The sequence below is a fragment of the Micromonospora sp. B11E3 genome (genome assembly GCF_039871625.1).
GTDB lineage: Bacteria > Actinomycetota > Actinomycetes > Mycobacteriales > Micromonosporaceae > Micromonospora.
Window position 1 is genome coordinate 1 of sequence record NZ_JBDPMC010000025.1, and the last position, 57,671, is coordinate 57,671.

General features: G+C 72.7%; 46 protein-coding genes, 1 tRNA gene and 1 other RNA gene (1 of these 48 running past the window's edge). 27 read left to right on the forward strand and 21 right to left on the reverse strand.

Translation table 11 applies throughout. The features are described from left to right. On the reverse strand, positions 1-607 hold a 607-nt coding region (locus tag ABGB16_RS15060), incomplete at its 3' end, for a DUF4129 domain-containing protein (protein ID WP_347668662.1). Next, positions 604-1,455 carry a hypothetical protein gene (locus ABGB16_RS15065; protein WP_347668663.1) on the reverse strand — a complete coding sequence of 284 codons (852 nt, stop codon included), beginning with the start codon at positions 1,453-1,455 and terminating at the stop codon, positions 604-606. The genes ABGB16_RS15060 and ABGB16_RS15065, both read right to left, overlap by 4 nt. Before the next feature lie 336 nt (positions 1,456-1,791). Here ABGB16_RS15065 and mtrA point away from each other — a divergent pair, with 336 nt between their 5' ends. The 5 genes from mtrA to raiA all read left to right on the forward strand — a co-directional run bounded on the left by mtrA (position 1,792) and on the right by raiA (position 7,675). Further along, positions 1,792-2,481, forward strand: coding sequence for an MtrAB system response regulator MtrA (gene mtrA, locus ABGB16_RS15070; RefSeq protein WP_347668664.1), 690 nt, complete (start codon positions 1,792-1,794; stop codon positions 2,479-2,481). A gap of 123 nt (positions 2,482-2,604) precedes the next feature. Then, the gene (gene mtrB, locus ABGB16_RS15075; protein WP_347668735.1) at positions 2,605-4,251 is read left to right on the forward strand and encodes an MtrAB system histidine kinase MtrB; all 1,647 of its coding nucleotides are present in this window, start codon (positions 2,605-2,607) and stop codon (positions 4,249-4,251) included. Then, positions 4,248-6,053: an LpqB family beta-propeller domain-containing protein gene (locus ABGB16_RS15080; RefSeq protein ID WP_347668665.1), complete on the forward strand. Its 1,806-nt coding sequence runs from the start codon at positions 4,248-4,250 to the stop codon at positions 6,051-6,053. Before mtrB ends, ABGB16_RS15080 begins: the two co-directional genes overlap by 4 nt. Positions 6,054-6,061: 8 nt before the next feature. Beyond that, complete coding sequence (locus ABGB16_RS15085; protein ID WP_347668666.1) at positions 6,062-6,784, forward strand: ComF family protein; 723 nt, start codon at positions 6,062-6,064, stop codon at positions 6,782-6,784. A 255-nt stretch (positions 6,785-7,039) separates the two neighbouring features. After that, complete coding sequence (raiA, locus tag ABGB16_RS15090) at positions 7,040-7,675, forward strand: ribosome-associated translation inhibitor RaiA (RefSeq protein WP_347668667.1); 636 nt, start codon at positions 7,040-7,042, stop codon at positions 7,673-7,675. A gap of 33 nt (positions 7,676-7,708) precedes the next feature. On the opposite strand, the gene ABGB16_RS15095 is transcribed toward raiA, so the two are convergent. After that, complete coding sequence (locus ABGB16_RS15095) at positions 7,709-8,827, reverse strand: GNAT family N-acetyltransferase (RefSeq protein ID WP_347668668.1); 1,119 nt, start codon at positions 8,825-8,827, stop codon at positions 7,709-7,711. Then, positions 8,824-9,987, reverse strand: coding sequence for a GNAT family N-acetyltransferase (locus ABGB16_RS15100; RefSeq protein ID WP_347668669.1), 1,164 nt, complete (start codon positions 9,985-9,987; stop codon positions 8,824-8,826). The genes ABGB16_RS15095 and ABGB16_RS15100 overlap by 4 nt, the downstream gene beginning before the upstream one ends. A gap of 162 nt (positions 9,988-10,149) precedes the next feature. Here ABGB16_RS15100 and secA point away from each other — a divergent pair, with 162 nt between their 5' ends. Beyond that, positions 10,150-13,068, forward strand: a complete 2,919-nt coding sequence (gene secA / locus ABGB16_RS15105) for a preprotein translocase subunit SecA (RefSeq protein WP_347668670.1) — start codon at positions 10,150-10,152, stop codon at positions 13,066-13,068. Between the two features lie 171 nt (positions 13,069-13,239). On the opposite strand, the gene ABGB16_RS15110 is transcribed toward secA, so the two are convergent. Together ABGB16_RS15110 and ABGB16_RS15115 are read right to left on the reverse strand one after the other, a co-directional pair. After that, complete coding sequence (locus ABGB16_RS15110) at positions 13,240-13,839, reverse strand: Rv3235 family protein (RefSeq protein WP_347668671.1); 600 nt, start codon at positions 13,837-13,839, stop codon at positions 13,240-13,242. A gap of 99 nt (positions 13,840-13,938) precedes the next feature. Then, a complete protein-coding gene (locus ABGB16_RS15115; protein ID WP_145775344.1) occupies positions 13,939-14,166 on the reverse strand; it encodes a helix-turn-helix domain-containing protein in 228 nt (75 codons plus the stop codon). A 206-nt stretch (positions 14,167-14,372) separates the two neighbouring features. Here ABGB16_RS15115 and ABGB16_RS15120 point away from each other — a divergent pair, with 206 nt between their 5' ends. Continuing rightward, positions 14,373-14,873 carry a hypothetical protein gene (locus ABGB16_RS15120; RefSeq protein WP_347668672.1) on the forward strand — a complete coding sequence of 167 codons (501 nt, stop codon included), beginning with the start codon at positions 14,373-14,375 and terminating at the stop codon, positions 14,871-14,873. A gap of 118 nt (positions 14,874-14,991) precedes the next feature. On the opposite strand, the gene ABGB16_RS15125 is transcribed toward ABGB16_RS15120, so the two are convergent. Beyond that, positions 14,992-16,113 (reverse strand): hypothetical protein, encoded by a 1,122-nt coding sequence (locus ABGB16_RS15125; protein ID WP_347668673.1) that lies wholly within the window; start codon positions 16,111-16,113, stop codon positions 14,992-14,994. 732 nt (positions 16,114-16,845) lie between these two features. Here ABGB16_RS15125 and pruA point away from each other — a divergent pair. The 9 genes from pruA to ABGB16_RS15170 all read left to right on the forward strand — a co-directional run bounded on the left by pruA (position 16,846) and on the right by ABGB16_RS15170 (position 25,024). Further along, positions 16,846-18,474, forward strand: a complete 1,629-nt coding sequence (gene pruA, locus ABGB16_RS15130; protein ID WP_347668674.1) for an L-glutamate gamma-semialdehyde dehydrogenase — start codon at positions 16,846-16,848, stop codon at positions 18,472-18,474. A gap of 164 nt (positions 18,475-18,638) precedes the next feature. After that, the gene (locus ABGB16_RS15135; RefSeq protein ID WP_347668675.1) at positions 18,639-19,157 is read left to right on the forward strand and encodes a PadR family transcriptional regulator; all 519 of its coding nucleotides are present in this window, start codon (positions 18,639-18,641) and stop codon (positions 19,155-19,157) included. Positions 19,158-19,334: 177 nt separating this feature from the next. Then, a complete protein-coding gene (prfB, locus tag ABGB16_RS15140; protein WP_347668676.1) occupies positions 19,335-20,456 on the forward strand; it encodes a peptide chain release factor 2 in 1,122 nt (373 codons plus the stop codon). A 118-nt stretch (positions 20,457-20,574) separates the two neighbouring features. Further along, the gene (ftsE, locus tag ABGB16_RS15145) at positions 20,575-21,255 is read left to right on the forward strand and encodes a cell division ATP-binding protein FtsE (protein WP_347668677.1); all 681 of its coding nucleotides are present in this window, start codon (positions 20,575-20,577) and stop codon (positions 21,253-21,255) included. Positions 21,256-21,322: 67 nt separating this feature from the next. Further along, positions 21,323-22,198 carry a permease-like cell division protein FtsX gene (gene ftsX, locus ABGB16_RS15150; protein ID WP_347668678.1) on the forward strand — a complete coding sequence of 292 codons (876 nt, stop codon included), beginning with the start codon at positions 21,323-21,325 and terminating at the stop codon, positions 22,196-22,198. A gap of 161 nt (positions 22,199-22,359) precedes the next feature. Next, positions 22,360-22,839: an SsrA-binding protein SmpB gene (gene smpB / locus ABGB16_RS15155; protein WP_347668679.1), complete on the forward strand. Its 480-nt coding sequence runs from the start codon at positions 22,360-22,362 to the stop codon at positions 22,837-22,839. 105 nt (positions 22,840-22,944) lie between these two features. Next, positions 22,945-23,320, forward strand: a transfer-messenger RNA (tmRNA) gene (ssrA, locus tag ABGB16_RS15160). 199 nt (positions 23,321-23,519) lie between these two features. Then, the gene (locus ABGB16_RS15165; protein ID WP_347668680.1) at positions 23,520-23,972 is read left to right on the forward strand and encodes a hypothetical protein; all 453 of its coding nucleotides are present in this window, start codon (positions 23,520-23,522) and stop codon (positions 23,970-23,972) included. 41 nt (positions 23,973-24,013) lie between these two features. Next, on the forward strand, positions 24,014-25,024 hold the full coding sequence (locus ABGB16_RS15170) for a hypothetical protein (RefSeq protein ID WP_347668681.1): 1,011 nt from the start codon (positions 24,014-24,016) through the stop codon (positions 25,022-25,024). A gap of 15 nt (positions 25,025-25,039) precedes the next feature. Here the strand turns inward: ABGB16_RS15170 and mdlC are convergent, their stop codons facing one another. Together mdlC and ABGB16_RS15180 are read right to left on the reverse strand one after the other, a co-directional pair. Continuing rightward, on the reverse strand, positions 25,040-26,635 hold the full coding sequence (gene mdlC, locus ABGB16_RS15175; RefSeq protein WP_347668682.1) for a benzoylformate decarboxylase: 1,596 nt from the start codon (positions 26,633-26,635) through the stop codon (positions 25,040-25,042). A 241-nt stretch (positions 26,636-26,876) separates the two neighbouring features. Beyond that, positions 26,877-27,680 (reverse strand): S-methyl-5'-thioadenosine phosphorylase, encoded by an 804-nt coding sequence (locus tag ABGB16_RS15180; protein ID WP_347668683.1) that lies wholly within the window; start codon positions 27,678-27,680, stop codon positions 26,877-26,879. A gap of 219 nt (positions 27,681-27,899) precedes the next feature. On the opposite strand from ABGB16_RS15180, the gene ABGB16_RS15185 reads away from it, so the two are divergent. Together ABGB16_RS15185 and ABGB16_RS15190 are read left to right on the forward strand one after the other, a co-directional pair. Further along, complete coding sequence (locus ABGB16_RS15185; protein WP_347668684.1) at positions 27,900-28,490, forward strand: YqgE/AlgH family protein; 591 nt, start codon at positions 27,900-27,902, stop codon at positions 28,488-28,490. 114 nt (positions 28,491-28,604) lie between these two features. Further along, positions 28,605-28,677, forward strand: a tRNA-Ala gene (locus tag ABGB16_RS15190). A gap of 102 nt (positions 28,678-28,779) precedes the next feature. On the opposite strand, the gene ABGB16_RS15195 is transcribed toward ABGB16_RS15190, so the two are convergent. The 3 genes from ABGB16_RS15195 to ABGB16_RS15205 form a co-directional block, all read right to left on the reverse strand. Beyond that, the gene (locus ABGB16_RS15195) at positions 28,780-29,154 is read right to left on the reverse strand and encodes a type II toxin-antitoxin system VapC family toxin (RefSeq protein WP_347668685.1); all 375 of its coding nucleotides are present in this window, start codon (positions 29,152-29,154) and stop codon (positions 28,780-28,782) included. Beyond that, positions 29,151-29,405 (reverse strand): type II toxin-antitoxin system prevent-host-death family antitoxin, encoded by a 255-nt coding sequence (locus tag ABGB16_RS15200; protein WP_347668686.1) that lies wholly within the window; start codon positions 29,403-29,405, stop codon positions 29,151-29,153. Before ABGB16_RS15200 ends, ABGB16_RS15195 begins: the two co-directional genes overlap by 4 nt. A gap of 69 nt (positions 29,406-29,474) precedes the next feature. Then, a complete protein-coding gene (locus ABGB16_RS15205) occupies positions 29,475-30,554 on the reverse strand; it encodes a cation diffusion facilitator family transporter (protein ID WP_347668687.1) in 1,080 nt (359 codons plus the stop codon). A 66-nt stretch (positions 30,555-30,620) separates the two neighbouring features. On the opposite strand from ABGB16_RS15205, the gene ABGB16_RS15210 reads away from it, so the two are divergent. Beyond that, entirely contained in the window at positions 30,621-30,980 is a 360-nt protein-coding gene (locus ABGB16_RS15210) for a metalloregulator ArsR/SmtB family transcription factor (protein WP_347668688.1), read from the forward strand. 74 nt (positions 30,981-31,054) lie between these two features. On the opposite strand, the gene ABGB16_RS15215 is transcribed toward ABGB16_RS15210, so the two are convergent. The 5 genes from ABGB16_RS15215 to drmA all read right to left on the reverse strand — a co-directional run bounded on the left by ABGB16_RS15215 (position 31,055) and on the right by drmA (position 38,126). Then, positions 31,055-31,267: a hypothetical protein gene (locus tag ABGB16_RS15215; protein ID WP_347668689.1), complete on the reverse strand. Its 213-nt coding sequence runs from the start codon at positions 31,265-31,267 to the stop codon at positions 31,055-31,057. A 17-nt stretch (positions 31,268-31,284) separates the two neighbouring features. Then, positions 31,285-31,776, reverse strand: a complete 492-nt coding sequence (locus ABGB16_RS15220) for a hypothetical protein (protein WP_347668690.1) — start codon at positions 31,774-31,776, stop codon at positions 31,285-31,287. 211 nt (positions 31,777-31,987) lie between these two features. Then, complete coding sequence (drmC, locus tag ABGB16_RS15225) at positions 31,988-32,791, reverse strand: DISARM system phospholipase D-like protein DrmC (RefSeq protein WP_347668691.1); 804 nt, start codon at positions 32,789-32,791, stop codon at positions 31,988-31,990. Next, a complete protein-coding gene (locus tag ABGB16_RS15230; protein WP_347668692.1) occupies positions 32,788-34,629 on the reverse strand; it encodes a DUF1998 domain-containing protein in 1,842 nt (613 codons plus the stop codon). Before ABGB16_RS15230 ends, drmC begins: the two co-directional genes overlap by 4 nt. After that, positions 34,626-38,126, reverse strand: a complete 3,501-nt coding sequence (drmA, locus tag ABGB16_RS15235) for a DISARM system helicase DrmA (RefSeq protein ID WP_347668693.1) — start codon at positions 38,124-38,126, stop codon at positions 34,626-34,628. Before drmA ends, ABGB16_RS15230 begins: the two co-directional genes overlap by 4 nt. A 157-nt stretch (positions 38,127-38,283) precedes the next feature. Between drmA and ABGB16_RS15240 the strand changes: the two genes are divergently transcribed. The 3 genes from ABGB16_RS15240 (at position 38,284) to ABGB16_RS15250 (ending at position 41,547) form a co-directional block, all read left to right on the forward strand. After that, positions 38,284-39,456 carry a DUF262 domain-containing protein gene (locus ABGB16_RS15240; RefSeq protein WP_347668694.1) on the forward strand — a complete coding sequence of 391 codons (1,173 nt, stop codon included), beginning with the start codon at positions 38,284-38,286 and terminating at the stop codon, positions 39,454-39,456. Next, positions 39,453-40,601 (forward strand): DUF3696 domain-containing protein, encoded by a 1,149-nt coding sequence (locus tag ABGB16_RS15245; RefSeq protein ID WP_347668695.1) that lies wholly within the window; start codon positions 39,453-39,455, stop codon positions 40,599-40,601. The genes ABGB16_RS15240 and ABGB16_RS15245 overlap by 4 nt, the downstream gene beginning before the upstream one ends. A 100-nt stretch (positions 40,602-40,701) precedes the next feature. Continuing rightward, positions 40,702-41,547, forward strand: a complete 846-nt coding sequence (locus ABGB16_RS15250) for a hypothetical protein (protein ID WP_347668696.1) — start codon at positions 40,702-40,704, stop codon at positions 41,545-41,547. A gap of 137 nt (positions 41,548-41,684) precedes the next feature. On the opposite strand, the gene ABGB16_RS15255 is transcribed toward ABGB16_RS15250, so the two are convergent. The 3 genes from ABGB16_RS15255 to drmD all read right to left on the reverse strand — a co-directional run bounded on the left by ABGB16_RS15255 (position 41,685) and on the right by drmD (position 50,148). Further along, the gene (locus tag ABGB16_RS15255) at positions 41,685-42,758 is read right to left on the reverse strand and encodes a restriction endonuclease (protein WP_347668697.1); all 1,074 of its coding nucleotides are present in this window, start codon (positions 42,756-42,758) and stop codon (positions 41,685-41,687) included. 71 nt (positions 42,759-42,829) lie between these two features. Continuing rightward, positions 42,830-46,966: a DNA methyltransferase gene (locus ABGB16_RS15260; protein WP_347668698.1), complete on the reverse strand. Its 4,137-nt coding sequence runs from the start codon at positions 46,964-46,966 to the stop codon at positions 42,830-42,832. Continuing rightward, complete coding sequence (drmD, locus tag ABGB16_RS15265) at positions 46,966-50,148, reverse strand: DISARM system SNF2-like helicase DrmD (RefSeq protein WP_347668699.1); 3,183 nt, start codon at positions 50,146-50,148, stop codon at positions 46,966-46,968. The genes ABGB16_RS15260 and drmD overlap by 1 nt, the downstream gene beginning before the upstream one ends. Positions 50,149-50,375: 227 nt before the next feature. On the opposite strand from drmD, the gene ABGB16_RS15270 reads away from it, so the two are divergent. Together ABGB16_RS15270 and ABGB16_RS15275 are read left to right on the forward strand one after the other, a co-directional pair. Beyond that, positions 50,376-50,756: a hypothetical protein gene (locus ABGB16_RS15270; protein ID WP_347668700.1), complete on the forward strand. Its 381-nt coding sequence runs from the start codon at positions 50,376-50,378 to the stop codon at positions 50,754-50,756. Continuing rightward, entirely contained in the window at positions 50,756-54,352 is a 3,597-nt protein-coding gene (locus ABGB16_RS15275) for an AAA domain-containing protein (protein WP_347668701.1), read from the forward strand. Before ABGB16_RS15270 ends, ABGB16_RS15275 begins: the two co-directional genes overlap by 1 nt. A gap of 30 nt (positions 54,353-54,382) precedes the next feature. Here ABGB16_RS15275 and mgrA read toward each other — a convergent pair whose 3' ends face one another. Then, positions 54,383-55,372 carry an L-glyceraldehyde 3-phosphate reductase gene (gene mgrA, locus ABGB16_RS15280; RefSeq protein ID WP_347668702.1) on the reverse strand — a complete coding sequence of 330 codons (990 nt, stop codon included), beginning with the start codon at positions 55,370-55,372 and terminating at the stop codon, positions 54,383-54,385. 257 nt (positions 55,373-55,629) lie between these two features. Here mgrA and ABGB16_RS15285 point away from each other — a divergent pair, with 257 nt between their 5' ends. The 3 genes from ABGB16_RS15285 to ABGB16_RS15295 form a co-directional block, all read left to right on the forward strand. Continuing rightward, positions 55,630-56,598, forward strand: a complete 969-nt coding sequence (locus tag ABGB16_RS15285; protein WP_347668703.1) for an aldo/keto reductase — start codon at positions 55,630-55,632, stop codon at positions 56,596-56,598. 6 nt (positions 56,599-56,604) lie between these two features. Continuing rightward, positions 56,605-57,102, forward strand: a complete 498-nt coding sequence (locus ABGB16_RS15290; protein WP_347668704.1) for a hemerythrin domain-containing protein — start codon at positions 56,605-56,607, stop codon at positions 57,100-57,102. A gap of 67 nt (positions 57,103-57,169) precedes the next feature. Next, on the forward strand, positions 57,170-57,671 hold the beginning of the coding sequence (locus ABGB16_RS15295) for a histidine kinase (protein WP_347668705.1). Its footprint extends 770 nt past the window's final position; only the first 502 of its 1,272 coding nucleotides appear in the window; it begins with the start codon at positions 57,170-57,172; its stop codon lies off the right edge, out of view.

The window sequence follows — 57,671 nt, forward strand, 5'->3', positions numbered from 1 at the left end:
GCGGAGGGGTGGGGGTGGGGGGCAGGGTTAGGGCGTGGTGCAGGGCCTCGGCGAGTTCCCGCATGCGAGCGTCGTGGGCGGGCGAGGCGGGGCGGTGGGCGTACCAGATCTCGGAGAAGATCGCGGCGGCGCCGGTGAGCGGCGGGCCGACCGGGGGCCGGCCGGCCGTGGCCGCGGCGGTCAGCTCCGCGACCGTCATCCCCGGGCGCTGCTCCACCACCCGCTCGGCCACCAGCTCGCCGATCATGCCCCGCAGCCGCTCCCGGACCGCCTCGGCGTAGCGGCCCTGCGCCGCCAGCCGATCGGCGAGGGGGCCCGCATCGGCCGGCGGGGCGGGACCGGTCGGGGTGGATTCCGGCCCGGCGAGGGCCGGCCCGCCCCGCCGACGTCGCCGGGGCCACCGAGGGCGGGGGAGCCTCAGCCGGGCCAGGCGCGGCCGACGCAGGCGGGGCAGCCGGGGCAGGCGGCGGGGCACCCAGGCCGGGAAGTGGTACCAGCCGAGCGCGACCAGCCCCGCCGCCAGCAGCAGGAGCAGCGTGGCCAGCGGCAGCGGCACGAGGTCGCCGAGCGCCGCGACCGCCTCGGTCCACCACCGGCTGGCGCTCACCGGTCGGCCGCCAGCAGCGCCGGCTCGGTGCGGCCCGCCGGAGCCCGGGAGAGCCGGATGTCCAGCCCCTCCGTCCGCATTCGACCCTCCAGGTGCAGCACCGCGTCGAGGCAGGCCAGCGCCGGGTAGGCGACGGCGTTCACGGCGCCCCAGAGGATGCCGGCGACCGGCGCGGCCCAGGCCGGGTCGGACAGGTCGAGTACGCCCAGGGCGCGTAGCCCGTAGAAGCCGCCGAGCGCCAGCCCGACCCGGACGATCCACCAGGCCAGGTATCCGAGCAGCCGGACGGCGGCGGCCCGGCAACCGGCGCGCAGCGCGAGCGCGGCCGCGCGCAGCGGCGCCCGGGGCGCGGTGACCCGGTCGACGACCAGTGCCGAGGCGACCGAGCCCAGCAGCGCCCAGCCGACCAGCCAGCCCGGCCCGAGCAGGGCAAGGACCACCATCGCCGCGCCGGCCAGCAGGGCGAGCGCGACGGTCGCCCCGTACCGGGCCCCGGCGGGCCGGAGCAGCTCACCGGGGCGGGCGGCACGCCCGAGCAGGGCGGCCCCGGCGGCCCGGGCGGCCGGGTTGCCGAGCAGCAGGACGATCATCGCCTCGGTCGCCGCGCCCACGGCCAGCAGCAGCCAGTACGGGGCGAGTTGCTCGAGCTGGAACGCGAACCCGGGCGGCCGGGCCCCGGCGGCGATCCGTAGCGGATACAGCAGCAGCTGCTCGGCCGCGGCCAGGACGACGCCGGCCGGGATCAACACCCGGGCGTGCTGCCGCAGCAGCAGGACGGCGGAGTCGAGCACCTCCCCGACCGTGAGCGGACGGCTCGGGAGCACGGCTGTCGGGCCGACGTCTGGCACGCGTACTCCTGGAGGACGGCTGGCGGTGGCCGCCGGCTCGCGGCACCCGCACCGATCATGGTGACACGGCCGGTGCGCGGCGGTGGACCCGCACACCGGCCGGCGGTCGGCGGCGGCGGGCCCGGCGGTTTCCGGCCGCGGAGCCGCGATCAGTCCGCCACCCCCGTGTGCACCACCGCCCGGCACGGGTCGCGTCGCGGCACGCGGTGGACGTACGGTGGAGGGCCATCCGGCACTACCGTCACCGGGTGAGGCCCAGCCCGGCCGACCGGACCCCGGCCCGTCCCGGGCGACGCCGATCCCACCGAATCGAACGGGGATGGAAATATTAATCCCATGAGAGCCCGGGTACTGGTGGTCGACGACGACCCCGCCCTCGCCGAGATGCTCGGCATCGTCCTGCGCAGCGAGGGTTTCCTGCCCTCGTTCGTCGCCGACGGGGAACGCGCCCTGGCCGCGTTCCGCGAGAACCGGCCCGACATCGTCCTGCTGGACCTGATGCTGCCCGGGATGAGCGGCATCGACGCGGCGCGGGCGATCCGGGCCGAGTCCGGCGTGCCGATCGTCATGCTGACCGCGAAGAGCGACACGGTCGACGTGGTCCTCGGGCTGGAGTCGGGCGCGGACGACTACGTGGTGAAGCCGTTCAAGCCCAAGGAGCTGGTGGCCCGGATGCGCGCCCGGCTGCGCCGGGGCGAGGACGCGGCCCCGGAGATGCTCACCATCGGGCCGCCCGGCAACCAGATCACGATCGACGTGCCCGCGCACGCCGTGAGCCGCAACGGCGAGGAGGTGAAGCTGACGCCGCTGGAGTTCGACCTGCTGGTCGCCCTCGCCCGCAAGCCGCGTCAGGTCTTCACCCGCGAGGTGCTGCTGGAGCAGGTCTGGGGCTACCGGCACGCCGCCGACACCCGGCTGGTGAACGTGCACGTGCAGCGGCTGCGGGCCAAGATCGAGCCCGATCCGGAGCGACCGGAAATCATCCTCACAGTGCGGGGCGTGGGCTACAAGGCGGGGACCGGATAGCCTGGTCACACCGTGACCACCTCCCCGGCCCCCAGCCCACCGTCCCCGGTCACCCGCCGGCCGCCCGCCGTGCGAAAGCTGTGGCGTGCGCTGGCGGGCCGGGTGGCCGGCCTGGCCGCCGGCATGCGCGCGACCTGGCGCCGCTCGTTGCAGTTGCGGGTGGTGACCATCACGCTGGTCACCTCAAGCCTGCTGGTCGGCGGGTTCGCGTACCTGATCGCCGACAAGATCACCAGCATTCTGCTGGAGAACGCCGAGACCGACGTGCGGCTGCGGCTGAGCAGCGGCAGCGACTACGCCGCCAAGCAGCTCAGCCTCTACAGCCAGCCGCAGGAGGCCCAGCTCCAGGAGACCATCGACGGCACGGTCAACTACCTGGCCGGCGGCGACCCGCAGCAGACCAGCGGCGTGGTGGTGGGGATCATCGCCGACAAGTCGGGCATCATCAAGCCGCGCTTCTCCCCGGACGTCCGGGTCGGGCCGCTGATCAGCCGGGAACTGCGGGCCTCGGTCGCCGCCGGCAACATCGCCAGCCAGATCCGCACGGGCGAGCTGGCAGGCCAGCCGAAGACGAAGTACCTGGTGTACGGCTCGCCGGTGCCGACCCAGTTCGACGGGGGAGTGGAGCTCTACTACCTCGTCCCGCTGACCCGGCAGGACGCCACCGCCCGCGACGCCCGGGCCGCGGTGGTGGCCACCGGGGTCGCCCTCGTGCTCCTGCTCGGCCTGCTCGCCGCCCTGGTCACCCGGCTGGTGGTGAGCCCGGTGCGGGTGGCCGCCCGGACGGCCCAGCGGCTCAGCGCCGGCCTGCTCGACCAGCGGATGGTGGTCAGCGGCGAGGACGACCTGGCCCTGCTGGCCGCCTCGTTCAACCAGATGGCGACGAACCTGCAACGGCAGATCCTCCGGCTGGAGGAGATGTCCCGGCTGCAGCGCCGGTTCACCTCCGACGTCTCGCACGAGCTGCGTACCCCGCTGACCACGGTCCGGATGGCCGCCGATCTGATCTTCGCCGAGCGGGAGGAGTTCGACCCGGCCGTGGCCCGCAGCGCCGAGCTGCTGCAGGCCGAGCTGGACCGCTTCGAGGAACTGCTCACCGACCTGCTGGAGATCAGCCGCTTCGACGCCGGGTTCGCCGTGCTGGACGCCGAGCCGACGGACCTGGTGCCGGTGGTGCACCGGGTCGTCGACAGGCTGGCCGGGCTCGCCGAGCGGATCGGGGTGCCCATCGAGCTGGACGTGCCGGACGCCCCGGTGATCGCCGAGGTGGACCCGCGCCGCGTCGAGCGGGTGCTGCGCAACCTGGTCGGCAACGCCGTCGAGCACGGTGAGGGCAAGCCCGTGCGGATCGCCCTCGGGCAGGACGAGACGGCCGTCGCGATCACCGTCCGGGACCGCGGGGTGGGGCTCAAGCCGGGCGAGGAGAAGCTGGTCTTCAACCGGTTCTGGCGGGCCGACCCGTCGCGGGCGCGGCAGACCGGCGGCACGGGCCTCGGCCTGTCCATCAGCCTGGAGGACGCCCGGCTGCACGGCGGCTGGCTGGAGGCGTGGGGCGCGCCCGGGCAGGGGGCCCAGTTCCGGCTCACCCTGCCGGCCCGCGCCGGCGACCGGCTGACCACGTCCCCGCTGCGGCTGGTTCCCGCCGACGCCACCCTGCCGTTCGGCGGCCCTCGCGCCGGCGGCCTGCTGGCCATCGGCCCCGGCCCCGGCGGCGCCCTCGCCGTCGGGCCCGCGCCCGGCGTCGACGACCGCGCGGAGGTGGGATCGTGAGGCGGTGCCGTGGGCTGGCCGGCGCGCTCGGCGCGGCGCTGCTGCTCGCCGGGCTGGTCGGCTGTGGCATTCCCGAGGAGTCCTCGGTCAGGGTCGGCGGGCAGGTCAACGCCGCCCGGCCGGGCTCGTCGAGCTACCGGCCGGACGAGCCGCCGAGCCGGTTGGCGAGCGGGGACGACCGGGCGGCCTTCGTCAAGAACTTCCTCTCCGCCGCGGCGGGCGAGCCGGACAAGGCCTACTACCGGGTCAAGCAGTTCGTCGCCCCGGAGAGGCGCGACCGGATCCAGGACAAGCAGGCCAGCGAGGTGGCCCTGAACGTGGTGCGGCTGCTGGAGCCGCCGGTCATCACCGACTCCACCGACGGCACCACCGTCACCCTCCGGGTGCAGCAGATCGGCCTGCTGCGCGCCGACGGCACCCTCGTGCCGCCGGTGGCCACCGAGACCGAGTACCAGTTCCGGCTGCGCCTCGCGCAGGAGGAGCGGCCGGAGTCCAGCTACTACGTCACCGACCCGCCGCCCAACGCGCTGCTGCTCAGCGACGAGGCGCTCGCGCGGTACTACAAGACCCACCTCGTCTACTTCTGGAACACCGGCCGCACCCGCCTCGTGCCCGACCAGCGCTACCTACCCTCCACGCTGTCCGACGAACGGCTGGTCACCGAGGTGGTGCGGTGGCTGACGGCCGGGCCGTCCGAGTGGCTGCTGCCGGGGACGAGCCGACTGCCCGACGGCACCCGGTTGATCAACAACGCGACCGAGACGGACGGCCAGTGGGAGGTCAACCTCGACATGCCCGACGCCGACGACCGGCGGGTGGAACAACTCGTGCAGCAGCTGGTCTGGTCCCTGCCGCCGCTGCACGCCGGGCTGGAGCTGAAGATCCGCAACCAGTCCCGGCAGACCGTGCCCGACCTCCGGGCGTACCGGCTGTCGCATGCGGCCTACCCGGTGAAGGACCCGCAGCGGTTCTGCGTCTACGAGGGGGCGGTGCACCGGCTCTCCTTCGCCGGCGAATCGAGCGGCGTGGCGTCCATCGAGCCGCCCATCGCGGCGGCGGCGAACAAGGGCATCGTCTCGGCCGGGTTCAGCCGGTCCCCGGGCGGCGTGCTCGCTGCCCTGGTCACCGCCGGCGCCGACCAGCGGCGCCGGCTGGTGATCGGCGGTCAGGCGCAGGCCCCGCACAGCATCGACGCGTACGCCTCGATGGGCCGCCCGGTCTGGCTGCGCTCGGCCGACCCGCAGCGGCCGCAGGGGCTGGTGGTCGCCGACGGCCGGCTCTACCGGTTCGACGCGAACGCCCAGCTTCGCGCCGTGCCGCTCACGGTGGAGGGGACGGTTTCCGCGGTGGCGGCCTCGCTGGACGGGCACCGGATCGCGGTGATCGTCGGCGGTGCCCTGTACGTCGCGGCGGTGAACCTGGACGGCGGGGTGGTCTCCGTGGGCCCGGCCCGCCGCCTGGTCACGTCACTGACCGACCTGTCCGCCGTCGACTGGGGCGGGGAGAACGTGCTGTACCTGGCCGGCGCGGCGGGCCGGCCGGCGGTGTACGAGATCAGCGTGGACGGCGCGCGGCAGACGCCCCTGAAGAAGGACATCGGCGCCCGGGTCACCCATTTGTCGGCGTACCCGCTCAACCCGGTGGCGCCGTTCTCCGGCGGCAACCTGATGTACGAGGCGAACGGCGTGGCGTACCGCAACAATCCGTACGACACGATCAAGCGGGACGAGGTGCTGAACGTGGCCCCGCCGCCGGCCGGGGTCCAGGCCGGCAACCCGACCGCGCCCTTCTTCCTCTACTGAGGCCCGGGGTGCGCGGCGTCGGCGGGCTCTGGGCGGACCTCACCGACCTGGTGCTGCCGGCGGAGTGCGCGGGGTGCCGGGAGCGCCCCGCCACCCGGCACGGGTTCTGCCCCGGCTGCGTGGCGGCCCTGGAGGCGCTGCGGCCCCGGCCGGCCCGCCCGACCCCGGCGCCGCCCGGCCTGCCACCCTGCGTCGCCCTGGGCCCGTACGCCGGGCCGCTGCGGGAGGCGCTGCTGGCGTACAAGGAACGCGGCCGGCACGGGCTGGCGCGTCCGCTGGGCGGGCTGCTCGCCGAGGTGGTGGCCGAGGCGCTGGGGTCGGGCCCGGCGCGCGAGGTGCTGCTGGTCCCGGTGCCCGACACCGCGGCGGCGGCCCGCGCCCGCTACGGCGACCACCTGGGCCGGCTGGCCCGGCACGCGGCGGCGCGGCTGCGGCGGGCCGGCTGGCCCGTACGGGTGGTGCGGCCGCTGCGCGCGCTGCCCCGACCGGACTCGGTCACCCTCGACAGCGCCGGACGGGCCCGGGCCGCGGAGGCCGCGTTCCGCCCCCGGGCCGGGCCCGCCGCCGTCGGGCCCCCGCGTGGGGCTTCCCGGCCGGCGGTCGTCGTGCTCGACGACATCGTCACGACGGGGGTCACCCTCGCCGCCGTGAGCCGGGTGCTGACCGCGAGCGGACTCTCACCCAGCGTCGCCGCGGTGCTCGCCGCGACCGAGAGGCGCCGGAGATTGTGACCCTCCGTGTTCTCATTTCACCCGTAGGTGTATGAGCTGTGAAGAATGAAGAGGCTTTCCGGCGACTTGGGGTGACTGGCGGCCGTGCACGGGTTAGCGTTGCCCTGTCGGGGGTAGGAGGGGCGTTCCCACCCGCCGCCGGCGGTGAGAGGAGGCGTAGCCGTACCAACCGGTCGACGCCTGAACGGGGGGCCTCCCTGCGGGCGAGTCGACCGGATTTCCGGATCGAACGACCGTCCGAACAAGGGAGGTCACGTGGACATCGTGGTCAAGGGCCGCAACGTCGAGGTCCCGGATCATTACCGGGTACACGTAGCCGAGAAGCTCGCGAAGATCGAACGCTACGACCACAAACTTATTCGCGTCGATGTCGAGTTGTTCCACGAGCGCAATCCGCGCCAGTCCGACCATTGCCAGCGGGTCGAGATAACGTGCGTCTCCCGGGGCCCGGTGATCCGGGCCGAGGCGTGCACCAACGATTTCTACAGCGCGCTCGACGCCGCGATCGCCAAGCTGGACACCCGCCTGCGCCGGGCGGCGGACCGCCGCCGGGTCCACCGCGGCCGGCACGCGCCGATCTCCGTCGCCGCGGCCACCGCCGGCCTGCCGGTCGCCGGCCTCGACCAGTTGGCCGGGGCTCTGGCCCAGCCGGGCGGCACGGCCACCGCCGTCGCCGAGCGGGCCGAGGAGGACGAGTACGACGACCAGCCCTGGCACATCGCCCGGGCGAAGGTCCATCCCGCCGAGCCGATGACGGTCGACGACGCGCTGTTCCAGATGGAACTCGTCGGGCACGACTTCTACCTGTTCCACGACAAGGAGTCCGGCCGCCCCAGCGTCGTCTACCGTCGCCACGCCTACGACTACGGCATCATCTCCCTCGAAGCCTGACCCCCTCACCGGCCTCCCCGCTGGCCCACCGGGTCAGCGGGGAGGGTCCGTGGCGAGCAGGCCGTAGAGCACGGTGTCGACGCGCTCGCCCCCGGCGCCGGGCAGCCGGCCGCGCATCAGGCCCTCGCGCCGGAAGCCGGCCTTCTCCAGCACCCGCTGCGAGGCCACGTTCTCCGGTCGGGTGCCGGCCCAGATCCGTGCGATCCCGACCTGGTCGAACGCCCAGCCGGCGACGAGGCGTACCGCCCGGGTGGCGAGGCCTCGGCCCCGCGCGGCGGGCAGCATGCTGTAGCCGATCATGGCCTGCCCGGTGCTCGGCTCGTCGTGGTACAGCGCGCACCCCCCGACCAGTTCCCCGGTCGTCGCGTCCAGGATCGCCAGGTCGGCGCCGCGGCCGGTCAGCCATTGGCTCTCCGTCAGCCGGCAGCGCCGCTCGATGTCGGCGTACGACGGCAGCTCCGGCGGCACCCGGCTGGCGACCACCTCGGGCCGGGTGTGCAGCCGGTGCATCCCCGGCACGTCCTCGGGACCGACCCGGCGCAGGGCCACCACACCGTCGGTGAGCCGACCGCCGGGCAGGTCGGGCAGCGTCCGGGTCGTCGGCCCGGGCGGGTCGCCGGCCAGCCGTACCCAGCAGGTCAGGTCGTGTCGGCCGTCGTCGCGCGTCGTGCCGGCCGCGCGGCGTACCCCCTCGTGGCGGAACCCGGCGGCGAGCGCGACCCGCTGGCTGGGGGCGTTCTCGGCGTGGGTGAGCAGCTCCAGCCGGGCCGCGCCGTGCGCGAAGGCCGCCTCGGCCAGCGCCCGGGTCGCGCCGGTGGCGATTCCGCGCCGGCGCCCCCAGGGGGCGACCCAGTAGCCGATCTCCGCCTGCCCCCGGGCCGGCACCGGGTTGCTCAGGCCGATCGTGCCGAGCAGCCGGTCCGTCGCCGGGTCGGCGATCGCGTACGCGGCCCCGCCGCCGGCCCAGGCCGCCGGGGCGCCCTCGGTGATCCACCATCGGGCGTCGGCCTCGGTGTACGGACTCGGCAGCCCGGCCAGGAACCGCTGGGTGAGCGGGTCGGCGCAGCCCGCCGCCGTGTCCGCCGCGTCGTCGGGGCGGAACGGTCGCAGCCGGACCCCATGGGCCTCGACCAGCCGGGGCGGCGCGATCATGCCAGGTCCCCGGGGAGCAGCGAGGCGACCCAGGCGTCGACCCGGCCGCCGTCCCGGTCGACGAGCGCGCCCCGGGCGACGCCCTCCAGGGTGAAGCCGACCTTCTCGGCCACCCGGCGGGACGCCGTGTTGCCGACGACCGCCCGCCACTCCACGCGGGCCAGGCCGAGGGTGGTGAAGCCCCACGCGGCCAGGGCGGCGGTCGCCGCCGGCATGTAGCCCCGCCCCCGGGCGTGCGGCGCGGTCATGAAGCCGACCGAGCCCTGCGCCGGGTCGCCGGCCGAAATCCGCAGGTCGACCGAGCCGACGTAGCGGTCGTCGGCGTCGGCGATCGCGAAGTACGCCCCGGTGCCCCGCGCCCAGGCCGCCTCGGCGAAGTCGCGCTTGAACCCCTCGGCGTGCGCCCGCTCGTACGGGGCCGGGACGGTGGTCCACGCGATCGTGTGCGGGTCCCGGCAGGTCCGGACGATCGCGTCCAGGTCGCGCTCCTCCATCGGCCGCAGCCGCAGCTCCGCGCCCCGGACGGTGGCGAACAGGGTGGGCTGGGGGCGGCCGAAGACGGCCGTCCGGCGGGCCTCGACGCTGCCGGCCGGGCCGGGATCGGCTGGGCCGGGCAGTTCGTCGGGGAACAGCGAGCCGATCCAGCCCTCCCGGCGGCCTCCCGGCGCGGGGCAGGCCAGCCGCAGCTCACCCTCCACCCGGAACCCGCTGCGGAGGGCGACCAGCCGGGACGCGTGGTTGCCGATCTCGGCCTGCCAGATCAGCCGGCGCAGCTTGAGCGCGTCGAACGCCCACCGGGCGACCGCCCGGGTGGCCCGGACGGCGACGCCCCGGCCCCGGGCCCACGGCGCCACCCAGTAGCCGACCTCGCCGGTGTCGGTGGCCCCGTCCAGCGACACGAGGCCGCAGGAGGCGAGCAGTTCGCCGGTGCCGGCGTCGCAGACGGCGAACGGGGCGCCGGTGCCGTCCCGCCAGGCCGCCCGGCTGATGTCGGTGACGAAGGCTTGGGCGTGTTCGGGCAGGTACGGCCGGGGTACGGTGGTCCAGCGCTGGACGTCCGGGTCCTGACACGCGCGGTGCACGGCGTCCGCGTCCGCCTCCCGCCAGGGGCGCAGCAGCAGGCCTTCCTCGGTGATCTCCACGGGCTCCACCTGACCCATCGTGCCGGATCGTTCGCGCTGGGCGTAACCGGATATTCGCCGCCGGTCGCCCGCGCCCCGAGTGTTATGTCGGGTTCGACCGGTCAGACCGCCGCCACCAGTGACCATCACGCCGACAGAGCGCCTACGATGGTTCGAGACTGTCTAGGGGAGCGTTGATCCGTGTCGATTCTGGAAAAGGTCCTCCGCGCCGGCGAGGGCCGCATGGTGCGCCGGCTCAAGGCCATCGCGGCCGCCGTCAACTCGATCGAGGACGACTACGTCAACCTCACCGACGCCGAGCTGCGCGAGATGACCGTGCAGTTCAGGGAGCGGCTGGCCGACGGCGAGACCCTCGACGACCTGCTGCCCGAGGCGTTCGCGGTGTGCCGGGAGGCGGCCGCCCGGGTGCTGGGGCAGCGCCCGTACGACGTCCAGGTGATGGGCGGCGCGGCGCTGCACTTCGGCAACATCGCGGAGATGAAGACTGGTGAGGGCAAGACCCTGACCTCGGTCATGCCGGTCTATCTCAACGCGCTGTCCGGCAAGGGCGTGCACGTGGTGACGGTCAACGACTACCTGGCCCAGCGCGACGCCGCCTGGATGGGCCGGGTGCACGAGTTCCTCGGCCTCACCGTCGGCGTCGTCCTGCCGAACCGGCCGGCCAGCGAGCACCGCGCCGCGTACGAGTGCGACATCACCTACGGCACCAACAACGAGTTCGGCTTCGACTACCTGCGCGACAACATGGCCTGGTCGAGGGACGAGCTCGTCCAGCGCGGGCACAACTTCGCGGTGGTCGACGAGGTCGACTCCATCCTGATCGACGAGGCCCGCACGCCGCTGATCATCTCCGGCCCGGCCGAGCACTCCGCCCGCTGGTACCAGGAGTTCGCCACGGTGGTGGCCCGGCTCCAGCCCGGCAAGGACGGCGAGGGCGACTACGAGGTCGACTACGCCAAGCGCACCATCGCCGTGACCGAGCGGGGCGTCGCCAAGGTCGAGGACCGGCTCGGCATCGACAACCTCTACGAGTCGGTGAACACCCCCCTCGTCGGTTACCTCAACAACGCGATCAAGGCCAAGGAGCTCTACAAGCGCGACAAGGACTACATCGTCAACGAGGGCGAGGTCCTGATCGTCGACGAGTTCACCGGCCGCATCCTGCACGGCCGCCGCTACAACGAGGGCATGCACCAGGCGATCGAGGCCAAGGAGGGGGTGGAGATCAAGCAGGAGAACCAGACCCTGGCCACCATCACCCTCCAGAACTACTTCCGCCTCTACGACAAGCTCTCCGGCATGACCGGTACCGCCCAGACCGAGGCGGGCGAGTTCAACAAGGTCTACAAGGTCGGCGTGGTGACCATCCCGACCCACCGGCCGATGGTCCGGCAGGACCGGCCGGACGTCATCTACAAGACCGAGAAGGCCAAGTTCAACGCCGTGGTCGAGGACATCGCCGAGCGGCACGAGCAGGGTCAGCCCGTGCTGGTCGGCACGGTCTCGGTGGAGAATTCCGAGATCATCTCCCAGCTGCTGCGCCGCCGGGGCATCCCGCACTCCGTGCTGAACGCCAAGTTCCACGCCAAGGAGGCGGAGATCGTCGCCCAGGCCGGGCGCAAGGGCGCGGTCACCGTGGCCACCAACATGGCCGGCCGGGGCACCGACATCCTGCTCGGCGGCAACGCCGAGTTCCTCGCCGCCAGCGAGCTGCGCCAGCGCGGCCTCGACCCGGTCGAGCAGGCGGAGGAGTACGCCAAGGCGATGGAGGAGGTCCTGCCCAAGTGGAAGCAGGCCTGCGACACCGAGGCGGAGGAGGTCGCCGCCGCCGGCGGGCTCTACGTGCTGGGCACCGAGCGGCACGAGTCCCGGCGGATCGACAACCAGCTGCGCGGCCGGGCCGGCCGGCAGGGTGACCCGGGCGAGTCCCGCTTCTACCTCTCCCTCCAGGACGAGCTGATGAAGCGGTTCCGGGCCGGCGCGGTCGAGGCCGTGATGGAGCGCTTCAACATCCCGGAGGACGTGCCCATCGAGTCGAAGATGGTCACCCGCCAGATCAAGAGCGCCCAGGCCCAGATCGAGGGCCAGAACGCCGAGATCCGCAAGAACGTCCTCAAGTACGACGAGGTGCTCAACAAGCAGCGCCAGGTCATCTACGCCGAGCGGCTGCGGGTGCTCAACGGCGAGGACCTCTCCGACCAGGTCCGCAACATGATCGACGACGTGGTCGGGGCGTACGTCACCGGCGCCACCAGCGAGGGGTACGCCGAGGACTGGGACCTCGACCAGCTCTGGGCCAGCCTCAAGCAGCTCTACCCGGTGGGCGTGACGCTGGAGGAGCTGGAGGAGGAGGTCGGCTCCCGGGCCGGCATGGACCAGGACTTCCTGCTCGCCCGCCTCAAGGAGGACGCGCACGCCGCGTACGACCGGCGCGAGGAGCAGCTCGGCGAGGAGGGCGTGCGCCAGCTGGAGCGGATGGTGCTGCTGCAGGTCATCGACCGCAAGTGGCGCGAGCACCTCTACGAGATGGACTACCTCCAGGAGGGCATCAGCCTGCGCGCGTACGCCCAGCGCGACCCGGTGGTGGAGTACCAGCGCGAGGGCTTCGACATGTTCGCCACCATGATGGACGGCATCAAGGAGGAGACGGTCGGCTTCCTCTACAACCTCGAGGTCCAGGTCCAGGAGGCCGAGCCCGAGGCCGAGGAGGTCCAGCTGCTGGAGAAGCCGGTCGAGATCCGGGCCAAGGGCCTCGGTCGCGCCCCGCAGCAACAGGGCCTGCAGTACTCCGCCCCGACCATCGACGGCGAGGCCGGCGCCGGCGCGGTCGGCGTCGAGCGGGCCGACGAGCAGGCGCCCCCGGTGCGGCACGGCCGCCCCGAGAGCACGGCCCGGCCGGCGGCCCCGGCCAAGCCGGACTCGCCCCGCGTCCCCGCCGCGTTCGGCGGCAGCGGCCAGGCCGTCGCGGCCGCCTCCGCCCGTCGGGCGACGCCGGGCCAGGCGGAGACCGCCGGCGGTCCGTCCCGCAACGCGCCCTGCCCCTGCGGCTCCGGCCGCAAGTACAAGCGCTGCCACGGCGCCGCCAACGGCGGCAACTGACCCGGTACGACGCGCGAACGGGCCCTGGCACCTGCGGTGCCGGGGCCCGCTGCCGTGCTGCACCCCCCGCCCGCGCCTTGGTGATCAAGAGCTTTGCGTCAACGCTGGTGCCGCATCGCGACGCAAACCTCTTGGTCACGGTGCGGGAGGGACGGGCGGGGGCGGGAACGGTCAGAGGACCTGCATCGCCGTGCAGAGCCAGCGGCCCCGGCGGTGCTCCAGTCGCAGCGCCATGGCCCAGGTGCGCCCGGTGGCGCCGGCCAGGACCGCGGCCGCCTCCACCGCGGCGGGTCGGGGCTCGCAGACCCGCAGCCGGCGCAGCCGCACCGTCGGGCGGGTCGAGCGGCGGCGCACCGGGCCGGTGCGGGCGGCAGCCCGGGCGAGCTCCTGCACCACGTCCGCCGAGCGGGCCGGCTCGCTCATCGGGCGGATCTGCCCGAGCGGCCGGTACCCGTTGAGGATCTCCAGGCAGGTGGCGACGAACCGCTGGGCGGCCCGGGTGGCCTCCGGGGTGGCGGTGACCAGCGCGGCCGGCGGGAACGACGATCCGCTCCGCCCCGGGCCGCCCGGCGCGGGGCGGGGGCCGTGCGTCCGCCCGGCGGGCCGGGCGGGTGCCCGCCGGTGGGCCTCGAACAGGTCGAGGGCCAGTTGGGCGGCGACCGGGCGGGGCCAGCCGTCGCCCGGTTCCTCCGTGCAGGGCGGGTCGACCGGTGGCGCCGGGCGCAGCCGGACGGCGGGACGGGCCGGCCCGGGACGGCGTGATTCAGCCATCGTTACCCCCGATCCTTGCGTTTGCCTTCGTTTGCTTTCGATAGCGCCGATTCTCGGGCATGGCACTGCCCGGGGTCAATGGCCGTGGGCGATGGGTGGCTACTCGGGGTCGCGGTCGGTCAGCGGGTTGCCCCGGACCCACTCGGCGGTCTCGTCGTACTTGCGCTGGATGTACTCCTCCAGGCGGGCCCGCTCCACCCGCCACTGCCCCCGCCCGCCGATCTTGATCGCGGGCAGCTCGCCGCTGCGCACCATGTGGTAGACCTGCGAGTCCGACACGTTCAGCTCGGCGGCCACGTCGGAGAGCAGCAGGAACCTCGGCTCCACGGAAACCCCCGGGGTTGGCGTCGTTTGCTTCAGTTTGCCACTCACTGCCGACATCGGCGCCGTCCGCGGGGCGGGCCGACGCTCCGGGCTGCCGCGCGGCGACTTCCCGTGCGGCGGGTGCGGGGTGTATGACGGTCACGGCGTACGGCATGATCGGCGCCCGGGCCGGCGCGCGCCGGCCCGGGAGGCGGAGCGGGAGAGACGACGTGACCGACCAGCTTGTCCGGGTGTACGTGCCGGCGATCCTGCCGCTGCTGGCCCGCCTGCGGAACGAGGGCCTGCCCGAGACGGACGCGCACGCGGTCACCCCGTCCCTGCGGGAGTGGTACGTCGAGGGCGACGAGGAGGAGCTGGAGTACGTGGCGTTCACCCGGGCCGCCCAGGACGCCCTGCTCCTGCTCCGGGCCGACCCGGCGGCGCCCCGCCGGCGCGTGGTGGTCTCGGTGGACGTCCCCGCCTCGGCACTGCGGCGCACCGACGACGTGCTGGGCTCCAGCGCCGTCCGGGTGGTGCGCCCGGTGCCGGTGACCGCGGTCGCCGCGCTGCACGTCGACGGCGAGGACGCGGTCGGCGACGTTTCCGCCGCCGCTGCCGTCGCCGCCGAGGCGCTGGCCGGCGACCCGGACGCGCAGTTCACCGTCGACGGCGCCGAGGACCACGAGCTGGAGTGGTACGACGTCACGGAGCTGGAGCAACTGCTGCGCTAGGCGCCCTGGCCGCCGTCACCCGCGATCTTGCACTTACTGCCCGGGCAAACTGGGCAAATCGCCCAGATCGAGGGCCGAAACTGCAAGATCGGCGATGCCCGGGTGATGAGCCGCGCCGTCAGCGGCGCGGCGCTGCCGGGGCCGCCGCCTCGTCGAGGGCCTCTTCGTCGTGGGTCGCCGGGCCGAGGGTGCGGCCGAACGCGACGAGCGCGGTGAGCGCCCCGACGAACAGCACCCAGATGCCGTTGTCGACCCGGGAGGTGCCCAGGGAGGTCTGCGCCACCGCGTCCGCCTCGCTGAGCGCGGCGGCCAGGTCGAGCAGGGACCGTCCGCCGACCCGGATGACGATCTCGGCGAGCAGCAGGAGCAGGCCCGGGCCGGCGCCGGCGAGCAGGTAGCCGGGCCAGCGGGGGGCCGGCGCGGCCTCGTCCCGCCGCCCGGCCCGCCGCCGGGCCCACCTCAGGTAGCCGAAGGCCGTCACCCCGGCGAGCAGGCCGGCGAGCAGGGACTCGGTGCGGGACACCCATTTGGCGGCGCCGACCATCGACTCCTGGGTGTCGCCGGCGCCGAACAGGTCGAACAGGGGGTCCCGGGCGCGGCTGAACGCCACCACGAAGACGAGTGCGGCGAGCGCGGCGGTGACCACCGCCCCAGCCACCCGCGCGTTGCCCGCGCCGGCCGCCGCACCGCCGATGATCGCCGCCGCGGCGGCGGTGCCGGCGATCACGTTCGTGGTCGAGTTGTCGAAGTACGTCAGGTTGATCGCGAGCGCGGCGACCAGCCCGACCAGCAGGCCCGCGCCGACCGCGACGACGAAGCGCGGGGTGACACGGTCCACGCCGCGGCGGGCCAGCAGGTTGGTCACCGCCAGGGCGACCGCCCCGCCGGCGACCAGCGCGGCCGAGATCACCCCGGGCAGCGCGAAGGCGGAGAGGCTCACCGCGGTCACCCCGGCCTCGGCGGAGTGGATCGCGGCCCGGGTGGACCACAGCATCGCGGCCAGCCAGCCCACGGCCAGCGGCGCGAGCACGATCGCCCCGGGGGCCCGCGCCGGCGTGGCGTTCCCGGCCTCGTCGTCCGGCCCCGGCGCGGTGACCCGGTCGTCGAGCTTCGCCTCGGCGGCCGGCGCGGTGGCCTCCTCGGCCGGCCGCGGCTCGGCCGGTACGGTCGCCACCGGCCGGTCCGGCCGGTCCGGCCGGTCCGGCTGCGCGGCGCTGGAGCCGCCGGGCTCGTTGCTCATGGTCTTCCCTTCGACGGGCGCCGGGCCGCACCGGCATGGCCGGGCGGGCGGGCAGGTCACCGGCTATTGAGGGTACGCGGCACGCGGACCCGCCCCCGCCGGCTGCCCCGCCACCCCGCCACCCCGCCAACCCCGCACGCCCGGCCCCTGCCCCCGTCCGCCTCCTGCCCCGACCGGCCCCTCGCCCCCGTCCGGCCCCCGCCCCCGTCCGGCCCCCGCCCCCGTCCGGCCTCCTGCGCCGGGCGCCCGCCCTCGGTGATCAAGAGCTTTCGGTCAGAATCCCGGTCGCGCCCGACGCGAACTTCTTGATCACCGGAGCGGGGCGGGGTCACCGGAGCCGGGCGGGATCACCGGGGCGGGCGGAGTTGGCCGGGCGGCGGAGCGGCCCGAGCGGGTACGTCGATGTCCCGCTCCCTCTGGCACCCGTCGAACCCGAGTCGAGGGTATGGCGGTGTACCGACGGATCGTAGGGTCGGCGGCTGGCGGGCCGACGGTCCGGTGGCACGACGTACCCGAAGTCCGACGGTTCGGCGGGTCCGGCCCGACGGGTCGCACCGTCGGCGGGCGGGCGCGACACCGCCGGGGCGGGGTGGGAGCGGGACCGCCGCATGGGAGAATCGAGCAAGGTCCCGTCGCCGCGACCGGTCCACCCCGCGGCGCGCGGCACAGGCCGCCCGGTCGGTGCCCGCGGGTCCGATTTCGCCACCGCCGTCGAGATCGCCAGGAGCCCTCATGGACGCCGTGTTCTCCGTACCCGAGCCGCGCAACGAGCCGGTCCGCAACTACGAGCCCGGCAGCGCCGACCGGGAGCGGCTCCAGCGGCGGCTGACCGAGTTGGCCGCCGAGCGCATCGACCTGCCGATGACCATCGCCGGCGAGCAGCGGATGGCCGGCGGCGAGTCGATCGACGTGGTGCAGCCGCACAGGCACGCGCACGTGCTCGGCGTCATCGCGCACGCCACCCACGACGACGCCCGGTCCGCGGTCAAGGCCGCCAAGGACGCCGCCCCGATGTGGCGGGCATTGCCCTTCGCCGAGCGGGCCGCGATCTTCCTGCGCGCCGCCGAGCTGCTCTCCGGCCCGTGGCGGGACACCCTCAACGCCGCCACCATGCTGGGCCAGTCGAAGACCGCGATCCAGGCCGAGATCGACTCGGCCTGCGAGCTGATCGACTTTCTCCGGTTCAACGTGCACTTCGCGCGGCGCCTGCTCGAGGAGCAGCCGCTCTCCTCACCCGGGGTGTGGAACCGCTTCGACCACCGCCCGCTGGAGGGCTTCGTCTACGCGATCACCCCGTTCAACTTCACCGCCATCGCCGGCAACCTGCCCTCGGCCCCGGCGCTGCTCGGCAACACCGTGGTCTGGAAGCCGGGCCCGACCCAGCAGTTCGCGGCGCACTTCACCATGCGGCTGTTCGAGGCGGCCGGCCTGCCGCCCGGTGTGATCAACATGGTGACCGGACGCGGCGAGGAGGTCTCCGACGTCGTGCTCGCCGACCCGGACCTCGCCGGCATCCACTTCACCGGCTCGACCAAGGTCTTCCAGCACCTGTGGCGGGCCGTCGGGGAGAACATCCACCGCTACCGGGGCTACCCCCGGCTGGTCGGCGAGACCGGTGGCAAGGACTTCGTGCTCGCGCACTCCAGCGCGGACGTGGACGCGCTGCACACCGCGCTGATCCGGGGCGCGTACGAGTACCAGGGTCAGAAGTGCTCCGCCGCCTCCCGCGCGTACGTCCCCCGGTCGATCTGGGAGGGCGGCCTGCGCGACCGGCTGGCCGCCACCGCCGACTCGCTGACCTACGGCGACGTCACCGACTTCCGCAACTTCGGCGGCGCGGTGATCGACGCCAAGGCGTTCGACCGGCACACCGCGGCGCTGGAGCTGATCAACGGCGACGACGCCTGCACGGTGCTGGCGGGCGGCACCGCCGACGACTCGGTCGGGTGGTTCGTCCGGCCGACCCTGTTCGAGTGCACGGACCCCGCCCACGAGACGTTCACCACCGAGTACTTCGGGCCGATCCTGGGCGTGCACGTCTTCGACGACGCCCGGTTCGACGAGGTCGTCGCGCAGGCCGAGGCCATCGCCCCGTACGCGCTGACCGGGTCGGTCTTCGCCACCGACCGGCGGGTGGTGGACGCCGTGGCCGAGAAGATGCGGTACGCGGCCGGCAACTTCTACGTCAACGACAAGCCGACCGGCGCGGTGGTCGGGCAGCAGCCGTTCGGCGGCGCCCGGGCCAGCGGCACCAACGACAAGGCCGGCTCCTGGCACAACCTGATCCGCTGGACGTCGCCGCGGACCATCAAGGAGACGTTCGTCCCGCCGACCGACCACACGTACCCGCACATGGCCTGACCGGTCTTGAGGCCCCCGCGCACGGCGGCGGGGGCCTCAAGATCACGCCCAGTGCCCGGCCCTCAACGGACAGTCGTCCGCCGACAGTGCACATTGGAAGTCTCCAGGGTGGCGAAAATGGCAAATCCTGGACGGCGGGACGGCAAAGTGGCAGCGTAATGGGCATGGCGGAATCCGGAGTCAACCCCACAGCGGCGGCCCTGCTCGGGCTGCTCCACGAGGGGCCCATGACAGGCGGCCAGCTGATGGCCGCCGCCGAGCGCAGGCTCGCCCCGTACTGGTCGATGACCCGCAGCCAGGTCTACCGGGAGCTCCCGGTGCTCGCCGAGCGCGGCCTGGTGCGGATGGGCAAGCCCGGCCCGCGGTCCAGCCAGCCGTACGCGATCACCGCAGCCGGGAAGCGGACGTTCTCCCGGTGGCTGGCCGAGGACCCGGGGCGGGACACCATCCGCAACCCGGTCGCCCTGCGGTTCGCGTTCGGCGCGCTGCATTCGGGCAACCAGTTGCGCAACCTGCAGACGTCGGCGAACGAGTACCACACCGAGGCCCTCGCGCGGGTGCGGGAACAGGTGAAGAACGCCAAGAAGGAGGGCGAGGCCTTCGACGCCAGCGCGCTGGAGTTCGCCGTGGCGTACCACAAGGCCGCCCTCTCCTGGCTGAAGAGCGCCCCGGTCGGCGGCTGATCCCCGCCCGCCGGCCCGCCACCCCGCCATCGGGCCGCGACGGGGACCTTCCGCCGGGGAGCGGGCGGGTCCGCAGCCCCGCCCCGCGCCCCGGCCGGCCGCTGTCCGGGGATCTTTCGGCACCCGACCGCGGGGCTGGCAAGCCCATCCCGCGCCCCGGCAGTACGCTTGTTTTTCGTGACCGCTGCCGATTACGCCGAACAGCTCAAGGACCTCGACGCCACCCTGCGCAACATCGAGGCCGTGCTCAACATCGACAGGCTGCGGGAGGACAAGGCCCGCCTCGAGGAGCAGGCCTCCGCGCCGGACCTGTGGGACGACCAGGCCAAGGCGCAGCAGGTGACCTCCCAGCTGTCGTACGTCAACGGCGAGATCAACAAGCTGAGCGGCCTGCGTTCCCGGCTCGACGACGCCGGCGTGCTGCTGGAGCTGGCCCAGGCCGAGGACGATCCGGGGGTGCTCGCCGAGGTGGAGACCGAGATCGGCGGGCTCACCAAGGCCATCCAGGAGATGGAGGTCCGTACGCTGCTCTCCGGCGAGTACGACTCCCGGGAGGCCCTGGTGGCCATCCGTGCCGGCGCGGGCGGGGTGGACGCGGCCGACTTCGCCGAGATGCTGCTGCGGATGTACCTGCGCTGGGCCGAGCGGCACGGCTACCCGACCGAGGTCTACGAGACCTCGTACGCGGAGGAGGCGGGCCTGAAGTCCGCGACGTTCACGGTGAAGGTCCCGTACGCCTACGGCACGCTCAGCGTCGAGTCGGGCACGCACCGGCTGGTCCGGATCAGCCCGTTCGACAACCAGGGCCGCCGGCAGACCAGCTTCGCCGGGGTGGAGGTGCTGCCGGTCGTCGAGCAGACCGACCACATCGACATCCCCGAGAACGAGATGCGCATCGACGTCTACCGGTCCTCGGGCCCGGGTGGCCAGAGCGTCAACACCACCGACTCGGCGGTGCGGATCACCCACATCCCGACCGGCATCGTGGTGACCTGCCAGAACGAGAAGTCCCAGCTGCAGAACAAGGCCTCCGCGCTGCGGGTGCTCCAGGCCCGGCTGCTGGAGCGCAAGCGGCAGGAGGAGGAGGAGAAGCTGGCCGGCCTGAAGACCGGCAGCACCAGCTCGTGGGGCGACCAGATGCGCTCGTACGTCCTGCACCCGTATCAGATGGTGAAGGATCTGCGCACCGAGCACGAGACGGGCAATCCGACCGCGGTCTTCGACGGTGAGCTGGACAGCTTCATCGAGGCCGGCATCCGGTGGCGCAAGCAGCAGGCAATGGCAAACGACGCAGCGTGATCGATCGAGGGCGGAGCGCGTCATCGATCTTCCGTCAACCGGCCATTTCGATGACGCGCCTCGCACCGACGGGGCGCGGCGCTTGGCTCATCGGTTACACCGCGTAGACTCACCACCCGTGATTCAGCTTGAGCAAGTGACGAAGACGTACCCGAAGGCGTCCCGGCCTTCGCTCGACAACGTGTCCGTCTCCATTGAGAAGGGCGAGTTCGTCTTCTTCATCGGCCCATCCGGCTCCGGCAAGTCCACCATCATCAAGCTGCTGCTGCACGAGGTCACCCCCAACAGGGGGCGCGTCATCGTGAACAGCAAGGACGTCACCTCGATGCGCTCGTGGAAGCGACCGCACTTCCGCCGTTCCATCGGCTGCGTCTTCCAGGACTTCCGGCTGCTGCCGAACCGCACCGCGTACGAGAACGTGGCGTTCGCCCTCGAGGTGATCGGCAAGACCAAGGCGGTCGCCCGCCGGGTCGTGCCCGAGGTGCTGGAGCTGGTGGGGCTCGGTGGCAAGGAGCACCGCTACCCGCACGAGCTCTCCGGTGGTGAGCAGCAGCGGGTCGCCGTCGCCCGGGCGTTCGTCAACCGTCCGCTGATCCTGCTGGCGGACGAGCCGACGGGAAACCTGGACCCGGACACGTCGATCGAGATCATGCGCTTGCTGGACCGGATCAACCGCACCGGGACGACTGTGGTGATGGTCACGCACGACTCCAACATCGTGAACCAGATGCGCCGCCGGGTCATCGAGATCGAGAGCGGCCGCATCGTGCGTGACCAGGCCCGGGGCGTCTACGGGTGAGCCGACGCTCCACCCCCCTTCAGCCTGACGACGATCACCTCATGCCGGAATCCCGGAGGAATTCCCGATGCGCCTGAAATATGTCCTGTCCGAGGTGCTTGTCGGACTGTGGCGCAACGTCACCATGACCATCGCGATGATCATCACGATGGCCGTGTCGTTGACCATGCTCGGTGTCAGCGGCCTGGTGTACAGCAAGGTCGGCGATATGAAGGACCTGTACTACAAGAACATCCAGGTCTCGATCTTCCTCGACGGCCAGGTCACCGAGCAGCAGCGCACCGACCTGCAGGCGAAGCTCGACAGCGATCCGCTGGTCAAGGACGTCATCTACGTCAACAAGGACGAGGCGTACAAGCGCTTCCAGGAGATGTTCCAGGACGCTCCCGACCTGTTGAGCGCGGTCAAGGCCGACAGCCTGCCCGAGTCGTTCCGGCTCACGCTGGTGAATCCGGAGCAGTACAAGGACATCTACAACCAGTACAAGGACACGGCGGGCGTCGACGAGATCGTCGACCAGAGCCGCCTGCTGGACAAGATCTTCGACCTGTTCACCGCCGCGCAGAACATCGCCCTGGTGGCCGCGATCGCGATGGCGGTCGCCGCTCTGCTGCTGGTCGCCAACACGATCCAGGTGGCCGCGTACAGCAAGCGGCGCGAGGTCGCCGTCATGAAACTGGTCGGTGCGTCCAACTGGTTCATCCAGGCGCCGTTCGTGCTGGAGGCCGTGGTCGCCGGCCTGGTCGGCTCGGTGCTCGGCCTCGTCGCGCTGGTCGGCCTGAAGTTCTTCCTCTTCGACGGCTCGCTGAGCGCGTTGCAGGGGCTGTTCTCCCCGGTGAGCTGGGGCGACATCTTCCTGATGTTCCCGGTCATGGCGGCCGTCGGCGGCCTGGTCAGCGCGATCACCGGCTGGGTCACCCTGCGGTTCTACCTGCGCGTCTAGTCACCGTCCGACGCTTCTGACGACTGCCGGGGCCCTCCGGCGCGGAATAATCCGCGCCGGAGGGCCCTTGTGGTTCGGGTAGCATGATCCCGCTTCCGGCCGCCCGGCGTCCTCGACGCCGGCCGCACCGCGCCGGGGCCGCACGGGAGGAGGTGGCGCCGATGCCACGGGAGAAGGGGCGTAAGGTCGTCGCCTCCAACAAGAAGGCGCGCCACGACTACGCCATCCTCGACACGTACGAGGCGGGCATGGCGCTGACCGGCACCGAGGTCAAGTCGCTGCGCGCGGGGCGGGCGTCGCTGGTCGACGCGTTCGCCCAGGAGCGCGACGGCGAGCTGTACCTGCACGGCATGCACATCCCGGAGTACGTCCAGGGCACCTGGACCAACCACGAGCCCCGGCGCACCCGGAAGCTGCTGCTCAAGCGGCTGGAGATCGACCGGCTGATCGGCAAGACCCGGGAGAGCGGGCTCACCCTGGTGCCGTTGCAGGTGTACTTCGCCGACGGCTGGGCCAAGGTGGAGATCGGCCTGGCCAAGGGCAAGAAGGCGTACGACAAGCGCCAGGACCTGGCCAAGCGGGACGCGCAGCGGGAGATGGCCCGCGCGGTGGGCCGGCGCGGCAAGGGCATGGACGACTGAAACGTCCCGTCTGTCCGGCTGGCGCGCCGGACGGGGGCTCGGGGATGAAACCCGTTGCGGCAGGCGTTAGGCTTGGTGGCGCCGCCACAGGGGCGGTCCTTTCGAGGGGGTGACAGGTTTCGACTTCGTACGTTGCGGCAGGGGAAGCGAGCCGAGGAAGCCGACGTCGTCTCGTGAATCGTTCGTCGGAAAACAATAAGCGCCAAGAACAATCGCGCTGACTTCGCTCTCGCCGCCTGAGGCGAGTAGCAAGTCTGTCGGCCTGGGAGCGCCTTCGACCCAGCTAGCCGGCATCAGCTAGAAGGCTGGCCAATCGGACCCGGTCGCGGGGTCCGTGCGGCGAGACCAATCAGCGACTGGGCCCGTCACACCGACTCGCTCGCGTGATCGGAGGGGCCGAGTAGAGGCACAGCGAGCTGCGCTCGGAGAAGCCCTGACAAGGCGGCGAAGGACCCGGGTTCGATTCCCGGCACCTCCACCACCTGACCTGCGCGCCCCGGTCCACCGGACCGGGGCGCGCAGTCGTATCCACCTCCATCCCCGGGTGCGCGCCGGTGCAGTTGGGGCTAGCGTGGCCACTGGGCCCAATGGGGCAGATGAGGCGAGTAGTGCATCTGGACACCGCCTCACGTCGGGTCCACCATCGCGGTACGCGGTAACGAAGCAGCGTGGGAGGTGCCATGGTCACCCAGATCCACCAGCCGTCCACCGTCACTCCGGCGGCCCACCCGCCCCGGCCCACCCTCCTCGCCGACGTGCCCGCCCTGAGCCGGGCTCTCGCCGCCCCGGCGGGCGCGCCCAGTTGGCGGGAGCAACTGCTCACCCGGCTCGGCCCGCTGCGCCAGGGGTTCGCCGAGCACGTCGAGGTCACCGAGGGGCCGGCCGGGCTGTACGCCGAACTGATCGCCCACGCGCCCCGGCTGGACCGGGGGGTGCGGCTGCTCACCCGGGAACACGTCGGCATCGCCGACGCCCTCGCCGCGCTCCAGGGCGCCGCCGAGCGGCCCGGCGTACCGGCCGAGGAGGTGCGCCTGCGGGCGGCGTACCTGTTCGAGCTGCTGTCCCGGCACCGCCAGCGCGGCGCGGACCTGCTCTGGCAGGCGTACGAGACCGACCTCGGCGGGGAGACCTGAGCTGGCAGGAACCGCTGCCTGCGGGGCCGCGTCGAAGGGGTATGCGCCGAGTTCTCGCCCTGGTGGGCCTGCCCCTGTTGGTCGTCGCGGCCGGGTGTGCCCCGGCGAGCACCGACCCCTCCGGCGGCGGCGTCGGAGACCCCGCCTCCCACCTGGAGGCGTTCCGGCAGCGGGCCGCCGAGGTGGCCGACGCGTGGCGGCCGGGGCGGGACTGGACGAGCGGGTACGTGCCGCTCCAGGACCCGACCGTGCTGCTCGGCGACCCCGGCTTCACCCCGGACACCGAGCAGGCGTTCCGGGCGGGCTGGTACCGGGAGCAGCACCGGATGTCGGCCGCCAAGCCGGCCGACGGCACGATCCGGTTCCCCGACGGGACGCTCACCGTGCCGCTGGTGAGCGCCCTGGAGGCGTACCAGCAGCTCGACCAGGGGGATCCGCCCCCGTGCCCGGGCCGACCGATGGACCCGCCCGGATCCCGACCGAAGCCGGGGTCGACCGGTGGCCCGATCGTCGAGCCGGGCCCCGACGGCCCGCTCGGCTCGCCGAGCCCGGACCCGGACGCGCCGGTCAGCGGCACCCCGGCGTCCGCCTGCGTACCGCTGACCGTCACCGCCGTGCGGCTCGGCACCGCGCCGGTGCGCACCAGCAGGGGCGAGGCGCAGGTGCCGGCGTGGCTGTTCACCGTCGAGGGGCTGACGGCGCAGGTCGCCCGGATCGCCGTCGCGCCGGACGCCGTGACCGCCGCACCGCAGGCGCCGGCGTCCGCCGAGCCGGCGCCCGACGGTGTGGTCGGCGCGCAGGACCTCTCGGCCGTCGCCGGTACGCGGCTGGCCTGGCGGATCGGCATGGGCGCCTGCGACACCGGCGGCACCCCACTGGTGGAGGAGCGCGACGACGTGGTGGTGGTCGGCGGCGCCGTCACCCGCGCCACCGGGATCTGCACCGACCAGCTCCTGCTCAGGTCGGTCACCGCGACGCTGAAGGCGCCGCTCGGCGCGCGGCCGGTGCTCGACGTGGTCACCGGCGCCCCGCTGGTGGTGCGCCCCCTCTGAGAGCCCGCGCGGGCTCTAGAGCAGCCGGGGCACGTCGGTGCTGATCGGCACCGGCAGCACGGTGGGCCGGTCCGCGGCCAGCGCCGCCCGCAGCGCCTCGCCGAGCCGCTCGGGCCGCTCGACGACCTCCCCGGCGCAGCCGTACCCCCGGGCCACCGCCGTGACGTCCAGCCCCGGCAGGTCCAGGCCGGGCACCCCGGGGGTGTGCTTCAGCTCGGCGAACGACTTGAGAATCGCGTACTGCTGGTTGACCGGGACCACGACGGCCAGCGGCAGGCGCAGCCGCGCCGCCGTCCACAGCGCCTGCACGGAGTAGTGGAACGAGCCGTCGCCGATCACCGCGACCACCGGGCGGCCCCGCCCGGTGTCCCGCTCGGCCAGTGCGATGCCGACCGCCGCCGGCAGTCCGAACCCCAGCCCGCCGCTGGCCATCGTGAAGTACGACCCGGGCCGGGTGGCCGGCAGCCGGCGGCGCAGGGCAGCCAGATTGGACGGTGACTCCTGCACCAGCACCCCGTCCGGCGGCCAGTGCTCGGCCAGCGCGGCGAACAGGCCGTCCGGGCTCAGCGGCGGGCCGAACTCGGGCGGCGGCGGGGCGGCCCGGGGCGGCGGGGGCGGCCGGTCGGCCGGCGGCACGAGGTCGGCCAGGGCGGCCAGCGTCAGGCCGGCGTCGCCGAGCAGGCTGTCCCCGACCGGCGCGCGGGCGGCCTCGCCCGGGTCGTCGGTGACGTGCAGCAGCCGGGTGCCGTCGGGCAGGTAGTCGCCCGGCACGTACGGGTAGTAGCGGAAGACGGGGGCGCCGATCACCAGCACCGTGTCGTGCCCGCGCAGCGCCTCGGCCAGCGGCCCGATCGCGTACGGCAGCACTCCCCGGAAGTGCGGGTGGTCTTCGGGGAACGCGGTGCGCTCCGGGGCGGGGGCGGACCAGACCGGCGCGGCCAGCCGCTCGGCCAGCGCCACCGCCGCCGGCCAGGCGCCGGCCCGGTCCACGGCCGAGCCGAGGACCAGCGCGGGGGACCGGCTGGCGGCCACCATGTCGGCGAACTCCCGCAGCCGCTGCGGGTCCGGCGCGTACCGGGTGGCCACCGTACGCACGACCGGCGCGGCGGCCGCCGGCTGGTCCCAGTCGTCGAGGGGCAGGGAGAGGAACACCGGCCCGGCCGGCGGCTGCACCGCCGTGGCGTACGCCCGCATGAACGCCGCCGGGATGTCCTGCGCGCGGGCCGGCTCGTAGGCCCACTTCACGTACGGCTGGGTCAGCTCGGCCGCCCGGGGGTTGGCCAGCCGCGGCTCGATCAGCAGCATCTCCCGGGTCTGCTGCCCGGCGGTGACGATCAGCGGCGTCTTGTTGTGCCAGGCGGTGACCAGGTTGCCCATGCCGTTGCCGGTGCCCGGGGCGGTGTGCAGGTTGACGTGCGCGGGCCGGCCGGTGGCCTGGGCGTACCCGTCGGCCATGGCGACGGCGGACGCCTCGTGCAGGGCGTGGACGTACCGGAAGTCGTCCGGGAAGTCCTGGAGGAAGGGCTCCTCGGTGGAGCCGGGATTGCCGAAGACGGTGGTCAGGTCCAGCGCCCGCAGCAGGTCGTAGGTCGTTTCGCGGACCGTTGCCATCGGCGGGCCTCCGTGTCGCGGCGTGTGCTGCCTCCTCGCCGGAGGACGCGCGGCGACCGCCCCCCGACCTGCCGAATCTATCGGGAGGAGACTCGCCTATCGGGCGCTTTGGCCGTGCCTTTCGTCTGGGCAGCCCGCCGTGCCTCGCCGGGCGGTGCCGCGGAGCCTGTCGTGCGGTGCCGCGGAGCTTGCCGGCCGGTGCCGCGGAGCCCGTCGGTCGACTCCGCGGCGCCCGGCGTCGTCAGGGGAGCGGGAACGGGAGCTTGATCCCGTCGAGCGCGTGCCCGCACGGGCAGTCCCGCTCGGCGGGCAGGGCGGCGACCGCGTCCCGCAGCACCCCGCGCAGCCGGTCGGTGTTCTCCCGGAACACCCGGAAGACCTCCTCCTGGGTCACCGACTCCCCGGCCTCCACCCCGGCGTCGAGGTCGGTGACCAGCGCGATCGGGGTGTAGCAGAGGGCCAGCTCGCGGGCCAGCACGGCCTCGGGGTGGCCCGTCATGTTGACGATCGTGCCGCCGATCGCGGTGAACCACCGCGACTCCGCCCGGCTGGAGAAGCGCGGCCCCTCCACGACCACCATCGTGCCGCCGTCGACCGCCGCCACGCCCTGGCTGGCGGCGGCGCCGAGCAGGGTACGCCGGCCGACCGGGCAGTACGGGTCGGCGAAGGGCACGTGCACCGCGCCCCGGTCGTAGTACGTCTGGATCCGCCCGCTGGTCCGGTCGATCATCTGGTCCGGCACGACGAAGGTGCCCGGACCCAGCTCGGGACGGAGCCCGCCGACCGCGCACGGGGCGATCACCTGGCGCACCCCGAGCGACCGCAGCGCCCACAGGTTCGCCCGGTACGGAATCTGGTGCGGCGGGTACCGGTGGTCACGCCCGTGCCGGGGCAGGAACGCCACCCGGCGACCGCCCATCTCCGCCACCGTGATGGGGTCCGACGGCTCCCCGTACGGCGTCTCCACGCGGTGCTCGCTGGCCCCCTCCAGCAAGGCGTAGAGGCCGGAACCGCCGATCACTCCGATGTCCGCCGTCGGGCTCATCGTCGTCCCTTCGCTCGCGCTCGATCACCTACCGGTCAGACCTTAGCCAGTGCCCGCGAGGCAGGCTATGGTGCCAGGCATGGCGTTGACAGCACGGATGAGCCGGGTGCCCGGTGCCGTCCCTGGCCCTGTTCGGCCCCGCGGCGGTCCTGCCGTCCGGGGCGGTCGTGCCCTTCCGGGCGGCGCCCGCGTCCCGGCGCACGGCTGACGGTGTCCGACATGCAGGGAGAGGACCAGGCGATCGGCGGGCGGGCGATGGAGTCGATGGCCGGACGGCTGCTGGTCGCGACCCCGGCGCTCAAGGACCCGAACTTCGACCGGACGGTGGTGCTGCTCGTCGCGCACGAGCCGGGCGGGGCGCTGGGCGTCGTGCTGAACCGGGCCACCGAGGTCCCCGTCGCCGACGTCCTCGGCGAATGGAGCGACCTGGCGCGCGACCCGGCGGTGCTCTTCGAGGGCGGCCCGGTCCAGCCGGACTCGGCGATCTGCCTGGCCCGGATGCGCAACCCGGTGAAGCGGCTGCGCGGCTTCCACCAGGTCTCCGGCGCCGTCGGCACGATCGACCTGTCCGTCGACCCGGAGCGGATGCGGGACAGCATCGGCGGCATCCGGGTCTTCGCCGGCTACTCGGGCTGGGGGGCAGGCCAGTTGGAGCAGGAGATCGAGGGCGGGTCGTGGTTCGTCCTGGACGCGCTGCCCGGCGACGCCTTCGTCGACCGGCCCGACGATCTCTGGCCGATGGTGCTGCGCCGGCAGGGCGGGATCATGGCCGCCGTCGCCCACTTCCCGCCGGACGTGGCCCTGAACTGAGGCCCGGGCCGGCGACCCGGCGGGGGCTCGCGATGGGGGGACCCCGCGAGATGACCATGCGGGCCGGCGTGTGTATAGTTCTCTCCGTGCCCGGGCGACCGGGGACGAAGACAAGGGGCCGTGGCGCAGCTGGTAGCGCACCACACTGGCAGTGTGGGGGTCAGGGGTTCGAGTCCCCTCGGCTCCACCGACCGCACCATTGTGCGACCGGTGGTTGATCATTGTTTGCCCCCCGTCCGTCTCGGGCGGGGGTATTTTCGTGCCTGTCGGCAGTTGTGGGAGTCGCCCCTCACACCTTCAGGACATCCACGTCGTACAGCGCTATCGACGCGTCGCGGGTGGCCAGAGTCAACCTTTCGGCGGTTGCCTGCGCCACCAGCATGCGGTCGAAGGGATCGCGGTGATGCGGTGGCAGGCGGCCGACGGCGATGGTGTGGGCGTAAGTCACCGGGAGTGCGCGAAAGCCCATGTCCCTTACCCGCTCGGCCAGGTCAGGGGGGCCGGCGAGCTTCCCCGCGTGCTGCTTGATGGTGATCTCCCACAGGCTGACCGGGGAGAGGAAGATGTCCGGGTCGTGGCGTAGCCGATCGAGGAGTTCGTCGCCGAGAGTCGCGTCGCCCGTGATGGCCCACAGCGCGACATGAGTGTCCAGCAGCAGGGTCATGCGCCGATGCCGAAGTCAGCGGCGATCTCGGCGTTTGTCTGGGGTGAGTCCCAGTCGCCGGAGAGATCCAACTGACCGGCGAGAGAGCCGATTGCGGTGCGGTTGACTCGTCGCACCAGCGGCACGACCTTCGCTACTGGAGTGCCTGCCCGGTTGATGATGATCTCCTCGCCGCGTTCCACCCGTTCGATGATGCGCGACAGGTGGGTCTTGGCATCATGCATGTTGTAGTGCACGGCCTCAGCCGACATGACGCGACCTCCTTGGGTTAGCTAACAGATTAGCCTGCTTGATCGCGATGTCGTCACGAATGCGAGTGGTCAGCGGAACCCGCGACGCTGGTGGGACAAGCCCGTGTGGTGGTGCCCGCCGGGGTGGCTGTCCGGATCCGTGTGCACGGTGGCGCCGGCCAGCCGGGGCACGGCGTGGGTGAGCTGGTGTTCGGCGTCGGCGGCGATCTCGTGCGCGGCGACGAGGCTGAGGTTCGCGTCGACGACCAGTTCGGCCTCGGCGTGCAGCCGGTGGCCGATCCAGCGCAGCCGCACCGCGGCCACGTCGCGGACGCCGTCGACGGCGCGCAGTGTGCTTTCGGCCTGGTCGACGAGGGCGGGATCGACGGCGTCCATGAGCCGCCGGTACACCTCGCGGGCGGCGTCCTTCAGGACGAAGGTGATGGCGACGGCGATGACCAGGCCGACGACGGGATCGGCCCACCGCCAGCCGAGGGCGGCCCCGCCGGCGGCGAGGAGCACGGCGAGGGACGTGTAGCCGTCGGTGCGGGCGTGCAGGCCGTCGGCGACGAGGGCGGCGGAGCCGATGCGTCGGCCCACACGGATGCGGTACCGGGCGACGAGTTCGTTGCCGACGAACCCGACGAGGCCGGCGGCGGCCACCCACGGCAGGTGGTTCACCTCGACCGGGTGCAGCAGCCGGGTCGCGGCGGTCCACGCGGCGGCGACGGCGGAGGCGGCGATGACCGCCACGATGACGATGCCGGCGAGATCCTCGGCCCGCCCGTAGCCGTAGGTGTAGGCGCGGGTCGCGGCGCGGCGGCCGAGGAGGAAGGCGATGCCCAGCGGCACGGCGGTCAGGGCGTCGGCGACGTTGTGCAGGGTGTCCCCGAGCAGGGCGACCGAGCTGGACAGCACGACGATGACCGCCTGCGCGACGGCCGTGATCCCGAGGCCGACCAGGGAGAGCCACAGCGCGCGTAGCCCCTCGCGGGACGACTCCAGCGCCGGGTCGATCGACTCGCGGGAGTCGTGCGAATGTGGCGTGACGGCGTGCCGCAGCCGGTGCCACCAGGAGCCGAGCCGAACCGCGTGGTCGTGCGGGTGGCCGTGGCCGTGATCGTGATCGTGACCGTGGCCGTGACCGTGACCGTGCGCGTGGTCGTTCACCGCGTCTCCCAATATCCCGGTGGCATGACGGGCGGGCGCCCCTGACGGCGGCGATAATATGTGCTCATGTACGCACGCGACAATCCTGCAGGTGCCAATGACCTGCAACAACGCCTACCTGCCGACAGCCAGGTGGAGGCAGCATCGGAGATGCTGCGGATGCTGGCCGACGGCACGCGGTTGCGGTTGATGTGGCTGCTCGTCGACGGCGAGCACGACGTGACCGCACTGGTCGCGGCGCTGGGAGTGGCGCGGCCGGCCGTGTCGCAGCACCTGGGCAAGCTGCGGCTGGCGGGACTGGTCGGCGTGCGGCGGGAGGGCCGCCGGGCGCTCTACCGGGCCAGGGGCGGGCACGTGCGCCGGCTCGTGACCGAGGTGTTGTACGCCGCGTCGCACCAGGTGACCGGCACCCCGGAGCACGACTGAGCGGTTGCCGCCGGACGGGCGGTGCCCGGAGGTGGTGCGCGCGCTGGCCCGCAGCACGCCGACCGCCGGGTGGATCAGACGGTCCCGGTGGGGCGCTGGTGCGCTCCGGTGATGTCGGTGCCGGCGAGGTACGGCGTGGAGCCGGTGACGAACAGCCGGTACCCGTCGTGGTGGCCGACGTACGAGCCGCGCTGGTAGTAGGTGACCCGCAGCTTCAGCCGGGTGCCGGCGGCGACCTGGACCTGGACCGTGTCGGCCAGTTCGACGGAGTCGGACGCGGCGAGCACCCGCCCGGCGTCGTCGGTCAGCTCCAGGTCGAAGTCGTCGACGAGGGCGCTGCCCCGGGCCTGAAGTCGCCGAGGGCGGGCAACTCCTCGGAGTACGCCTGCTCGGACAGCGGCCCGTCGGGGCCGAGCGGCCCCCAGCCGCTCATCGGCCCGCCGTACCAGCCGAGCATGCCGGCCCAGTCGTCCCAGGCCGTCCCCGTGATCCAGGCCGACGGGTGCCACACCGTGTCGCCGACGGGACCGGCGACCCCCAGCGGCCCCCAGGGGCCGATCAGCCCGTAGTGCCCCAGCGGACCCATCGGCTTGACGTAGTCGGCGGCGAGCAGCGGGTCGCCGGGGTAGGTGGTCCGCACCGCCGGGGCGACGGTGGACAGGTCGCCGTGCAGCGCCTCGACCGAGGTCGCCGACACGTACCGGGTGTCGGCGGCGTGCGCGGGGGAGGCCGCCGTGACGACGCCGACCGCGGCCACGAGCGCCACGGCGAGGTGGCGCCACCCGGTCGTCCTCACCCGGCGGCGTGACGCCTCTGCCGTTCGCCCCACCGTCGTACTCCCTCTGCCCCGCCCCGGTCCGACGATCCATCCTGGACCGGCGGCCGGGGCGGGCGGCGGCCTGCCCGGCGTGCTGTGACAGCCCACACTCGCCGGGGCGGCGACGCGCTCAGCCAAGCAGGCGGTCGATCTCGGCCAGTTCCTCCCGGACAATGCAGGACTCGGCTGATCAGGAGAGCCGCTCCAGCGGCCCGCCACTGGGATCGGTCAGGGCATGGAAGTGTGCGACGAGCCGCCGTACGACGTCAGGGTCGCGCAGCACCACGCCGACCTCGATGTTGTGCGACAGCGCCCGGTCGGTGAGATTCGCGCTGCTGATCAGTGCGACCTCGCCGTCGGCCGCGATGAACTTCGCGTGCAGCGCGGCGTGCGGACTTCCGCCGGCGGCCCGGCGCGCTGCCGGCCAGTGCCAGAATGTGGCCTGGTCGCGTAGCGTGGCGAAGGCCGTCGCCGCTCCGGACCGGCCGCGCAGGGCACCGCCGTCCTCGGCCGAGCTTTCCAGGACCAGATCGATCCGTACGCCCCGGCCGGCTGCGGCCCGCAACTCGGCGACGACCTCGGAGATCCCGTATGCGGCGAAGCTGGCCACGAGCAGGCTGGACCGGGCCGTCCGAATGATCTGCACGACCACCGAGCTGGTCAGCCGCACCGGCACGGAGGCGCTGGTCGGCCCGCTGACCACCAGCTCGGTCCGCCGCGCCTCGGCGTGCTGCTGCAGCAGCGCAGCGCCGCGCAGGGCGAGGGCGACCGCCGAGCCGGACAGGTCCGGTGCCTCGGCCCGCCAGCTCGCCACCAGCCGGGCGGCGTGGGCGGCGACCGCGTAGCCCGGCCGGGCGTCGATGAGCTCGGCCGCGACGCCGCCGTCACCGGGGCCGCCCACCCGCGCCAGCACCCCGGCCCAGGCTGCGACGTGCGCGGCAGGGAGCGCGGCGGCGAGGTCTGCAACCACCTCGGCGAACCGCTCGTGGCTCATCCGGCAAAGAATCCGCAGCCGGGGTCGGTGAGGGTGTCTACGAGCAGGGCTCGGTCGAGGTAGTGGTTGCCCCGCTCACAGGAGGTCTCCGCAGCGAAGAGGCACGCGTGGCAGGCGGCGGCCGACAGGCGAGCGTGCACCGTCGGGTCGTGCTCGGCGCAGAGCGGGTCCGAGCTGCACAGCCTGGCCGCCTCCAGGGCCCGCTCGACGAGCGCTCCCAGCCGATTCACGCGCCCGAGGGAGACCAGCCCGCCGAGGGTGCCCTCGCTGTCGGGTGCGGAGGTGTAGAGCAGCACCCCGGCGGCCGGCTCCTCGCTCGCCCCGGGGTAGATCCGCTCCCTGATGCCGGCGGCGCTGTATCCGCACTCGAGCGCAAGCTCGCGGATGAGCACGTGGGCGAGGGTGTGCAGCAGGACGTACCGGGGGCCGGGGTGCGGCTGCGGGGCCAGCCCGCGCTGCGTCCGCCAGCGGTCGTGGGAGCAGGCCAGCAGCTGCTCGCGCTGCTTGACCTCCGGTCGGTGCTCCCACTCGACGATCCGCCCCTCCGCGAGGCGGAGGAAGATGCCCTCGCCCCGCATCTCGGCGCAGGGCAGCCAGGTCGGCCGGCCGACGGTCAGCGGGGCCCGCCGCCGGTCGGGCGTGTCGAGCACCTCCCACTCGGGAGCGTCGATGCGGGTGAAGCCGTACAGCGCGGCGACCTCCCGCAGCCGGGGGACCAGGACCACATCTCGCAGCCATTGCTGGTGCTGGGCCGGCACCGGCTCCGGGTGGGTCGTGAAGTCGGACAGCTCCACGCCCCGGCCGGAGGTGAAGGCCAGCCACTCGGGCCGGCGCAGGTCGGTGTCGTCGTCGGTGTCGTCGTCGGCGGACCCGGCGTCGGCGCGGCGCCGCATCGCCTCCCACACCCGGTCGACGCCGTACGGCCTCAGCGTCGCCCAGCAGCCCAGGCTCGGCAGGATCTGTTTGGCGATGTCGGCGCCCAACCCGGCGAGCGGCTCCAGGGCCGACCAGGCTTCGGCGACCGCCTGGTCGGCCGGCTGCTCGGCCCGGGGGAGGCTGATGACCCGCAACTGCATGGCGAACCAGCTGTTGGTGGCGCCCAGGGCGAGGGTGCGGGTGGGGGCGTCGCAGGGCCCGTAGGTGCCGAGGTGGGGGTGGCGGCCCCGGCAGGCGGGCAGCGTCCGCTCGGCGTCCCGGCCGATCGCCACGGCCATCGGCCGGGACGCCCCGCACTCGCAGGTGATGAAGATGTTGGTCGCTTCACCGGTGCTGCCGCGCTCGGTGAGCTTCAACGAGTGACCCGGGCCGGGATCGGCGCCTCCGTGCGCCACGTAGGACCAGGGAAAGTCGTCGAGGTGGCCGTTGGCGCAGGCGAGCACGAAGCGGGCCGGTACGGCGGTGGGACGGGACCCGCCGTTGCCGCGGCAACCGTGCACGTAGCGGGCGCGGTCCGGCTGGTAGGGCGACGACAGCAGGTCGAACAGCCCGGAGCTGGCCGGGGCGAGTCGGTTGCACCGGGTGTCGGAGCAGCGCAACCAGGTGGGGAAGAGCGTCACGGGCACGCCCACCCGGGTCCACTCGGCGAACGGGTCGGAGGTCTCCGGCAGGTGCGGCGGCAGCCGCAGGTGCTCCACCTGCTCGCCGAGCCTGCGCCGCAGGGCCGCCAGCAGCCGATCCTCCTTGACCAGACCGGAGTAAGTCGGGTCCCAGTGCGCCAGCCCGAGCGTGAGCACTGACAGGCTGGGCAGGTCGGCGACCGACCCGACGCCGTAGGTGTGCAGGAGCTGGTTGGGCCGCAGCGCGCCGACCCGCAGGCTGTGCTGCCGCGGCCCGGTCACGCCGGCACCCCCGGCCCGGCCACGACGGGCGGGGCGAACGGCGGTGGCTCGTCGCCGCCGACGTCGAGCTGCAACTGGAGCTGGATGCCCGGCTCCACGTCTCGCAGGGAGGTCGGGCAGGTGGTCTGCTCCCACCGGCCTTCCTCCGGGCGGTGCAGCAGCCCCGCCACGTCGTCGCTGTGGTACGGCCGGTCGTAAGCCAGCCGCCGGGCGGGCCGCGCCCGCTCCCGCGCCCACAGGTCTAGGCGGGCCTCCAGCTCATCCTCCACCCGCTGGCGGACGGTGTTGTCCACGGCCACGTCGCTGCGCCGCTTGAGGACCCGCACGACGTGGTCGGCGAGCTGGCCGTGCCGGTCGAAGTCCTGTGCCCGCAGGTTGCCGTTGTAGGTGCTCTCCAGGTCCCGGATCAACGCCACCAGCACCCCGGTCAGGCCTCGGTCGATGGCCCGCTCCGCGAACGGAGTCACCGACAGCGCCTCAACCTGCCGGTAGATGGTGGCGTGGAAGTGCTCGAACCGCTCGTAGTGGGACAGGTCGCGCGGCCGGGCCCAGTTGTAGACGGTGAACACCAGCCCCGGTGCCCGCCGGCCGACCCGGCTCGTAGCCTGGATGTACTCGGCGGCGGACTTCGGCTGGTTGGCCACCACCATCACACCGAGCCGGTCGATGTCGACGCCGACGGAGATCATGCTGGTCGCGAGAAGCACGTCGATCGGGCGGGGCCCGTTCCTGGCCTGGGGGCCGGAGAAGCGGACCGCGAGCCGGTCCAGCAGCGGCCGGATGGCGTCGGAGGGCATCCGAGAGGTCAACTCCTCCAGATGCGGGTCGTACCGGCGGGCGAGCCCGCGCTCGTCGGCGCGGACGAGTCGGGTGGAGACGTCGTCCTCGACCACGCGCCGCATGCCGCCCAGGTCGCGCAGGCTGTTGAAATAGCCGACCAGCGTCATGTATGGGTCGGTCACCGGGTTGCCGCCGTATTTCTCGTGGAGCTTCTGCGCCGCGCCGAGCACCGACACGTACACCCGGATCAGGGTCGAGCGGAGCCGGTTGCCGTGCGCGCAAATGCCGACGTACCGGCGGCCCGGATGCTCCTCGGACCGGCGCTGACGGGCGAAGAAGTTGTCGGAGGCGTCGAGCCCCGGCGGCGGAAAGACCCGGGTCCGCCGGTTGAACAGGGCCCCGATCTGCTGCTGGGCGCGGCGGATGGTGGCGGTCGAGGCGATCACCTTTGGCCGCGACCAGTGCCCGCGTGCCGACTCCCAACTGGCCAACCGGTCCACCGCCGTCTCGTAGAGCCCGACCAGCGAGCCGAGCGGCCCAGAGATCAGGTGCAGCTCGTCCTGAATGATCAGATCCGGTGGGCGCAGCCGCGCGCAGGGGAGCACTCGGTTGCCCGGCCGGTGCCGACGGCGTTCCCAGTCGGCCGATTCGAGGTCCTCGGTGAGATAGCCGTGCTGCTCGCAGCGCTTGCCGACCCTACCGAAGAGGGCGGCGGTCTCACCCTTCCACGGCAGTTGGGCGAACTTGTCGACGGTGGCGATCAGCAGCGCCGGCGGGTGCCGGTAGACCTCCTCGTCGACCAGCAGCACCGGCAGCCCAGCCTGGTCATCGGGCAGCGGGTAGCTGCCCAGCCTGCTGAACGGGCACCCGACGTCGGGGCAGAGCACCAGCGTGCGCCAGGATTCCCGCTCGACGACGATGTCCTTACCCGGGTTGATCCCGCTGCCGCACCAGGGGCAACTGGTGAGCTGGTGCGGGGAGCCCACCCCCCGATTCGCGCGGCCCCGCCGCCGCTGGTCCAGCCAGTCGCTGGCGTCCTGAGTGCGGTTGGGGGTGACCCGACCGCCGACCCACAGCCCGACCCGGATCGGCGTCTCACCCCAGGTGTGCGGGGCGGCACGGCGCAGGGTCTCCGCCGCGCAGATCAGGGTGGCGGCCCGCTCGAACTGCTGGATCGTGAGCAGGCGCAGGGTGTAGCGCATGAGCACAGCCAGCCCGTCCCGGCTGGTCAGCCCGCCGTGCTCCGGCTGCCGGCGACGCACCGCGATGGTGAAGGCGGTGAGGCCGAGGTACGCCTCGGTCTTGCCGCCACCGGTGGGAAACCAGAGCAGGTCGGTGACGGCGACGCCGGGGTCGTCGCTGCGCTCCGCGTGCCCGGGGTCGGCGAGCGCCGGCAGGTTGAGCAGCACGAACGCCAGCTGGAACGGACGCCACCGGTGGTTTTTCGGCTTGTCGGCGGCCTCTACCGCCCGCTCCAGCGGCATCCTCGGGTCGTCCCGCCGCCGGGCGGCGGCCACGGTGTGCACACGTTGCAGGTACATCGCCCGGTTGGCGAAGCCGAACGCCTCCCGGGCCATCTCGTCCGTGGCGAGCAGCCTGATGCCGGCTTCGATTCGGTCGGCCGCCGTCCGGGCGTCGCTAAGCGCTTCCCGTACCTGCGGCAGGTACGCGTGGAGCCGGCGCGCCGGGTCGCCGGCGGTCGCCTCGTTCCGGTCGATCCACGCTCGGTAGCCGGCGACGAGGGGCGACAGCGCCGCTGTCAGCACCTCGGCCGGACCGGCTGCCAGCTCGGCGAGCCGCTTCATGTCCAGCTCCACGTCGGCCAGCTCGGGCAGGTCGGCGTCCCGCTCGCTGCTGGGCACGTCAGTGTGCGGCAGCGCGTGGATCGGGACGGTCGCGGTGTGTATCTCATGGGCGTGCAGGGGATCGGTGGCGGCCGGCTCGGCGGCGACGGCCGTGCCGTGCCCCACCGCGAACTCCGGGTGGAAGCGGTAGGCCATCGCCAGCCGGTGGCGCTCCGCCTGGTCGGAGGCGTCGCCGCCGGTGATCTGCTCGGGCCGGGGCAGGAAGACGGGGATGTCGTCGTCGGGCCCGGTCGCGCTCAGCTTCACCTGGAAGATCCACCGCTGTGGCTCTCGCGGCGACGTGCTGCGCTCCCGGTTCTCCAGGAAGAGGGAGACCAGCCACTCCGCGCCGAGACGACGCACTCGGCCCCGCACCACCACCTTCGGCTGTGCGGGGTCTACCGGCCGTGCCTTGATCGGCCCCTCGCGCAGGGGAACGTTGACCGTGCCGCCGCGCTGGTGCCGCCGCCAAACCTGCTCCCCAGCCCGCTCCTCGAGCATCGACTTGCCGGTGTCGTAACTGCCCCAGACGGCGGTGACGCGCAGCGCGGCAACCGACGCCGGCACGGTCGCGGTGAAGCCGAGCGCGGAAGGGGCCAGGCTCGGCGCGCTCGGCGCGCTCGGCTCGGCGCCCCCCTCCACCGGGTCCGACGCGGTGGCATCGGTGACCGTGTCCTGATCGGACGGGTCGATCGACTCGCCGTTAGGCGCTAGCCGGCCGAGAATGTAGCGGTCCAGCGGATTCTCTCTTTTGGTGGGAAACTCCTCCGCGGGGCCGCCGAGTGGCCCGAGTAGATCGTCCAGGACCAGCCGTTGCAGCTCGTCGCGGATCGCCCGCTCATCTGGCACGGCGAGCACACCCTCCCCACCCACGGAAGTGACTCTAGCGTTTCCATACGACAGTGAAAGAGGCCGTTTGGACAGCGACCGTCCGAGCGGGTCAATCCGTTAGGCTACTGCGGGTCATTCATGCGGTGTTTCCCGTAGGGCAGGCACCGAGGCGGATCGAGGTGGCGAGATTTCCGAGCTGGTGACAGAGATCCTGGAGGAGCGGGACTCGCTCGGTCAACCGACCGGCATCGAGGCCGACGACGCTCCGGACGCCAGGGCGGATCAGCCGATCGACTCGATCCGCACTCCTTTCGATCCGGAGCGGATCGATGTGGTCACCCGTAACACCACCGTCGACCTGCTGCTGTCCCGCATCCGCACCGGCCGCATCGACCTGCAACCGGACTTCCAGCGCCAGGCCGGCATCTGGAAGGCGATGGCCAAGAGTCGGCTCATCGAGTCGCTGCTGTTGCGGATTCCGTTGCCCACCTTCTACGCCGCCGAAGGCGAGGACGAAACCTGGGCCATGGTGGACGGCATCCAGCGCCTGACCACGATCGCCCAGTTCATCGAGCCGGAGGCGGTGGGTTCGGAGCCGCTCCGGCTGGTCAATCTCGAATACCTTGGTGACGAATACAACGGCAAGACGTTCGACGACCTCCCCGGGCGGTTGCAGACCCGGTTGCGGGAGACGGAGCTCATCGTCCACCTCATCCGCCGGGGCACCCCGGAGGAGGTCAAGTTCAACATCTTCGCCCGGATCAACACGGGCGGGTTGCCGCTTTCCCGGCAGGAGTTGCGGCACGCCCTGATCCCGGGCAAGGGGCGTGAGATTCTCCGCGACTGGGCCGAGTCGGATGTCTTCCGCTCCGCGACGGGCGACAGCGTGCGCAGCGAGCGAATGGTCGATCGGGAGATGATCCTCCGCTTCATCGCCTTCCGGCTGACCGACCCGTACACCTACGACCACGACGACTTCGACCGGTTCCTACGGGAGTCGATGCGTACCTTGAACATGCTCGCCGACAACAAGGTCGAGCGGCTGTGGGCGGAGTTCGGCACGGCCATGATCGCTGCGAAGTCCATCTTCGGTGCGTACGCGTTCCGCAAGCGCGACCGCGACGGCGGCGCGCGGCGAATGCCGATCAACAAGGCGCTGTTCGAGACGATCTCGGTGAACCTCGCCGAGATCGGCGGGCCAGGCATGGCGACGCTCATGAAGCGGCACCGGCGGGTGGAGAAGGAGTTCATCGACCTGATGTCCGACGTCGACTTCCAGGCAGCCATCTCGCAGGGCACGGGCGACCCAGGCAAGGTGCGCCTCCGCTTCGAGATCATTCGGGAGATCTTCGAGTCGGTGGTGGGCCGATGATCGAGCGGCTGAGGCTGGAGAATTTCAAGGCGTTCCGGCACATGGACCTGCCCTTGGCGCCGTTCACGCTGCTCAGCGGCGTGAACGCGGCGGGCAAGAGCACCACTATGCAGGCGTTGGCGTTGCTGCGGCAGTCGTACGACGCGGGCGTGCTCGATCACAAGGGTGGGCTGCTGCTCAACGGCGAGCTCGTTGAGCTGGGCGTCGGGCAGGACGTGCTGCACGAGAACTACGCCGACGGAGGCAGCAAAGGCCCCGTTCCCATTACCATCGCCGCCACGATCAACGGTGTCGAGTGCCGCTGGCGGGTGGAGTACCGGGCGGCGGAGGACCGTGAGGCCGACCTGCTCAAGGTGCCGCGATCGTTGCGTCCCTCCGATCTTCCCGAGCCTGACCGGTCGGGTTTGTTCGGGGCGGGGTTCCAATACCTGCGGGCCGACCGGATCGTGCCTGCCGTGACGTATCCGAAGTCGTTCGAGATGGCGGTGCGCAGGAGCTTCCTGGGGGTACGAGGAGAGCACACGGTCAACTTCCTGCGGGCCCACCAGGAGGACCGGGTGGAGTCCGAGGCACTGCGGCATCCCGCGGCGAAGTCGACCGGCCTGCTGGATCAGACCGAGGCGTGGCTGCGGGAGATTTGCCCCGGTGTGAACCTGAGGGCGGAGGATCTGCGCGGCACGGACATGGTGCGGCTGAGCTACGGCTTCGGTGGCACCGCCGGCATCAAGTCGTCCAACGTCCGCTACCGGCCCACCAACGTCGGGTTCGGCCTGACCTATGCGTTGCCGATCATCGTGGCCTGCCTTTCGACGGGGCCGGACCGGTTGGTGCTGCTCGAAAATCCGGAGGCGCACCTGCACCCTCGTGGACAGACGATGGTGGCCCGGCTCGCGTGTCGCGCCGTCGCGGCCGGCGCGCAGATGATAATCGAGAGCCACAGTGATCATGTGCTCAATGGGCTGCGGCTTGCCGTCAAGGACGGGGTGTTGACGCCGAATCACGTGGCGTTGCATTATTTCGACCGGACCGACGACGGTGAGATCGAGGTCAGCTCTCCCGAGATTGATCCCGACGGCATGTTGTCGCAATGGCCCAGGGGATTCTTCGACGAGTGGGACAGCGCACTTGATCGTCTTCTCGACTGACGAGGAGTGGCTCTTGTCCTTGCTGTTGGTGCTGAACGAGCTTTCGTACCGGGAAACCAAAGCACGACGCGAGGAAATCTCAGATTCATTGCACCGTCTCGTGGGATTACTGCGGGGTGTTCGCCGGAGCCGTACCGACGTCGCGCTGGTCACCGAACGTCGGTTCTTCGATCTCGATCTGGGCGACGACTACTCCGTCCGCGAGTGGGCCGGTGATGGGCGTAACCGCGATTCGCTGCGTTACCTCCAGGGCATGCGCCAACGCGCACCGTTCCGGGACGTGGCCCCGACGGAGCTGCGCGACGGGACGGAATACTTCCACGAGGACCGGGCGGCCGAGGGCCTGGGCACCGCGTACCAGGTGGGTGGACTGGCGGTGAGCCTGCCGCTGGGACAAATGTGGGAGGAGACGCTGCTGCGGCTCATCGAGCGTGGCCTCGCCGAGGACGACGCGGGCAGCGTCGCGCTCACCGAGACCGAGGTTGAGGTACGCCACGCCTCCCGGCCGGAGCACGTCGACGAGCATCAGCGGTGGCTCTGCGAATCCGAGCTGACCCGGATCCACACCGGGGCCGAGTTGTGGGCGGCGCGGGAGGACATCTTTCCGCACCTCCGTTTCCTGCCCCGCGTGGCCGACGACCTGCTCGGGCTCGTGCCGGCCTGGCTGCGCCCGGTCAAGGATCGGCTCGCCGAGCTGGAGTTGGCGACCGCCGAGTGGGCACCGAGCAGCGAGGCGAGCCCGCGGTGGCGAAGCAGGGTCACCCCGGAGAGCGAGACGCGCAAGGCGCTGTGCCACTTCCCCGACACCGACGGTGCGACCCGACTCTTCGACCTGCACGCGCGGTTCACCCCCGGGGCGGGGCGGCTGCACTTCCGCCTGGACGGGGCGCGACAGCAGCTCGTCATCGCCTACATCGGAGCCAAGCTCGGCTGGCGCCGGGTTTAGCCGCCTGCGTCGAGGTGCGGTTCGTCGGCGGCGCGGTGGACGTCTGCGACACCAAGGACCGCGGCGGCCCGACGCGTCACCTCTGACGGGCGCTCCTGGGCGGGCTTCGTGGCCGGGCTCAAGGCCGACTCGGCGCGTTAGGGCGCGTCCTCCTCGACCAGCACCCACACCTGCTTGAGGGGCAGTTCGGCGCGGACCTCGTCCGGAAGGCGAAGGTAGTTTCGGCACACCGCGTCGATGAGGTCGTCGGCGTCCCAGACACGGATGCGGAAGTGCTGGTTGATTAGCTGCGCGCGGGCGTTCCCGTTGAGGCCACCCCACGCCACGAGCAGTGCCTGGTCCGCGCCGTGGGCGCCCAACGCCCCCTGTAGCTTTTGCACCACGTCGACACCGACGGGGTTGGCATCGCTCTTGACCTGAACCACCAGCCGGGGGCTGTCGAGGCCCAAAGGCCCTCGGCCGGCGAAGACATCCACCCCGCCGTCGCCGGATGCCTTCGTCACCGTGCACACGAAGCCCTCCGCGTCGAGCACGGCAGCGACAAGGTGTTCGAGTTTGTGCCCGGCGTAGCGCTCGATCACCGCGCTCGTGATGCGGTCGCGCGCATACCGCTCAACATCGACAGCCACTGTGGTGTCGGCTTCCACATCGCCCGCTTGCGGCACGTCGGAAGCCACTGACGCGGATTTGCCGTGGGCAGGCCGAGCACCGGGGTCGTGGCCCGACTCCAACACCTGGGTCATTCGCCATGCACCGTCGTTGCGGCTCACCTCACAGATGGTGAGAAACGCACCGAGCGTGTACAGCAGGTCCTGCTTGATCGCGGTCCTGGGAACATCGGTGCGCAACCATTCCACGGGGCGAACGTGGCGCCGATCCGGGTCCGGATCGGGCAGGTAATTGTAACCACCTGTCACCCTGCCGATGGCGATCTGGCCAGACGTCTTCATCGGCATCACCACGACATCGCCCACCGCGATGCGCTCCCGTAGTGCCCACAACTGGCCGGCATAATTGGCTACCAGGCCTGCCCCGGCGTCGGGGAACCCAACCCGGACAAGATCGGCCACGGCATCCCGAGCGGTGGCTTTCGATAGGTCCGTGACCTCTCTGAATCCGCCGCCAGCGACCTGGCTGTCGAGGGCCCAGTTCTCGCGCTCTCCGTGACGGCCCGCTCGCACGATCCAAACCCGTGGGGTCGCCGCAGTCATCGATGCTCCTTTTCGCGCTGTGCCGGCTCAAGCCGGTCTCGAACTGTGCCGCCCTTCGCGCCTGGCGGCGCTCAGAAGAGGGCGTCGGGGAGAGGGAAGAGGCCGTCGTCCAGTGCGGGCTCCGACGATGCCGAGGGCTCGGGGGATCGAGGGCGCGGCACGGTTCTGGTCTTCTTCCGGGGTGTCCGCCGGATGCCGTTTCGCAGCCGGTGTAGCTCCTCTTCCCGGTGGCGCTGGTGGTTGAGTTCGAGCAGCAGGTCCAGGATGTCGACCTGGGCGGACGGGTCGATGGTGTACCGGACGCCCTGTCGGGTCTGGTGGAACCCATGCCCGAGCGGCACGTTGAAGCCGTACGCCTCGGCCACCGCCTCGTCGATCTCGACGTGGATCTCCCGCAGGCGGCGGATGTCGGCGCTGGTCACCTGCTCGTCGTGGATCAGGTTGTAGAGCTTCGTCAGCCCCAGCTCCCGCCCCAGCATCACCGATCGCCGGTACGAGTCCAGCTCTGCCCCGACCCGCGCCATCCGTTCGGTCGACTCGGGCTGCGGGAAGGTCTCGAACCCGTCCGATGGCGTGTAACGAGGGTCGGATCGAAGACTCGATTCGCCCTTCGTCGTCCACCACGCGAAGTGGACGTTGCTGGAGAGCGCGGCGAGGTTCTCCGCCCGATTGGTGGCGAAAACACCGAGCATGTGGGAGAAGACCTGTCCCGTCGGCACGAACACCGGCAGCCCGGTCTTGCTGACAAGCGCGATGACGAGCACACGGTCGAGCCCATTGATCGCCTTCTGCATCGCGGGCCGCTTCTCGCCGAACTGCCACCAGTAGTCGCGGTATACCTTCCGGTTGTTCTTCTCCCGGAACGGCTTCACCTCGCGCTTCACGATTTTGAAGCAGTCGGGGTATTCCTGGGCGTGTTCGAGGGTCCAGTCGTGAAAGTTGACGACCCAGCGGCTGGCCGAGCAGTCGGGGCGGCCGTTCAGGTCCTCGCCGTTGAGGTAAGGAAAAAGCACGTCCTTGTTGCGCGTGTCCTTCACGATCAACGCCTGCGCCTGCTCCGGATCCAGCAGGAAGCCCTTGCCGACAAGGTTGGCTCCCTGGAACGACTGGTCGGCGTTGGCAGCCAGGCGGTGCGGCTTTCCGGTGACCCGGGAGCGGGCGTCCAACGACGGCGTGATGCCGGGCACTGGGCGGCCGTCGAGGATCGGCTGCTCGCCCTCGGCGGCGTGGCCGACCCAGAGCAGCGACACCTCCAGAGAGGCGGTGCCCGGCCAGGGCTGCGACTTGTTCGCCCGGTACACCGTCCAGCCCATGTCGAGCACCTGGTCAAGCCCGACCTCGCGGGTGTCGCCCTGGGCGATCGTGTTGGTGGCGATGATGCCCACCCGGCCCCGGCCGGTGACGCTGAGATTGCGCAGCAGGAAGTAGGAGCACAGGTCGGCGCTGCCGCGCTTGCCCCGGCCGATCCGCTCGACCAGGTACTCGCGCACGTCCGGCCCAATCGCCCCCGTGAGGCGCTGGCCGCCGACGAACGGCGGGTTGCCGATCACCGCGTCGAAGCCGCCCCGGTTGACTACCTCGGGAAACTCTAGCGGCCAGTGCAGCGGCCGGACCGGCTCCGGCCGGGAGCCGCGCAGCCACTCCACCACCGTCATGGCGACCTGCCGCTCCAGCTCCGAGTCGCCCGGCCGGTCGAGCAGGTCGTGCACCTCGTCGCTGATGCCGAGCAGGCGGTCGTCGTACTTCCTGTCGGGGTCGTCGGTGTCGTCCTGCGGGTCCCACGGGCGGCTCTGAGGGCGGACGGCGGTGGCGAGCGCCGCGCCCACCACCGCGTCGGCGGCCAGCCGCAGGCCCCGGCCCAGGTGCTCGACCTCGTCGAGCTTCGCGGCCTTGTCGGCGGCGTCCCGGGTGTCCTCCACCACGGTCGCGCCGATCGACTCGCGCAGCTCGGTCATCTCCTCCACGGTCCGGTGCAGCCGGTCGACCAGGTCGCCGAAGAAGCGGCTGTGCTGGAAGCGGCCCACCTCCGGGTCAAGGTGGAACGCGGTGAGCTGGTCGAGCGAGGTGAGCCCGACCAGGGAATCGCCGTGCCGCAGGGCGTGGTCGAGGAAGCCGAACGGCCTGCCCTTGGCCAGGGTCACCAGCCACAGCGACAGCTTCGCCAGCTCCACGGCCATGTCGTCGCGGTCCACCCCGAACAGGCAGCGGGCGGCGACCAGCCGGCGGGCCGCGAGCAGCAGGTCCTCCCGGTCCGGGTTGCCGTTGGCCAGCTCGGAGAGCGCGGCGGGGAGCCCGTCGCGCTGCCAGGCCCGCACCACCACCTCGGCGAGATAGCGGCAGGCCGCCACCAGGAACGCCCCGGAGCCCATCGCCGGGTCGAGCACCCTCAGCCGCAGCAGCTCGTCGGCGGTCTTCGCCCGCCACACCCCCTCGTCGGTGACGCCCTGCGCCGGGCCGGGGGCGAAGCAGAGCGGGGCGAGGGTGTGCCGGACCACCTCGTCGGCCAGCTCGCGCGGGGTGTAGTGGGTGCCCGTGTTGCGCCGGTCGTCGACCTGGGTGAACAGCACCGAGTCGGCCGGAAAGACCGTGGGCAGGCCGCGCAGGTCGGTGCGGAGCAGCCCCCAGTACGGGCGTACCCGATCGGCCAGGTCGGCGTCGTTGTCGCAGGCCGCATGCAGCGCGGCGCGCTGGTGCGGCGCGGGCGTCCGCGCCAGGGCGGCGTCCGCCTGCCGGGCGGTCAGGCCGCAGCGGTCGACCAGCCACGCGCGCAGCTCCGCCTCGCCCCGCGCGGTCACGGCCTCCAGCTCGGCCAGCGGCAGCTCCGGCTCCCGCCTGCCGAGCAGACCGACGTACGGCTCCCGTACCCGCATGCAGGAGAACTCCAGCAGGCCCTCGTAGACGTGCCCGAGCTGCTCCACGCCGAGGCTGGAGTAGCTGAGCTGTTCGGCCGCCCGACCCCGATGCCGGAGCACCAGCAGGGCGTCTAGCATCTCGAACACCACCCGGTCGGTGACCGCCGCGTCGGCCAGCCACGGGAACCGCCGCAGATCGAACAGCGACCCGCCGTGGGCGGGAATGCGCAGGTCGGGGTGCTCGCAGCCGTCGTGCACCGCGGCGAAGAGGGCCAGCAGCCGGGGCCATGCGGCGGTACGCCGGTCGCCCACCTCCTCGCCGTGCAGATCCCGCACCACGCCGAGCTGGCCGTGCAGGGTGGACGCCGCGTACGCCTGCGCGTACAGCGGGTCGGCCACCGGCAGCAGCCGCTGCTCCTCGGCGTACAGCAGGAAGACCAGCCGCATGAGCACGGTCAGCGCGCCCCGGTAGATGTCCCGGTCGCTGACCTTGCCGAGCAGCATCCCCTCGGACTCCCGGTCCAGCCGGGCCAGCTCGCCCACGAAGAGCTCCACCGCCCGACGCACCTGGTCGCCGAGCGTGGTGGTGATCTGGGCGAACGCCTCCGCGCTGCGGGCGAACAGCCCGGCGAGGCTGGTCGACGGGCGGCCGTCGGCGTCGGTCGGCGGCAGGAGCACCCGGGACGCGGTGAGCAGCGTGGCGAAGGCCCGCAGCAGCACGGGCTCCTCCAGCCACAGGTCGGCGTCGAAGACGCCCACCCCGGTGGCCTCGCTGCGGCGGGCGTGCACCAGCGCCCAGTGCTGCCCGTTGGTCACCAGGGCCACCGGCACGTCGGCGTCCCGGCACATCTGCGCGGCCTGCTCGGTCGGGGCCGGCCGGCTGCCCCGGGCGGCGGTGAGCGAGGTGCCGAAGGGCAGGCGGTGCACGTGCAGCCGGGCAGCCCGCCCGCCGCCGGGCCGCGGGCCGGACAGCACTACGTCCGGTCGGAAGCCGTCACCACCGGCCTCGGCGACCCCCGCGTCGCGGGCGCTGTCCGGATAGCCCAGCAGCTCGCCGAGGATCAGCTCGACCCAGGCTGGACCGAGCAGGTCGGGGGCCTCCCGCACCTCCGCCCAACCCCGGCGGACGCGGTCGCGGACCTCCTCGGGCACGGTGTCCAGCCCGTGCGGCAGCGCCTCGACCAGCACCGGCACGGTCAGGAAGGGGCCCTCGGGGCGCAGCAGGCCCAGCCACTCGGCGTGCTGCTCGTCGATCCGCTGCGCGGGCGGTCGGGGCGGGCGGCCAGCCGCGCGGCCGGCCGCCCCGGCACCGGTCCGGCCGGACGTGCCTCGGGACTGGCGGGGGACGGCGGGCATCAGCGGTCACCTCGGGCCAGGGACACGGGGGCCAGGAACGTGACGGCGGCCGGGAACCAGCGGGGCGTCGGGTCGGCGTAGCGGCGGCGCAGGGCCTCGGTCTCCCGCTCGCGCTGCGCCGGGATGTCGCGCAGCCGGGCGTACAGCGCGTCTCGGTCGGCGTGCAACTGCTCCCGCTCGACGGCGAAGAGGGTTGGCTGCTCCCAGTGCGGCTCGTCGGCGAGCTTGCTCTCAATCGAGGCCGCCAGCTCGGTCAGGACGGTGTCGATCGCCGCGACCTCCTCCGCGCAGCGCCGGGCGAGCAGCCCGTGCAGGCTGCGGGCGCGCTGGTCGGCGCGGTTGCCCAGGGCGCGGGCCAGCGGCTCGTGCAGCCGCGGCCACAACTCGGTCAGGCTCTGCCGCACCCGCTCGGCGGGCACCTCGTCGGTGGCGGCGGCGAGCAGCGCCTCCAACTCCTCCTGGCGCGCGCGGGTGAGCCGGCCACCCTCGATCGGGCCACCGGCGACGACGATCTCCTCGTGCAGCCGGGTGCCCTCCGCCCCGGTGATCACCACCCGGCCGTGGGCCACCAGCGCCGGTGTGCGCAGCAGGTCGCCGGGAACCACCCGGGCGGTGACCCGGCTGAGCCGCGCGCCACCGGCGCCGGCGCCGGCCCGAGCCTGGGCCCACAGCTCGGCGCGGAGCAGGCGCAGGCACATCTGCACCAGCTGGTGCCCGAGGTGCAGCAGCACCACGTCGGTGCGCCCCACCACCGCGTCCGGATCGAAGGTGACCGGCCGCTCGACGCCCGTGACCGAATGCAGCAGCCCGTCGTTGCGGGCGGCGGCCCACGCACCGGGCAACTCAGGCAGCCGGAACCAGCGGCCGGACGCGTCGGGCGGAGCCGGCGCGTCGATGAGGTCCCGGCGGTGGGCCAGGCGCAGCCCGGTGCGGACCACCCGCTCCACCGTGGCGGGGGTGAGATTCAGCGCGGCCCGGCTGCCCTTCAACGCCTCGGTGAGCCGGTGCAGGTCCCGGGCCAGGTCACGCTCCACCCGCAGCCGGGCACGGCTGGCACGCCGGTCGATCTCGGCGTCGGTGACCTGCCAGTCGGTCCGCCGGCCCGTCATCTTCTGCTCGATCTGGGCGGCGATCACATCACCGGCGCTGCCCAGGTCGGTGCGGATCGCCTCGACCTTCTCCACCGCCAGCCGCAGAAACGCCAGCTCGTCCTCCAGCGAGCCGGTGGCGTAGTCGACCCCCCGCCAGCCGGCCGGCACGAAGTGCAGCACCTCGACGCGGGCGGCGCGCTGGCCGCGCCGGTCGATCCGCCCGTTGCGCTGCTCCAGGCGGTTGGGATTCCAGGGAATCTCCCAGTGCAGCAGGCGGTGACAGTGCCGTTGCAGGTTGATGCCCTCGCTGGCGGCGTCGGTGGCGAGCAGGACGCGCACCGGGTCGAGGTCGGGGTGCTCGGTGAAGACGTTCTTGACGCGCTCCCGCTCCTCCGGGTCCTGGCCGCCGTGCAGCAGGGCGATCCGCTCCGCCGGGTAACCCGCGCCGATCAGCCGGTCGTGCAGCCAGCGTTGGGTGTCGCGGTACTCGGTGAAGATGATGACGCGCTCGGGCTGCCACTCGCCGCCGGGCCGCACGATCGGGTCCAGCCAGCGGCGCAGCGCGGCGAACTTGGCGTCCGGCCGGTCCTCCGCCGCGCGGGCCCAGGTGCGCAGCTCCTCCAGGATGGCGCGCTCCTCGGCCGACAGCGGCGCCGCGTAGTGCCGAACCGTGGTCAGGGCGTCCGCCTCGGCGGTGCCGTACGCGTCGTCGTCCTCGGCCGTCTCCGCCAGCCGGTCGATCACCGGTTGCAGGACCTTCTCCTCGGCGGCCCGCTCCGCCGCACCCGCCGGGCGGACGGCGTCGTCCCGGGCGGTCATGGTCGCCAGGTGGGTGTCGACTGTCTCCGCGAACGCCTTCGGCGAAGAGAAGAGCCGCCGCTTGAGCAGGGTCGTGACGAAGTCGGCGGCGATCTCGCCGGCCCGGCCGTCGGCGCGCGCCCGGCGGCTGGCCGCGTATCGGTTGAGCAGCTCGTGGGCGTGCCGCTCGGCGGACGGGTGGTCGACCTCCAAATAGTCGAGGTGGCGCACCGGGAAGCGGGGGGTGCCGTCCCACCTCGGCGGCAGCTCGCTCTTGAGCCGGCGCACCATCACCCGGGCCAACTGCTCGTCGCTCGGCTTGACGCCTCGGGCGAACCGCTGGTCGTCGAGCAGCTCCAGCAGCGCTGTGAACGACTCGGTGAAGCCGTTGTGCGGAGTGGCGGAGAGGAAGAGCCGGTGCTCGCAGTGCGGGGCGAGGGCACGGATCGCCCGGGTGCGCTGCGAGTCGACGGCGTACCGGCCCCGGCCGGACGGCGCGCACGTGTGCACCTCGTCCACCACGAGCAGGTCAAACGCGCGCGGGTAGCGGGGCGCGGCCGGCAGCACCTCGCGCAGCAGCCGCAACGGCCGGTCCCGCTTGAGCCAGTCGACGCTGACGATGAGCCGCGGGTAGTGTGTCCACGGGTTGGCGTAGAGGCCGCGGGAGCGGCGTAGCTCCCGCAACAGGGTCGCGTCGACGATGCGGAAGTCGAGGCCGAACTTGTCGCGCATCTCGTCGCGCCACTGCCGGGTCAACCCCGCCGGGCAGACGATCATCATCGTACGGGCGCGGTGGCGCAGCATCAGCTCCTGCATCACCAGGCCGGCCTCGATGGTCTTGCCGAGCCCGACGTCGTCGGCGATCAGCAGGTTGGTGCGAGGCATCGAGAGCGCCCGCACCACCGGATCGAGCTGGTAGTCGTCGATCTCGACGCCGGAACGGAACGGCGCCTGCAAGGCCGTCCGGTCGGCCGAGGCGATGGCGCCCCAGCGGACGGCGTCGAGGAAGGCGTCCAACTGCGCGGGGTCGTCGAAGCCGCGCCGCGGGTCTGGCAGCGTCGTGGTGTCGTGTACCAGCCGTCCGGGCTCCAGTTCCCAGACCACCCGCAACTCCTCGTCGCGGGCGTCGTCCTCGATGCTGACCAGGGTGACGAGGCGCGGGGCCTTGGCGGTGAAGACGTGGGGGTCGCCGCTGGCCACCTCGCTGTTGTGCACGTCGGCGACGACCCAGCGGCGGTTGCGTACCGTGACGAGCTGCCCTGGGGCCGGCGGCGCGTCCGTGGTCGTGGTCATCCGGGTGCTCCTCCGACCGTCCTCTGTGGGCGTCGCCAATATGGGTGGATGCTCCATACGGCAGGGGCCAAGACTAGACGAACCTCCACTTTGGATGCGAACGCGCAGGGCATGCGCCGATCGCGATTAGTCGCTAATGGATGATCGATCGGATAGCCGACAGACATAGCTACGCAGACCGTTGCCTCCGTAACCTGATCGGCGCTGTGCGCGACGAAGGAGGCTGGGTGTCTGACGTCCTTGTCCGGATCGAGTTCACGACGATCGCCGACGACGACGAGTTCGTCCTCGATCAGCTCACCGAGGAGCTGGCCGACGACCTGCGCGACATCGGCGAGGTGCGGCGGTTGGAACGACCGGTCACCGACCCGGACGCCAAGGGCGCCGGCGAGCTGGTGCTCGGGACGGTGACGGTGCTCGCCGGTGCCGACCCCGGCTACGTTCAGGCGCTGGTCGACGTGGTGCTGGCCTTCCTGCAACGCAACGCCGGTCGGCGGGTGCACCTGCGGGTCGGTGACATCGAGCTGACTATCGACCGGGCCACCCGCGCCCAGACCGACGAGCTGATCAGGACGGTGCAGGCCGCAATCGACAAGGCAGGTAACTGATGGGGCGGCACGCCCTGCTGCTCGGAACGACGACCTGCCACGCCGACCGAGAGCTGCAACCCCTTCCCTCCGTACGTCAAGACGTGGCACAGCTCAAGGCGCTGCTGGACGGCGCGGGCGAGTTCGACACCGTGCGCCCCGAGCTGGACCTGCCGGTGGCGCACCTGCGGCAGGTCGTCGAGGAGTTCTACGGCGCCCGGCGCCGGGGTGACCTCGCGTTGCTCTACTACTCCGGGCACGGGGTGCTGCACGACGACCGGCAGTCCCTGTTCCTCGCAGCGACCGACACGGTGTGCGGGCAGTTGCACGCGACCGCGTTCGACATGGACGGCATGCTGCGGCACCTGCTCAACATCACCAGTGCCAGCCAGAAGGTCGTTCTGCTGGACTGCTGCTACTCCGGGGCGTTTACGGCCCGGCACCGGTTTCGGGGTGGGGTTCGCGAGGAGCCCCGGCGGGCCAGGCGGGAGCGCGGCACCTTCACGCTGGCCTCCAGCGACCACATGAAGGCGTCGAAGGCGCAGGGCCCCGACCGGCCGTCGGTCTTCACGGAGGTGCTGCTCGCCGGCCTCAGCGGCGCGGCGCGGGGCGTGTCGGACGACGGCTGGATCACCACCAACGACCTGTCCCGGTACGCCCTGACCGAGATGGCCCGCCGCCGCCAGCACGGCCCGCTCGAGTCGAGCGAGGGCGTCACCGAACCGATCAGGTTGGTGACGGTGCCCGGCTCCCCGGCCGCGGCCCGACAGGCCACGGTCACCATGGCGCCCCCGGCGGACGAGGCCCCGTTCGATGCCGACCAGTGGCGTCGGCTGATCACGTACTACGTCAACTGCATGCGGCGGTCCACCGTGTTGCAGTCGTTCATCGACCCCAAGGCGACCACGACGTACGTCGCCGCCCCGGCCGGGGCCGAGGGCGTCTTCACCTCGGGTGCCCCCGTCACGCTGAACGGTGCGGCTGCCCGGCTCGCCGAGCGAGCCCGCACCGACGGACGGGAGTTGCAGTACGGCTATCCGGTCGTTGCCGTCCGGCCCCATCGCCAGCAGTCGCTGCGGCTCGCACCGCTGCTGGTGTGCGACGTCACCGTCGGCGTGGACAACGTGCTGCACGCCGCTGCGCCCCGCCCCGCCCCGGCGCTCGTCGACCTGTTCCAGCTCTCCGAGGTCGAGGCCGACGAGCTGGGGCAGCGGGTCGAGCAGGTGTTCACCCCCGGGGACCCCGACGCCCTCGTCGCCACCGTGGACGTGCTGATGAAGACGTTCGGGCTGAACCCGGTGGTCGAGCTCGACACGAGGCAGCTCGTCGGCACCATCCGGCCCGGGCCGCGCGACGGGGTGCAGAACGCGGCGATGCTGTACTCCGTGGACACCGGCGACGCGCCGCAGCGACAGCTCGTCGACGACCTGCGCGCGATGGTCAGGAACCCGCAGCTCATCGAGCGGACGGCGCTGGGCGCGCTGGCGGCCCGCCCGGGTGAGGCGTCGCCGAAGCCGATCGTGACGGTCGCGCTGAGCGCCGCGAACGAGGCGCAGGAGGAGATCATCCAGGCGGCGATGTCGCAGCGGCTGACCGTCGCCCAGGGGCCTCCGGGCACCGGCAAGAGTCAGCTGGTCACCGCCCTGCTGGCGACCGCCACCGCCGCCGGCCAGAGCGTGCTGATTGGCTCTACCAGCAACCAGGCGGTGGACTCGGTGCTCGGCCGGGTCGCCGAGCTGGTCGGGCCGGGACTGCTGCTGCGTACCGGCAACAAGGAGCATCGCCAGCAGGAGCCGAAGCACCTCGCGGACATCCTCGCCGCCTATCCGTCGACGGGGCGGGGCGCCCTGCCGGACGACCGTACCCCGCTGCACGAGCTGCGTCTGCTCGGCGACGAGCTTGGTGACCTCCGCGCGGCGCTGGACGAGCGGCGGCTGCTCGAACGTGACCTCGCCGAGCTGGCCGTCGAGCGTGACGAGGCCCGTGAGGTCGGCGTGCCCCCGCTACCGAGCGACGAGGCGGCGCTGAGGCGGCTCGTCCACCTGACCGACCGTGCGCTGGTCAGCCGGTGGCTCGGGTGGTGGTACCGGTGGCGGCTGCGGTCGTACCAGATCGGCGACCGGAAGGCGGTCGAGGCGCTGGCCGGACGGGCGGCGATCGAGCTGCGCTGGCGGGAGCGGCGAGGCCGCCTTGCGGCGCTGCCCGACGCCGATGCGTCGTGGCGGCGGCTCGTCGAGCTGGTCAACGCTGAGCGCCCCGCCCGCAGCGTCGAGCTGCTGCGGGCGCAGATCGCCCAGCGGGTCGCCGTGGGCGCGCGCCTGTTGCAGGACCGGGCCGACGAGATGGCCAAGCCGCAGCCGAACACCTGGTTGCACTTCCCCGAGTTGCTGCGGGTGCTGCCGGGCTGGGCGGTGACCGCGCTGTCCGCCCGGCGGCTACGGCCGAGCCCAGCGATGTATGACCTCGTGGTGATCGACGAGGCGGCGCAGTGCGCCATCCCCGATGTCCTGCCCATGCTCTACCGCGCCAAACGGGCGCTGCTGATCGGGGACCCACGGCAGCTCGCGCCCGTTGTGCCCCTGCCGGAGGCCGACGACGTCGCCGAGCGCAGCCGCGCCGGCCTGAGCGGCGAGTGGCTTGGCGACCGTCGGCTGACCTACACCGGGCACTCGGCGTACGAGGCGTTTGCCGCCGCCGCAGGCGCGACATACCTGCTCGACGAGCACTACCGGTGCCACCCAGACATCATCGCGGTGCCGAACCGGGAGCTCTACCAGGGCCGACTCGCGGTGCTCACCGACCCGGCCCGGTTGGCCGCCCCGGCCGAGCCGGCCGTGCGCTGGCGGGACGTCTCCGGACAGTTCAGCCGGGGCACGAGCGGCTCCGGCGGGTACAACCAGGTCGAGATCGACGCCGTCGTCGCCGAGGTGACGCACCTGCGCGCGGCCCACCCCGACGCCTCGATCGGTGTGGTCACGCCGCTCGCCGCGCACCAGCGCCGCCTGGCCGGGGCCCTGCGCGCCGCCGCCCTCACCGACAACCTGCTCTGCGCGACCATCCACAAGTTCCAGGGCAGCGAGCGGGACATCATGGTCGTGTCGCCGGTCGGCGCGTACGGGATACCGGACCATACGCGGGGCTGGCTCGTGCACGAGACCAACCTCTGGAACGTCGCCATCACCCGGGCCCGCTCCCAACTCGTCGTGGTCGGGGACCGTTCCTGGTGGTCGGGGCAGCGTGGGCTGCTCGCGGCCCTGGCCCTCGGCCGCGAGGCCACCGACGCCGCGCCGGAAACCACCGCGGTGCCCGCCGACCGGCTGCACCGCGCCCTGCGGGACGCCGGCCTGGCCGTACGGCGGGACGTCGCCGTAGCCGGGCGGACCGCCGACCTGATGGCACGGCGCGCGGACGTCGAGCTGGCCGTCGTCGTCGACGATCCGGCGGGCGACTCGGACGGGCGAGGGCTGCGCAAGGTGCTCGCGGGGCTCGACATCATCGGCGGCGCGACACTCGTGCGCCGGGTGCCGGCATGGCGCTGCCTGGCCGAGCCGGAGCAGGTGGCGGCGGAGGTGACCGGGGCCCTGCGCCGGTCAGAGCGGGAGCAGGATGCCAGTTGAGGCCGAGCATGGCTCGGCTCGGCTCGGCGCTCAGCCCAGCAGGCCGTCGATCTCGGCCAGTTCCTCCGCGTCGAGATCGAGGTTGTCCAGGGCGGCGACGTTCGCCTCCAGTTGTGCCACGCTGCTCGCGCCGATGATCAGGCTGGTCATCCGGGGGTCGCGCAGTGCCCAGGCCAGCGCGAGCTGGGCCAGGGACTGGCCGCGCCGCTCGGCGACCGCGCCGAGCGCCCGGATCGTCGCCATCTTCTTCTCGTCGAGGTCGCGCTCGTTGAGGAAGACGCTCGTGCGCACCCGCGAGTCCTCCGGGATGCCGCCCAGGTAGCGGTCGGTGAGCAGCCCCTGGGCGAGCGGGCTGAACGCGATGCAGCCGGCGCCGACCCGCTCCAGGGTGTCCAGCAGGCGGTCGCGCTCGGTCCAGCGGTTCAGCATCGAGTACGCCGGCTGGTTGATCAGCAGCGGCGTGCCCAGGTCCCGCAGGATCGCGGCCGCCCGCTCGGTCTGCTCGGAGCTGTAGTTGGAGATCCCGACGTACAGGGCCTTGCCGGAGCGGACGACGGCGTCCAGCGCGCCCATCGTCTCCTCCAGCGGGGTGTCCGGGTCGAACCGGTGCGAGTAGAAGACGTCGACGTAGTCCAGGCCGAGGCGGCGCAGCGACTGGTCCAGCGAGGAGATCAGGTACTTGCGCGAGCCCCACTCGCCGTACGGGCCGGGCCACATCAGGTACCCCGCCTTGCTGGAGACGATCAGCTCGTCCCGGTACGGCTTGAGGTCCGTGGCGAGCAGCCGGCCGAAGTTCTCCTCCGCCGCGCCCGGCGGCGGGCCGTAGTTGTTGGCCAGGTCGAAGTGGGTGATGCCGAGGTCGAACGCGCGCAGGACGATGTCCCGCTGCCGCGCGAAGGGGCGGTCCGGCCCGAAGTTGTGCCACAGCCCCAACGTGATCGCCGGCAGCCGCAGGCCGCTGCGCCCGCTGCGCCGGTAGGTCATCGTGTCGTAGCGGTCGTCCGCTGCCAGGTACGTCACGCCCCGACCCTAGCCCCGCCCGATCCGACGCGCCGATCAGAGGTCGTAGCGGAGGCGGGGCAGGGCGCGGCCGGTGGAGGGGGAGAGGCAGGTGCCGGCGGGCACCGCGCCGACGTGCCGGTAGAAGGCCTCGGCCCCCGGGTCCGCCTCGATCCACAGCGTACGGGCGCCGGCGGCGCGGGCGGCGGCCGCGCCGCCGCTCGCGCGCGTGCCCCGAACGGGCGTGTCGTCCCGCTTGTCCGGGTAGGTTCGGTGCCATGCGCTTCGTCCAGCTCGACACCCCGAAACCGATCTCGAAGATCGGTCTGGGCACCTGGCAGTTCGGCTCGCGGGAGTGGGGCTACGGCCCGGACTACGAGCGCCGCGCCGGGGACGTCGTCCGGCGGGCGGTGGAGCTGGGCGTCACCCTCTTCGACACCGCCGAGCTGTACGGCTTCGGCCGCAGCGAGCGGATCCTCGGGGCGGCGCTCGGCGCGGACCGGGACAAGGTGGTGCTCGCCAGCAAGCTCTTCCCGGTGCTGCCGGTCGCCCCGGTGGTGCAGCAGCGGGCGGTCGCCTCGGCGGCGCGGCTCGGGGCCACGCTCATCGACCTCTACCAGGTGCACCAGCCCAACCCGGTCGTCCCCGACACCACCACGATGGCCGGCATGCGGGCGCTGCAGGACGTCGGCCTGGTCGCCGAGGTGGGGGTGAGCAACTACAGCCTGCGCCGCTGGCGGTTCGCCGAAGCCGCGCTGGGCCGGCGGGTGCTGAGCAACCAGGTCCGGTACAGCATGATCGACCGTGGGCCCGAGCGGGACCTGCTGCCGTACGCCGAGCAGGCCGGCCGGATCGTCATCGCGTACAGCCCCCTCGCGCAGGGGTTCCTCTCCGGGCGGTACGACGCCAGGCACGCCCCGAGCGGGGCGGTGCGCCGGGCCAACCCGTACTTCCTGCCCGAGAACCTGGAACGCGGCGCCGCGCTGATCGCGACGCTGCGCGAGGTGGCCGACGCGCACGACGCGACGCCCAGCCAGATCGCGCTGGCGTACCTGCTGCGCCACCCGAACGTGGTGGCCATCCCCGGCGCGTCCGGCGTGGAGCAGATGGAGCGCAACGCGGCCGCCGCCGCGATCGACCTCACCGACGACGAGTACGCCGCCCTGGCCGCCGCCGCCCGCGCGTTCCGCCCGGTCACCGGCCTCGCGGCGGTACCCGGGTTGATCCGCGCCCGCGCGGGGAAGTGAGGACCGATGGACGACATCACCGCACTGATCATGGACGACCACGCCGCGTTCCGGCGCGGCTTCGCCCGGCTCGACGACGCCCGCGACGACGCCGAGCGGCTGGCGATCTGGGAGGCGCTGGCCCTGCACCTGGACGTCCACGCCGAGGCGGAGGAGACCATCCTCTACCCCCACCTGGTGCGGCACGGTGACGACGGTGAGGACGAGACCCTCGACGCGATCGGCGACCACAACAAGATCCGCGACGCGATCGCCGAGTCGAAGCGGCATCCCGTCGGCTCCGACGCGTGGTGGGCGGCGGTCTGGACCGCCCGCCGGGAGAACAGCGAGCACCTTGCCGAGGAGGAGGACGAGGCGCTGCCGGACTTCCGCCGGCACGCCGGCGTCGAGCTCCGCGCCGAGCTGGGCGCCCGGTGGCTGACCTTCTACGGCGACCACAAGAACGGCCGCAACCTGCGGTTCCAGGACAAGGACCCGCAGGCGTACGTCGACGAGCATCGCTGAGCGCGTACCGGCGCATCTCCCCGTCCCGGGGGAGTCGGGCGGGGCGGGGCGGCGGGACAATGGCGGGATGGCTACCCGGCTCCTCCTGGCGCCGCTGACGCGGGGCAGCACCTGGCGGCGGGGCGTGTTCCTGCTGCTCGGCGGGGTGCTCGCCCTGCCGTACGCGCTGCTCGTCGCCGCCTTCACCCAGCTGCTCGCCCGGGGCGAGGTGCCCCGGCCGCTGGTGCTGCTGCTGTTGGCGCCGGCCGCCGCCATCGCCGCCGTGCCCGTCTTCCTGGACGGCAGCCGCGCGCTGGAGATCGCGGCCGCCCGGGCGCTGCTCGGGGTCGACCTGCCGGAGCCGGCCGCCGGGCACCGGATCGACCGGGAGACCCGGCTGCGCGCGGCGCTCTGGATCGCCCTCCACCTGGGCGCCGGCCTGCTGTTGATGTTCGCGCTGATCAGCGCGTTCCCGATGGCGCTGGTCTTCGTCGCCCGGCAGTTCGGCCTCGCCGCCGGCCCCGCGGACCCGGGCCAGTTCGGGCCGCTGGCCGGGCGTCACCCCGGCTGGTCGACGCTGGCCGGGCTGC

Coding starts and splice junctions, on each gene's coding strand:
- mtrA (WP_347668664.1), top strand. CDS start 1,792: ATGAGAGCCCGGGTACTGGTGGTCGACGACGACCCCGCCCTCGCCGAG.
- mtrB (WP_347668735.1), top strand. CDS start 2,605: ATGCGCGCGACCTGGCGCCGCTCGTTGCAGTTGCGGGTGGTGACCATC.
- ABGB16_RS15095 (WP_347668668.1), bottom strand. CDS start 8,827: ATGATCGCGCCGCCCCGGCTGGTCGAGGCCCATGGGGTCCGGCTGCGA.
- ABGB16_RS15100 (WP_347668669.1), bottom strand. CDS start 9,987: ATGGGTCAGGTGGAGCCCGTGGAGATCACCGAGGAAGGCCTGCTGCTG.
- ABGB16_RS15110 (WP_347668671.1), bottom strand. CDS start 13,839: ATGGCTGAATCACGCCGTCCCGGGCCGGCCCGTCCCGCCGTCCGGCTG.
- ABGB16_RS15125 (WP_347668673.1), bottom strand. CDS start 16,113: ATGAGCAACGAGCCCGGCGGCTCCAGCGCCGCGCAGCCGGACCGGCCG.
- pruA (WP_347668674.1), top strand. CDS start 16,846: ATGGACGCCGTGTTCTCCGTACCCGAGCCGCGCAACGAGCCGGTCCGC.
- ABGB16_RS15135 (WP_347668675.1), top strand. CDS start 18,639: ATGGCGGAATCCGGAGTCAACCCCACAGCGGCGGCCCTGCTCGGGCTG.
- ftsX (WP_347668678.1), top strand. CDS start 21,323: ATGCGCCTGAAATATGTCCTGTCCGAGGTGCTTGTCGGACTGTGGCGC.
- smpB (WP_347668679.1), top strand. CDS start 22,360: ATGCCACGGGAGAAGGGGCGTAAGGTCGTCGCCTCCAACAAGAAGGCG.
- ABGB16_RS15165 (WP_347668680.1), top strand. CDS start 23,520: ATGGTCACCCAGATCCACCAGCCGTCCACCGTCACTCCGGCGGCCCAC.
- ABGB16_RS15170 (WP_347668681.1), top strand. CDS start 24,014: ATGCGCCGAGTTCTCGCCCTGGTGGGCCTGCCCCTGTTGGTCGTCGCG.
- mdlC (WP_347668682.1), bottom strand. CDS start 26,635: ATGGCAACGGTCCGCGAAACGACCTACGACCTGCTGCGGGCGCTGGAC.
- ABGB16_RS15180 (WP_347668683.1), bottom strand. CDS start 27,680: ATGAGCCCGACGGCGGACATCGGAGTGATCGGCGGTTCCGGCCTCTAC.
- ABGB16_RS15185 (WP_347668684.1), top strand. CDS start 27,900: ATGCAGGGAGAGGACCAGGCGATCGGCGGGCGGGCGATGGAGTCGATG.
- ABGB16_RS15195 (WP_347668685.1), bottom strand. CDS start 29,154: ATGACCCTGCTGCTGGACACTCATGTCGCGCTGTGGGCCATCACGGGC.
- ABGB16_RS15200 (WP_347668686.1), bottom strand. CDS start 29,405: ATGTCGGCTGAGGCCGTGCACTACAACATGCATGATGCCAAGACCCAC.
- ABGB16_RS15210 (WP_347668688.1), top strand. CDS start 30,621: ATGTACGCACGCGACAATCCTGCAGGTGCCAATGACCTGCAACAACGC.
- drmC (WP_347668691.1), bottom strand. CDS start 32,791: ATGAGCCACGAGCGGTTCGCCGAGGTGGTTGCAGACCTCGCCGCCGCG.
- ABGB16_RS15245 (WP_347668695.1), top strand. CDS start 39,453: ATGATCGAGCGGCTGAGGCTGGAGAATTTCAAGGCGTTCCGGCACATG.
- ABGB16_RS15255 (WP_347668697.1), bottom strand. CDS start 42,758: ATGACTGCGGCGACCCCACGGGTTTGGATCGTGCGAGCGGGCCGTCAC.
- ABGB16_RS15260 (WP_347668698.1), bottom strand. CDS start 46,966: ATGCCCGCCGTCCCCCGCCAGTCCCGAGGCACGTCCGGCCGGACCGGT.
- drmD (WP_347668699.1), bottom strand. CDS start 50,148: ATGACCACGACCACGGACGCGCCGCCGGCCCCAGGGCAGCTCGTCACG.
- ABGB16_RS15275 (WP_347668701.1), top strand. CDS start 50,756: ATGGGGCGGCACGCCCTGCTGCTCGGAACGACGACCTGCCACGCCGAC.
- ABGB16_RS15285 (WP_347668703.1), top strand. CDS start 55,630: ATGCGCTTCGTCCAGCTCGACACCCCGAAACCGATCTCGAAGATCGGT.
- ABGB16_RS15290 (WP_347668704.1), top strand. CDS start 56,605: ATGGACGACATCACCGCACTGATCATGGACGACCACGCCGCGTTCCGG.